Source organism: Streptomyces sp. NPDC003032 (assembly GCF_053591415.1).
In genome coordinates, this window is sequence record NZ_JBSFTT010000028.1 from 1 (window position 1) to 57,671 (window position 57,671).

Annotated in this window: 44 protein-coding genes; 25 read left to right on the forward strand and 19 right to left on the reverse strand. The window is 72.4% G+C overall.

Annotation, left to right across the window (positions count from 1 at the left end):
• From ACWDZ7_RS31355 to ACWDZ7_RS31365, 3 genes are all read right to left on the reverse strand, one after another.
• On the reverse strand, window positions 1-8,968 hold an 8,968-nt coding region (locus ACWDZ7_RS31355; RefSeq protein ID WP_451801674.1), incomplete at its 3' end, for an amino acid adenylation domain-containing protein.
• On the reverse strand, window positions 8,961-9,260 hold the full coding sequence (locus tag ACWDZ7_RS31360) for an acyl carrier protein (protein WP_451801675.1): 300 nt from the start codon (window positions 9,258-9,260) through the stop codon (window positions 8,961-8,963). The genes ACWDZ7_RS31360 and ACWDZ7_RS31355, both read right to left, overlap by 8 nt.
• A 95-nt stretch (window positions 9,261-9,355) precedes the next feature.
• A complete protein-coding gene (locus ACWDZ7_RS31365) occupies window positions 9,356-11,086 on the reverse strand; it encodes a fatty acyl-AMP ligase (protein ID WP_451801676.1) in 1,731 nt (576 codons plus the stop codon).
• A gap of 400 nt (window positions 11,087-11,486) precedes the next feature.
• On the opposite strand from ACWDZ7_RS31365, the gene ACWDZ7_RS31370 reads away from it, so the two are divergent.
• The 7 genes from ACWDZ7_RS31370 (at window position 11,487) to ACWDZ7_RS31400 (ending at window position 20,023) form a co-directional block, all read left to right on the forward strand.
• Complete coding sequence (locus ACWDZ7_RS31370) at window positions 11,487-13,076, forward strand: tryptophan halogenase family protein (protein ID WP_451801678.1); 1,590 nt, start codon at window positions 11,487-11,489, stop codon at window positions 13,074-13,076.
• Window positions 13,073-14,386, forward strand: a complete 1,314-nt coding sequence (locus tag ACWDZ7_RS31375) for a cation:proton antiporter (protein ID WP_451801679.1) — start codon at window positions 13,073-13,075, stop codon at window positions 14,384-14,386. Before ACWDZ7_RS31370 ends, ACWDZ7_RS31375 begins: the two co-directional genes overlap by 4 nt.
• A complete protein-coding gene (locus ACWDZ7_RS31380) occupies window positions 14,383-14,943 on the forward strand; it encodes a flavin reductase family protein (protein WP_451801681.1) in 561 nt (186 codons plus the stop codon). The genes ACWDZ7_RS31375 and ACWDZ7_RS31380 overlap by 4 nt, the downstream gene beginning before the upstream one ends.
• Window positions 14,940-15,923, forward strand: a complete 984-nt coding sequence (locus ACWDZ7_RS31385; RefSeq protein ID WP_451801683.1) for an ABC transporter ATP-binding protein — start codon at window positions 14,940-14,942, stop codon at window positions 15,921-15,923. Before ACWDZ7_RS31380 ends, ACWDZ7_RS31385 begins: the two co-directional genes overlap by 4 nt.
• An 86-nt stretch (window positions 15,924-16,009) precedes the next feature.
• A complete protein-coding gene (locus ACWDZ7_RS31390) occupies window positions 16,010-16,765 on the forward strand; it encodes an ABC transporter permease (RefSeq protein WP_451801685.1) in 756 nt (251 codons plus the stop codon).
• 82 nt (window positions 16,766-16,847) lie between these two features.
• Complete coding sequence (locus tag ACWDZ7_RS31395; protein WP_451801687.1) at window positions 16,848-17,594, forward strand: ABC transporter ATP-binding protein; 747 nt, start codon at window positions 16,848-16,850, stop codon at window positions 17,592-17,594.
• Window positions 17,588-20,023 carry an FtsX-like permease family protein gene (locus tag ACWDZ7_RS31400; RefSeq protein WP_451801688.1) on the forward strand — a complete coding sequence of 812 codons (2,436 nt, stop codon included), beginning with the start codon at window positions 17,588-17,590 and terminating at the stop codon, window positions 20,021-20,023. Before ACWDZ7_RS31395 ends, ACWDZ7_RS31400 begins: the two co-directional genes overlap by 7 nt.
• A gap of 87 nt (window positions 20,024-20,110) precedes the next feature.
• On the opposite strand, the gene ACWDZ7_RS31405 is transcribed toward ACWDZ7_RS31400, so the two are convergent.
• From ACWDZ7_RS31405 to ACWDZ7_RS31415, 3 genes are read right to left on the reverse strand one after another with little or no spacing between them, the layout of a single operon-like run.
• A complete protein-coding gene (locus tag ACWDZ7_RS31405; protein WP_451801689.1) occupies window positions 20,111-20,956 on the reverse strand; it encodes a sugar phosphate isomerase/epimerase family protein in 846 nt (281 codons plus the stop codon).
• A gap of 51 nt (window positions 20,957-21,007) precedes the next feature.
• A complete protein-coding gene (locus tag ACWDZ7_RS31410; protein ID WP_451801691.1) occupies window positions 21,008-21,964 on the reverse strand; it encodes an ArsR/SmtB family transcription factor in 957 nt (318 codons plus the stop codon).
• A gap of 25 nt (window positions 21,965-21,989) precedes the next feature.
• Entirely contained in the window at window positions 21,990-23,930 is a 1,941-nt protein-coding gene (locus ACWDZ7_RS31415) for a BTAD domain-containing putative transcriptional regulator (protein ID WP_451801692.1), read from the reverse strand.
• Window positions 23,931-24,149: 219 nt separating this feature from the next.
• Here ACWDZ7_RS31415 and ACWDZ7_RS31420 point away from each other — a divergent pair, with 219 nt between their 5' ends.
• Window positions 24,150-25,151, forward strand: a complete 1,002-nt coding sequence (locus ACWDZ7_RS31420) for an AIR synthase-related protein (RefSeq protein ID WP_451801694.1) — start codon at window positions 24,150-24,152, stop codon at window positions 25,149-25,151.
• 217 nt (window positions 25,152-25,368) lie between these two features.
• Here the strand turns inward: ACWDZ7_RS31420 and ACWDZ7_RS31425 are convergent, their stop codons facing one another.
• A complete protein-coding gene (locus ACWDZ7_RS31425) occupies window positions 25,369-25,578 on the reverse strand; it encodes a hypothetical protein (RefSeq protein ID WP_451801695.1) in 210 nt (69 codons plus the stop codon).
• Window positions 25,579-25,723: 145 nt separating this feature from the next.
• Here ACWDZ7_RS31425 and ACWDZ7_RS31430 point away from each other — a divergent pair, with 145 nt between their 5' ends.
• From ACWDZ7_RS31430 to ACWDZ7_RS31440, 3 genes are all read left to right on the forward strand, one after another.
• On the forward strand, window positions 25,724-26,755 hold the full coding sequence (locus tag ACWDZ7_RS31430; protein WP_451801697.1) for a helix-turn-helix transcriptional regulator: 1,032 nt from the start codon (window positions 25,724-25,726) through the stop codon (window positions 26,753-26,755).
• A gap of 88 nt (window positions 26,756-26,843) precedes the next feature.
• A complete protein-coding gene (locus ACWDZ7_RS31435; protein WP_451801698.1) occupies window positions 26,844-27,824 on the forward strand; it encodes a hypothetical protein in 981 nt (326 codons plus the stop codon).
• A gap of 98 nt (window positions 27,825-27,922) precedes the next feature.
• The gene (locus ACWDZ7_RS31440) at window positions 27,923-30,583 is read left to right on the forward strand and encodes a BTAD domain-containing putative transcriptional regulator (protein ID WP_451801699.1); all 2,661 of its coding nucleotides are present in this window, start codon (window positions 27,923-27,925) and stop codon (window positions 30,581-30,583) included.
• Here the strand turns inward: ACWDZ7_RS31440 and rfbC are convergent.
• Window positions 30,570-31,154, reverse strand: a complete 585-nt coding sequence (rfbC, locus tag ACWDZ7_RS31445; RefSeq protein WP_451801805.1) for a dTDP-4-dehydrorhamnose 3,5-epimerase — start codon at window positions 31,152-31,154, stop codon at window positions 30,570-30,572. The genes ACWDZ7_RS31440 and rfbC overlap by 14 nt on opposite strands.
• Window positions 31,155-31,156: 2 nt before the next feature.
• Window positions 31,157-32,038 carry a glucose-1-phosphate thymidylyltransferase RfbA gene (gene rfbA, locus ACWDZ7_RS31450; protein ID WP_451801701.1) on the reverse strand — a complete coding sequence of 294 codons (882 nt, stop codon included), beginning with the start codon at window positions 32,036-32,038 and terminating at the stop codon, window positions 31,157-31,159.
• Between the two features lie 94 nt (window positions 32,039-32,132).
• Between rfbA and rfbB the strand changes: the two genes are divergently transcribed.
• From rfbB to trpC, 9 genes are all read left to right on the forward strand, one after another.
• A complete protein-coding gene (rfbB, locus tag ACWDZ7_RS31455) occupies window positions 32,133-33,122 on the forward strand; it encodes a dTDP-glucose 4,6-dehydratase (RefSeq protein ID WP_451801702.1) in 990 nt (329 codons plus the stop codon).
• Window positions 33,119-34,018 (forward strand): dTDP-4-dehydrorhamnose reductase, encoded by a 900-nt coding sequence (rfbD, locus tag ACWDZ7_RS31460; RefSeq protein WP_451801704.1) that lies wholly within the window; start codon window positions 33,119-33,121, stop codon window positions 34,016-34,018. Before rfbB ends, rfbD begins: the two co-directional genes overlap by 4 nt.
• 92 nt (window positions 34,019-34,110) lie before the next feature.
• Window positions 34,111-35,298 (forward strand): inositol-3-phosphate synthase, encoded by a 1,188-nt coding sequence (locus ACWDZ7_RS31465; protein ID WP_451801705.1) that lies wholly within the window; start codon window positions 34,111-34,113, stop codon window positions 35,296-35,298.
• Entirely contained in the window at window positions 35,298-36,170 is an 873-nt protein-coding gene (locus tag ACWDZ7_RS31470) for an SCO3242 family prenyltransferase (RefSeq protein ID WP_451801706.1), read from the forward strand. The genes ACWDZ7_RS31465 and ACWDZ7_RS31470 overlap by 1 nt, the downstream gene beginning before the upstream one ends.
• Window positions 36,167-36,841: an EboA domain-containing protein gene (locus tag ACWDZ7_RS31475; protein WP_451801708.1), complete on the forward strand. Its 675-nt coding sequence runs from the start codon at window positions 36,167-36,169 to the stop codon at window positions 36,839-36,841. Before ACWDZ7_RS31470 ends, ACWDZ7_RS31475 begins: the two co-directional genes overlap by 4 nt.
• Entirely contained in the window at window positions 36,811-37,671 is an 861-nt protein-coding gene (locus ACWDZ7_RS31480) for a TatD family hydrolase (protein ID WP_451801709.1), read from the forward strand. The genes ACWDZ7_RS31475 and ACWDZ7_RS31480 overlap by 31 nt, the downstream gene beginning before the upstream one ends.
• Before the next feature lie 7 nt (window positions 37,672-37,678).
• Window positions 37,679-38,851, forward strand: coding sequence for a metabolite traffic protein EboE (gene eboE / locus ACWDZ7_RS31485; RefSeq protein WP_451801710.1), 1,173 nt, complete (start codon window positions 37,679-37,681; stop codon window positions 38,849-38,851).
• A complete protein-coding gene (locus ACWDZ7_RS31490) occupies window positions 38,848-40,260 on the forward strand; it encodes an alkaline phosphatase family protein (protein WP_451801711.1) in 1,413 nt (470 codons plus the stop codon). Before eboE ends, ACWDZ7_RS31490 begins: the two co-directional genes overlap by 4 nt.
• Window positions 40,257-41,045: an indole-3-glycerol phosphate synthase TrpC gene (trpC, locus tag ACWDZ7_RS31495; protein WP_451801713.1), complete on the forward strand. Its 789-nt coding sequence runs from the start codon at window positions 40,257-40,259 to the stop codon at window positions 41,043-41,045. The genes ACWDZ7_RS31490 and trpC overlap by 4 nt, the downstream gene beginning before the upstream one ends.
• An 18-nt stretch (window positions 41,046-41,063) precedes the next feature.
• Here the strand turns inward: trpC and trpD are convergent, their stop codons facing one another.
• Complete coding sequence (trpD, locus tag ACWDZ7_RS31500) at window positions 41,064-42,086, reverse strand: anthranilate phosphoribosyltransferase (protein ID WP_451801807.1); 1,023 nt, start codon at window positions 42,084-42,086, stop codon at window positions 41,064-41,066.
• Between the two features lie 177 nt (window positions 42,087-42,263).
• Here trpD and pdxR point away from each other — a divergent pair, with 177 nt between their 5' ends.
• On the forward strand, window positions 42,264-43,688 hold the full coding sequence (gene pdxR / locus ACWDZ7_RS31505; protein WP_451801715.1) for a MocR-like pyridoxine biosynthesis transcription factor PdxR: 1,425 nt from the start codon (window positions 42,264-42,266) through the stop codon (window positions 43,686-43,688).
• Between the two features lie 9 nt (window positions 43,689-43,697).
• On the opposite strand, the gene ACWDZ7_RS31510 is transcribed toward pdxR, so the two are convergent.
• Together ACWDZ7_RS31510 and ACWDZ7_RS31515 are read right to left on the reverse strand one after the other, a co-directional pair.
• Complete coding sequence (locus tag ACWDZ7_RS31510) at window positions 43,698-44,270, reverse strand: anthranilate synthase component II (RefSeq protein ID WP_451801716.1); 573 nt, start codon at window positions 44,268-44,270, stop codon at window positions 43,698-43,700.
• Window positions 44,267-45,871: an anthranilate synthase component I family protein gene (locus ACWDZ7_RS31515; RefSeq protein ID WP_451801717.1), complete on the reverse strand. Its 1,605-nt coding sequence runs from the start codon at window positions 45,869-45,871 to the stop codon at window positions 44,267-44,269. The genes ACWDZ7_RS31510 and ACWDZ7_RS31515 overlap by 4 nt, the downstream gene beginning before the upstream one ends.
• Before the next feature lie 268 nt (window positions 45,872-46,139).
• Here ACWDZ7_RS31515 and ACWDZ7_RS31520 point away from each other — a divergent pair, with 268 nt between their 5' ends.
• Entirely contained in the window at window positions 46,140-47,582 is a 1,443-nt protein-coding gene (locus ACWDZ7_RS31520) for a class II 3-deoxy-7-phosphoheptulonate synthase (protein ID WP_451801719.1), read from the forward strand.
• Here ACWDZ7_RS31520 and ACWDZ7_RS31525 read toward each other — a convergent pair.
• Window positions 47,522-48,007 (reverse strand): phospholipase, encoded by a 486-nt coding sequence (locus ACWDZ7_RS31525; RefSeq protein WP_451801720.1) that lies wholly within the window; start codon window positions 48,005-48,007, stop codon window positions 47,522-47,524. The two genes, ACWDZ7_RS31520 and ACWDZ7_RS31525, sit on opposite strands and share 61 nt — an antisense overlap.
• Window positions 48,008-48,215: 208 nt before the next feature.
• Between ACWDZ7_RS31525 and ACWDZ7_RS31530 the strand changes: the two genes are divergently transcribed.
• The 3 genes from ACWDZ7_RS31530 to ACWDZ7_RS31540 are packed head-to-tail and all read left to right on the forward strand — an operon-like array spanning window position 48,216 to window position 50,696.
• A complete protein-coding gene (locus ACWDZ7_RS31530) occupies window positions 48,216-48,896 on the forward strand; it encodes a DedA family protein (protein ID WP_451801722.1) in 681 nt (226 codons plus the stop codon).
• 10 nt (window positions 48,897-48,906) lie between these two features.
• Entirely contained in the window at window positions 48,907-50,061 is a 1,155-nt protein-coding gene (locus ACWDZ7_RS31535) for a sensor histidine kinase (protein WP_451801723.1), read from the forward strand.
• On the forward strand, window positions 50,052-50,696 hold the full coding sequence (locus ACWDZ7_RS31540; RefSeq protein ID WP_451801725.1) for a response regulator transcription factor: 645 nt from the start codon (window positions 50,052-50,054) through the stop codon (window positions 50,694-50,696). The genes ACWDZ7_RS31535 and ACWDZ7_RS31540 overlap by 10 nt, the downstream gene beginning before the upstream one ends.
• 40 nt (window positions 50,697-50,736) lie before the next feature.
• Here ACWDZ7_RS31540 and ACWDZ7_RS31545 read toward each other — a convergent pair whose 3' ends face one another.
• The 6 genes from ACWDZ7_RS31545 to ACWDZ7_RS31570 all read right to left on the reverse strand — a co-directional run bounded on the left by ACWDZ7_RS31545 (window position 50,737) and on the right by ACWDZ7_RS31570 (window position 57,448).
• Window positions 50,737-51,051: a hypothetical protein gene (locus tag ACWDZ7_RS31545; RefSeq protein WP_451801726.1), complete on the reverse strand. Its 315-nt coding sequence runs from the start codon at window positions 51,049-51,051 to the stop codon at window positions 50,737-50,739.
• Between the two features lie 65 nt (window positions 51,052-51,116).
• Window positions 51,117-51,809, reverse strand: coding sequence for a LuxR C-terminal-related transcriptional regulator (locus tag ACWDZ7_RS31550; protein ID WP_451801727.1), 693 nt, complete (start codon window positions 51,807-51,809; stop codon window positions 51,117-51,119).
• On the reverse strand, window positions 51,755-53,080 hold the full coding sequence (locus tag ACWDZ7_RS31555) for a sensor histidine kinase (RefSeq protein WP_451801729.1): 1,326 nt from the start codon (window positions 53,078-53,080) through the stop codon (window positions 51,755-51,757). The genes ACWDZ7_RS31550 and ACWDZ7_RS31555 overlap by 55 nt, the downstream gene beginning before the upstream one ends.
• 400 nt (window positions 53,081-53,480) lie before the next feature.
• A complete protein-coding gene (locus ACWDZ7_RS31560) occupies window positions 53,481-55,148 on the reverse strand; it encodes an AMP-binding protein (protein WP_451801731.1) in 1,668 nt (555 codons plus the stop codon).
• A gap of 134 nt (window positions 55,149-55,282) precedes the next feature.
• On the reverse strand, window positions 55,283-55,885 hold the full coding sequence (locus tag ACWDZ7_RS31565) for a lytic polysaccharide monooxygenase auxiliary activity family 9 protein (RefSeq protein ID WP_451801732.1): 603 nt from the start codon (window positions 55,883-55,885) through the stop codon (window positions 55,283-55,285).
• A gap of 171 nt (window positions 55,886-56,056) precedes the next feature.
• The gene (locus ACWDZ7_RS31570) at window positions 56,057-57,448 is read right to left on the reverse strand and encodes an SPFH domain-containing protein (protein ID WP_451801734.1); all 1,392 of its coding nucleotides are present in this window, start codon (window positions 57,446-57,448) and stop codon (window positions 56,057-56,059) included.
• Window positions 57,449-57,671 lie beyond the last annotated feature (223 nt).

Here is a 57,671-nt window from a genome sequence, read left to right on the forward strand (position 1 = left end):
ACCCATGCGCCACAACAGCCGACTCGACCTCACCCAGCTCGATACGGAAACCCCGCACCTTCACCTGATCATCGACCCGACCGAGGAAGTCCAGCCGCCCGTCGGCCGTCCACCGGGCCACATCGCCCGTGCGGTACATCCGCTCCCCCGCCCCACCGAACGGATCAGCGACAAACCTCTCCGCCGACAGACCAGGACGCCCCAGATAACCGCGCGCCAACTGCACACCGGCCACATACAACTCACCCGGCACACCCGCGGGCACCGGCCTCAACGCACCGTCGAGCACATAGGCCGTGGTGTTCCACACCGGGCGGCCGATGGGTGTGCCGGGCCGGTCGGTCGCCACGGAGCAGGGCCAGGCGGTGACGTCGACCGAGGCCTCGGTCGGACCGTAGAGATTGTGCAGTTCGGCGCCGAGCAGTTGGGAGAAGCGGCGGGCCAGGCTCGTCGGCAGCTCCTCGCCGCTGCATATCACCCGGCGCAGCGGGTCGCACCCGGCCGTGGTGGGCTCGGCCAGGAACGCCGCCAGCATGGACGGCACGAAGTGCGCCGTGGTGATCTTCTCCCGCCGGATCAGTCCGGCCAGGTACGCGGGGTCCTTGTGGCCCTCGGGGCGGGCCACCACAAGCCTCGCTCCGGTGATCAGCGGCCAGAAGAACTCCCAGACCGACACGTCGAAGGAGGCGGGCGTCTTCTGCAGCACCCGGTCGTCGGCGCCGAGCCGGTAGGTGTCCTGCATCCACAGCAGCCGGTTGACGATGCCCCGGTGCGGGACGACGACGCCCTTGGGGCGGCCGGTGGAACCCGAGGTGTAGATGACGTACGCGGGATGGTGCGGACGCAGCGCCGAGGGTTCCCGCGCGACGTCGAGGCCGTCGGTGTCGGGGAGGCGGTCGAGGGTCAGCAGGGGTGCGGCCTCGTCGAGCATGAAAGCGACGCGCTCCGGCGGGTAGCCGGGGTCGACGGGCAGATAGGCGGCGCCGGACTTCAGCACCCCGAGGAGGGCGATGACCAGGTCGAGCGAACGGGGCAGGGTGACGGCGACCACGGTCTCGGGTCCCGCGCCCCGGCCGCGCAGCCACTGCGCCAGCCGGCCCGCCCGCTCGTGGAGTTCGGCGTACGACAGCGCCTGGTCGTCGAGGACGACGGCCACGGCGTCCGGCGTGCGGGCGGCCTGCTCGGCGAGGAGCGAGACGAGGGTGGTGTCCGGCACCGGGTGCGCGGTGTCGTTCCACTCCGCCAGCAGACGGCGCTCGGCGGGCTCCAGGAGTCCCGCGGCCGAGACGGGCTCCCGCGGGGCGGCGGTCAGCGCTCCGAGCAGGTGGACGAGGCGGGTGGCCATCGCCTCGGCGGTGGCGCGGTCGAAGAGGTCGGTGCTGTACAGGAGCGCGCCGCGCAGCCCGGCGGCCGCGCCCTGGGCGGACCGGCGCTCGCCGAACCCGAAAAGCAGGTCGAACTTGGCGACGGGGGCGTTCACCGCCTGGAACCCGGTGTCGGCGCCCAGCAGTTCAGCGACCCTGCCGCCGGCCACCCGGTCCTCGGTGGTGTCGAAGGTCAGCATGGTCTGGAACAGCGGGTGCCGGCTCTGCGAGCGCCGGGGGTTGAGCACCTCCACCAGCCGCTCGAAGGGCAGGTCGGCGTGGGAGTAGGCCGCGAGGTCGGTCTCGCGCACCCGTGCCACCAGCTCTTCGAAGGCGGGGTCGCCGGACACGTCCGTGCGCAGCACGACCGAGTTGACGAAGAAGCCGACCAGGTCCTCCACCGCTTCGTCGGTACGCCCCGCGACCGGGGTGCCGAGCGGGATGTCGTCGCCCGCTCCGAGCCTGGACAGGAGCACCGCGAGTGCCGCCTGCACCACCATGAAGGTGCTGGCGCCACACTCTCTGGCGATCTTCACCACGCGCTCGTGGACATCGGCGGGGACGTCGAACGTGATCCGGTCGCCCCGGTAGGCGGCCGTGGCGGGACGCGGCCGGTCGTAGGGCAGATCGAGCTCCTCCGGCAGGCCGTCCAGTGTCTGCCGCCAGTGGTCGAGCTGGAGCGCGGCCGCGCTCCGCGGATCGTCCTCCGAGCCGAGTTCGCGTCGCTGCCAGAGCGCGTAGTCGGCGTACTGCACCGGCAGCGGCGGCCACGCGGGGGCGGCCTGCGCCTTGCGGGCGTCGTACGCCGTGGCGACGTCCCGGACCAGTACGGGCAGGGACCAGCCGTCGCCCGCGATGTGGTGGAGCACGAAGAGCAGCACGCTGTGTCCGCCGGGAAGGGTGAACAGGGTGGCGCGCCAGGGGACTTCGGCCGACAGGTCGAAGGGGCGGCGGGCGGCCTCCCGCAGTCGTTCGTCGAGCAGGTCCTCCCCGACGGCCAGGACGCTCAGCTCCGGGTGTGCGGCCGGTCCGTCCACGAGGATCTGCCGTGCGCCGTGGTCGTCCTCGGCGAACCGGGTGCGCAGGGCCTCGTGCCGGTCGGCGGTGTCGGCGAGGGCCGCGCGCAGGGCCCCGGGGTCCAGCTCGCCCGCGACGCGCAGCGCGAGCGGGATGTTGTACGTGCTGCTCGGGCCTTCGAGGCGGTGCAGGAACCACAGGCGCTGCTGCCCGAACGACAGCGGGATCCGCTCGGGGCGCTCCGCGGCGGTGACCGCGGTCCGCGCCGGGCCCGCCTCGCCGAGGACCGCGGAGAGCCCGGCCACGGTGGGGGTCTTGAAGAGCTGGCGGATGGTGATCTCGGCGCCGAAGGCGGAGCGGATCCGGGACGCGAGCGCGGTGCCGAGCAGGGAGTGGCCGCCCAGGTCGAAGAAACTCTCGTCGATGCCGACCCTCGCCAGGCCGAGGACCTCCGCGAACAGCTCGCAGAGGATCTCCTCGCGCGGACCGCGCGCTCCCCTGCCCTGTGCCTCGCCCTCGTGCTCGGGCTCGGGAAGGGCGGCCCGGTCCAGCTTCCCGCTGATGTTGACCGGCAGCGCCTCCAGCGTCACGAAGGCGGCGGGCACCATGTACTCGGGCAGCGCGGCGGTGAGGTGGGCGCGCAGCGCGGCGGCCCCCGCCGGGGCGCCGGCCGGGACGACATAGGCGACCAGGCGGCGGTCACCGGGCCGGTCCTCGCGTACGACGACGGCGCACTGGGCCACCGCCGCGTGTCCGGCGAGCACGGACTCGACCTCGCCCAGCTCGATGCGGAAGCCGCGGATCTTGACCTGGCCGTCGGTCCTGCCCACGAACTCCAGGACGCCCTCGGCTGTCCAGCGCACCACGTCGCCGGTGCGGTACATCCGCTCCCCCGGCCCCCCGAAGGGACCCGCGACGAAGCGCTCGGCCGTGAGGTCCGGACGGTTCAGATAGCCGCGGGCCAGGCCCGCCCCACTCACGTACAGCTCGCCCGTGACGCCTGCCGGGACCGGCCTGAGCGCCTCGTCGAGCACGAACACCCGGGTGTTGGCGGAGGGACGGCCGATCGGAACGGTGCCGACCGTATCGGGGCCGCAGGGATGGAACGCGGCGTCGACGGTGGTCTCGCTGGGGCCGTACGCGTTGAAGACCTTGTGGCGCTTCGCCCAGCGGGCGACCAGGTCCGGCGCCGAGGCTTCGCCGGCGAGGACGACGGTGAGCCCGGCCGGGACCGCGTCGGGCGACATGAGGCCCAGCGCGGCGGGCGGGATCGTCGCGTGCGTGATGCGCCGCTCGGTGAGCAGCCGCTCCAGCGGCTCGCCCGCGGCCCGCTCCTCGGGGGCGGCGATCACCAGGGTGGCCCCGGAGAGCCACGCCATGCAGAACTCGGACACCGACGCGTCGAAGCTCGCCGAGGCGAACTGGAGCACCCGGCTGGCCGCGTCGACGCCGAACCCCGGTATCTGGGTCGCCGCGAGGGAGGCGATTCCGGCGTGCGAGACAACGACGCCCTTGGGCCGGCCGGTCGACCCGGAGGTGTGGATGACGTAGGCCGGATGGGCCGGGAGCAGGGGCCTGGTGCGCTCGGCGTCGGTGACCTCGGCGTCCTCGTGTACGGAGTGCTGTCCGTCGGCGGCGTCCAGGAGGACCACGGCGGCCGTGGCCTCGGCGGGCAGCCGGTCGCGCACGGCGGACACGGTCACCACGGCGGCCGGGGTGGCCTCCGCCATGATCTGCCGGAAGCGCTCACGGGGGTACTCCGGGTCGATGGGCACGTAGGCGGCGCCCGATTTGAGGATGCCGAGCACGGCCACGGCCAGGTCGAGCGAGCGGGGCACGGCCAGGGCCACGAAGTCCTCGGGGCCGACGCCGAGCGCGGTCAGCCTGCGGGCGAGCCGGTTGGAGCGGGCGTCGAGCCCGGCGTAGTCGAGGCTCTCGCCCGCGTACTCGACGGCGGTGTGCGAGGGGGTCCGCCGCGCCTGGGCGGTGAAAAGCGTGGGCCAGGTGGCGTCCGGCACGGGGCGGTCGGTGGCGTTCCACTCGACGAGCGCGCGCCGCCGCTCCGCCGGGTCCAGGATCTCCAGCTCGCGGATGGAACGGGCCGGGTCGGCGACGGCCGCTTCGAGGATCCGCAGCAGCCGTTCGACCAGGAGCATGGCCGTGTCCGGGTCGTAGAGGTCGCTGCTGTAGCGGATGCCGCCGTCCATGCCCGCCGCGGTGCCGTCCGGTGCGAACCGCTCGCCGAGGTCGATCGAGAGGTCGAACTCGGCGCCCCCGGTGTCGGAGTCGAGGAGTTCGGCCTCGATGCCGGGGATGCGGCCCAGCGCGTCCATGCCGTCCTGGCGGAACGTGTTCTGGTAGCTGAGCATCACCTGGAAGAGCGGGTGGCGGGAGAGCGACCGGTCCGGCTTGAGGGCGTCCACCAGGGACTCGAACGGCACGTCCTGGTGGGCGTATGCCGCGACGTCGGTGGCCCGTACGCGTTCGAGCAGTTCCCTGAAGGAAGGGGCTCCCGAGGTGTCCGTGCGCAGCACGATGGTGTTGACGAAGACACCGACGAGGTCTTCCAGCGAGGCGTCGACGCGACCCGCTATGGGGCTGCCGACGGGGATGTCGGTGCCCGCGCCGAGGCGGGTGAGCAGCGCCCCGAGGGCGGCCTGCACGACCATGAAAACGCTGGTCCTCGTCCCCTCGGCGAGCGCCCGCACCCGGGCGTGCAGCGCGGCGGGAACGCTGAACTCCAGCCGCTGCCCCCGGTGGGTGGCGACGGCGGGCCGCGGCCGGTCCGTGGGGAGCTCCAGGACGTCCGGGATGCCGGCCAGGGCGTCCTTCCAGTACGCCAGCTGTCTCGACACGGTGCTGGCGCGGTCGGACTCGGAGCCCATCACGTGGTGCTGCCACAGGGTGAAGTCCGCGTACTGCACCGGAAGTTCGGCCCAGTTGGGGGCGGAGCCGGCGGCCCGCGCGGTGTAGGCGGTCGCGAGGTCCCGCACGAGCCGGTCCATGGACCATCCGTCGCCCGCCACGTGGTGCAGGAGCAGCAGCAGGACGTGCTGGCGGGGGTCTTCGGCGAAGGTGAACAGGCGGGTGCGCAGCGGGGTGTCGGCCGTCAGGTCGTAGCGGTAGCGGACGGCCGCGGCCAGCTCCTCGTCGAGGTGCTCGGTGTCGGTGGCGACGACGTCGAGGACCACCGGTGCCGCTTCGGGGGCGCGCACGATCTGGCGCAGCCCGTCCGCGTCCTCCGCGAAGAGGGTGCGCAGCGGTTCGTGCCGGGCCACGACGTCGGCCACGGCGGCTTGCAGCGCGGCCACGTCGAGCGGGCCGGTCAGGCGCAGGGCGGCGGGGATGTTGTACGTGGCGCTGGCTCCGTCGAGGCGGTCGAGGAACCACCAGCGGTGCTGCGCGAAGGAGGCCGGGAGCCGCTCGGGCCGGGGGTCGACCCGCTGCGGGGTGCGCGGGTCCGCGGTGTCGCGGTCCGCCTGGCCGAGGGTGCCGGCCAGCTGGGCGACGGTGGGGGCGTCGAACAGTTCACGGATGGTCAGCTCGGCGGCCAGCGCCGTGCGGATGCGGCTGACCAGGCGGGTGGCGAGCAGGGAGTGGCCGCCCAGTTCGAAGAAGTCGTCGTCGATGCCGACCCGTTCCACGCCGAGGACCTGCGCGAACAGTTCGGCGAGCGTCTCCTCCCGCGGATCGCGGGGCGCGCGGGACTCGGCCGCGGACTCGTAGCGGGGTGTGGGCAGGGCCTTGCGGTCCAGCTTGCCGTTCGGTGTCAGCGGCAGCGCCTCAAGGATGACGAACGCCGAGGGGACCATGTACTCCGGCAGCGCCGCGGCCGCGTGCGCCTTCAGCGCGGGGGGCACCGACGGGTCCTGGCCGCCCACGACATAGGCGACCAGGCGGCGGTCCCCTGGCTGGTCCTCGCGGACCACGACGGCACACCGCTCGACCGCTTCGTGCGCCGCCAGCACGGACTCGATCTCTCCCAGCTCGATGCGGAACCCCCGCACCTTCACCTGGTCGTCGGCCCGGCCCACGAACTCCAGGACGCCTTCGGGCGTCCACCGCACCACGTCACCCGTGCGGTACATCCGCTCCCCGGCGGACCCGAACGGATTCGCCACGAAGCGCTCGGCCGTGAGTCCCGGCCGGTTCAGGTAGCCGCGGGCCAGGCCCGCGCCCGCGACGTAGAGCTCGCCCGGGACCCCTACGGGGACGGGCCGCAGCGTGCCGTCGAGGACGAACACCCGGGTGTTCCTGAAGGGGCGGCCGATGGGCACGGCGCCGTCCGGCGTGGGGGCGCCCGGTGCGATGCGGTGGTCGAGGCAGTTGACGGTCGCCTCGGTGGGGCCGTAGGCGTTGTAGACCACGGCGTCCGGGTGACGGGCCCGCCAGCGGTCGAGTGCGGGGCCGAAGAGCGCCTCGCCGCCGAGGATGAGGCAGCTGTCGGGCGAGGCCTCGTCCGGCAGCGCGAGCAGCATCTCCAAGTGGCTCGGCGTCACCTTCATGAAGGAGGGCTGGGCCGTGCCTAGCAGGGCGTCCTCGGTCAGCTCCGCGATGCGTACGCAGCCGCCGCTGATCAGCGGCGTGTAGAGCGCGGTCACCGTGAGGTCGAAGGTGACGGGGGAGTGCAGGAGCGAGGTGCCGGCGGCGGCGGGGTACTCCTCGCGAGCCCGCAGGACGTAGTCCGTGAGCGCCCGGTGTTCGACCACCACGCCCTTGGGCCTGCCCGTCGAGCCGGAGGTGTAGATCACGTACGCCGGGTGGTGCGGCAGGGGCTCCGCGCGGCCGGGCGCGTCGGGTGTCCCCTCGCGCGGGTCCCGCGAGGGGGCGTCGGCCGTGAGTTCGTCGAGCAGGATGTGTTCGGTGGGAGGCCCGGTCCGCGGCAGCCGGGGGGCGGTGCCGGGGTCGGTGAGCAGCAGGACGGGCCGGGCCTCTTCGAGTACGGCGGCGATACGGTCCCTTGGATGCTCGGGGTCCAGCGGCACGTAGGCGGCACCGGACTTCAGCACCGCGAGCAGCGCCACCACGAGGTCGGCGCTCCGGGTCAGGGCGAGGGCGACGAGGGCTTCGGGGCGGGCGCCGCGGGCGACGAGGGAGCGGGCCAGCCGGTCCGACCGCGCGTCGAGTTCGGCGTACGACAGGACGGTGTCGCCGCATTCGACCGCGGGCTCGTCGGGGGTGAGCCGCGCCTGCTCGGCGAAGAGGCGGGGCAGCGGGTCGGTGGCGACCTCGGCCGTCGCACCGTTCCAGTCGCTCACCACACGCCGGTGTTCCTCGGGCTGGAGGAGTTCCACGCGCTCCAGCGGCCGGTCGGCGTCCGCGAGCAGCCGGTCGAGGAAGCCGAGGAACCGGTCGCGGTGCGCGCGCAGCTCCGCGTCCGTGTACAGCTCGGGGTTCGCGTCGAAGTCGACGCGGATGCCACTGGCGGTGTCGGACGTCGCGTACACATGCACCGACAGGTCCTTGACACGGCCGGTGGACAGCTGGCGGGCGACCGCTCGACGGCTGCCGAAGCGCACCGACTGGTCGAAGGTGACGGTGTTGACGACGGGGCCGCCGAGCCCGGCCGAACCGGAGCGGCCCAGCTCGCCGTGGAGCTCCTCGCCCCGGTACTTCTGGTGTGCGGCGGCCGCGAGGACCCGGGGCGCGACCTCGTCGAGCAGCCGGGCGAAGGAGGTCTTCGGCCGGACGGGGACGCGCAGCGTCACCTCGTTGGAGAGCATCGCCGGGGTGGTGAGGGCGGCGCGGCCCGTGCGGGCGGCGACGGGCAGCCCGAGGAGGATGTCGTCCTGCGAGGTCAGCCGGTGCAGGTAGGCGGCCATGGCGGCGATGACGACGACCGGCCACCGGGTGCGGGCGCCGCGCGCGGCGTCCCGTACGGCCCGGACGCGCCCCTCGTCGAGCCAGACGGTGCTGTGCAGGGCACTGGGCGCCGCCGGTGCCGAGCGGCCGGCCGGGCTGGTCGGCTCCAGCTGGCCGGCCAGCTCCGCCAGGTGGTGGGCCCGGTCGCGCTCGTACGCGGCGGAGGACCGGTACGCGACTTCGGCCTCCAGCAGGTCGTCCAGGGCGCCGAACGGCCCCGGCGCGGGTTCCCGGTCCTCGGTGAGCGCCGTGTAGATCTCCGCGATACGCCGGCAGTACAGGGTCTGCGCCCAGCCGTCCATCACGATGTGGTGATAGCGGAGGTAGAAGGTGTACCGCCCGTCGGCCGTACGGAGCAGGGCGTGGGCGGCCAGGGGGTCGCGGGACGGGTCGGCGGGCGTGGCCAGGTCGGCGCGCATCCAGCGCTCGGCCGCCTCCCGGGGACCGTCCTCACCTCGTAGATCGACGCTGTGGAAGGGCAGTTCGTCGCCGGTGGGGGTCTGCCACAGCCCGTCGGCGTCCTCGGTGAAGCGCATACGTACCGTCTCGGCCTCCAGGGCCGTACGGCGCACCGCGTCGCGCAGGGCGCTCTCGTCGACGGCGCCCTCGATGTCGAAGCACACGCCGCAGTTGTAGAGCGGTCGGCCGGGCTGTAGTTGCTGGGCCACCCAGACGCCGAGCTGGGCTGCGGTCGCGGGTCGGCCCGCCTGACGCACCTCAAACACCTTCGGCCCGCTCCTTCTCAAGTTCGTCCAGCACGAAGTCGACGAGCTCGCCGATCGTCTGGCGCTCCAGTGCCACGGTCGGTTCGAGCACCACGCCGAGTTCGTCCTCCAGATCGGCGGCGAGGGTCATCGCGTACAGCGAGTCCAGCCCGTACTCGGCCAGTGGCACGTCCGGCAGGACGTCCGCCCGCGGCAGCCGGGCCTGCTCGGCCACGCGCGCCGCGACCCACTCCCGCAGGGTGTCCGCGGACCGCGGAAGGCGAGTGTCCTGGGTGTCTTCGGGCACGGTCATCTCGGGCCAGCTCCTCTCCGCAGCCCGGTCCAACGGGCTGGGAAACACAGGGACGTTCGGATGTGTGGGGCGTGGGGGGGCGGTCGCCGCCCGCGTCAGCCGGTGTACTCCGGCCGCAGTTCTCCGGCGAGGCAGAGCCTTCGCATCTCGGCGCGCTGGATCTTTCCGCTCGTGGTGCGCCGCACCTGGCCGCGGCGGAGCAGCAGCACCTTGCCGACGCCTACACCGAACTCCTCCACGACGGTCCTGCGGATACCGGCGGCCAGGGCGCTCAGCGTCACGGTGTCCGGGCTGCCGCTCACTTCGTGGGTGACCACGAGGGCCTCCTCGGTCTCCTCGTCGCCGTCCGTCCCGGCCGGCAGCGGAGCGGTGAACACCGCGCCGACGGCGCCCAGCCCCTCGTGCCGGGCGCGCAGTTCGTGCTCGATGTCCTGCGGGTAGAGGTTGCGGCCGCGCAGGATCAGGGTCTCCTTGAGGCGGCCCGTCACGAAGACCTCGCCGTCCTGGACGACGCCGAGGTCCCCGGTGCGCAGGTAGCCGCTCCCGCCCTCACCGGTGACCGCCCCGAAGGTCTGCCGGGTGGCGGCCTCGTTGCGCCAGTAGCCGCGGGCCACGCTGGCGCCGCGCAGCCAGACCTCGCCCACCCGCCCGGCCGGCAGCACCTCGTGGGTCCGGGGGTCGACGACCCGGATGTCGAAGTCGGGGGCGCGGCCGTTGCCGAGCAACTCCCGGCCGGGTGCGGGGAAGGGCACCTCGCGAAAGACGTGGCGGGCGAGCAGTTCGGTGTCGACACGGGCGACGACGGGCGCCCGGTGGGCCGCTCCCGAGACGAAGACGGTGGCCTCGGCGAGTCCGTAGCAGGGCGACGGCGCCTCGGGGCTGAGGCCTGCCGAGGAGAAGCGCTTCACGAACCGGGCCACGGTGGCCGCGTGCACCGGCTCGGACCCGTTGACCGCGTAGGTCCACCGGGACAGGTCGAGGCGGGCGATCTGCTCGTCGGTCACCCGGCGGCAGCACAGTTCGTACGCGAAGTTGGGCGCTGCCGACCAGCCGATGTCATAGCGGTCGATCATGCGCAGCCACTGGTAGGGACGCTTGATGAAGGTGACGGGGTTCAGGAGCGCGCACGTGCTGCCCAGGAAGAGCGCGGGCAGGGTCTGCGCCATCAGGCCCATGTCGTGGTAGTGCGGGGCCCAGCCGCCGAAGCGGGTGTCCTCGCCGATGTCCAGCGCGCGGTACAGGGCGGAGGCGTTGGCGAGCAGGTTGCCGTGGCTGACCATGACGCCCTTGGGGTCGCCGGTCGAACCCGATGTGTACTGGAGCAGGGCGAGCGTGTCGTGCCCGAGGTCCGGCTCGCGCCAACTGTCGGGGTCGGCCCACTCCCCCGCGTCGGTGGCCAGCAGGTCCAGCGGGGGCAGTTGCTCACCGCTCAGCCAGTCGGCGACGGCCGGCCGGTTCGCGGAGTCCGTGAGGACGGCCGTCACCTCGGCGTCCAGCGCGATGCCGCGCAGGCGTCGGCGTTCGTGGCCGAAGGCCCCCGGCAGCGGAGCGGGGACGGCCACCATGCCCGCGTACAGGCACCCGACGAACGCGGTTATGAACTCGACCGGCGGGTACAGAAGCAGAATGCGGGACCCGGTCGGATACCGGTGCTGGAGTTCCGCGGCGATGCGGCGGGCACCGGTGTCGAACTCGGCGTAGGAGTGGTGGCGGGCATCGCCGTTCTCGGCGTCGCGCACCTGGATGACGGCGTCCTGCTCGGGCCGTTCCCGCACATGGCGGCGTATCGCTTCCACTGCGTTCGGTATATCAATCAGGCTGGTCACGATACGCCGTTTCCTCCGTTGCGATAATTCCCGTAACAGGACCACGACCGTCGGCCGCCACTTCCCGGAAAGAGGCTCGGGGAGGCTTCTCACATTCGTCAAGGACCGCCGACTGGGTGAAGTTATACCGCATCATCAGGGACGTCAAGCAACCGTTTGGAGCGGCCTCCTTATTACTCTGTGAAGACTCAATCGATCTGCGTCTTTAGGCGCCCGCTTAACCATGGTGACCCCGCATACCAGCCACTGGTAGCCTGCTCAAAGTTCTCCCAAAGCCGGACGTTTCCGCAGTTCAGCGACGCCTGGCAGGAACAAATCGTCGCCTGGATACACCGCCACAGAATTCAAAAAGGCACCACATTCTCGATTCGCAGCGGCAGGCCGAGACAGAGGATGGAAGATGACTAAGAGCGTAGTTGTGGTAGGCGGCGGAACAGCCGGCTGGATGACTGCTTCGTATCTGCGGGCCGCTTTCGGTGACCGTATCGACGTCACTCTTGTGGAATCCAAGAATGTATCGTCGATCGGAGTCGGTGAGGCCACGTTCAGCACGGTCCGGCACTTCTTCGACTACCTCGGTCTCGATGAGCGCGAGTGGATGCCGGAGTGCCAGGCCACGTACAAGCTGGCGATCCGCTTCGAGAACTGGCGCGCCAAGGGGGAGCACTTCTACCACCCCTTCGAGCGGCTGCGCGTGGTGGACGGATTCCCCATCACCGACTGGTGGCTGCACACCAAGCCCGGCGAGCGCTTCGACAACGACTGCTTCCTCATCGCCTCGCTCTGCGACGCCAAGAGCTCGCCCCGCTACCTCGACGGCACCCTGTTCGAGCAGGACTTCGCGGAGGAGGGCGGCGACCGCACGTTCCGCACGACGCTCACCGAGCAGAACACGCAGTTCCCGTACGCGTACCACTTCGACGCGACGCTGCTCGCCAAGTACCTCACCAAGTACGGCACCGACCGCGGTGTGCGGCACGTCCTCGACGACGTCCTCGACGTCGCTCTCGACGAGCGCGGCTGGATCAGCCACGTGGTGACCAAGGAGCACGGTGAGCTGCACGGCGACCTGTTCATCGACTGCACCGGCTTCCGCGGGATGCTGCTCAACCAGGCCCTGGACGAGCCGTTCCAGTCGTACCAGGACTCGCTGCCCAACGACAGCGCGGTGGCGCTGCGGGTGCCCGTGGACATGGCCGAGCGCGGCATCCGCCCGTGCACCACGGCCACCGCCCAGGACGCCGGCTGGATCTGGACGATCCCGCTGTTCGGACGCATCGGCACCGGCTACGTCTACGCCAGTGACTACATCGGCCCGGACGAGGCCGAGCGCACCCTGCGCGAGTTCGTCGGCCCCGAGGCGGCGGACCTGGAAGCCAACCACATCAAGATGCGCATCGGGCGCAGCGAGCGCTCGTGGGTGAACAACTGCGTGGCGGTGGGCCTTTCCAGCGGTTTCGTCGAGCCGCTGGAGTCCACCGGCATCTTCTTCATCCAGAACGCCATCGAGCAGCTGGTCAAGCACTTCCCGGGCAAGGGCGAAGCCGACTGGACGCGGATGCGCGACTCCTACAACCGCCAGGTCGGCCACGTCATGGACGGGGTGCGGGAGTTCCTGGTGCTGCACTACTACGCGGCCGCCCGCCAGGACAACCAGTACTGGAAGGACACGAAGACCCGGCCGCTGCCCGACGCGCTCGCCGAGCGCATCGAGCAGTGGCAGACGAAGCTCCCCGACACCGAGTCGGTCTTTCCGTACTACCACGGCTTCGAGCCGTACTCGTACACCGCGATGCTGCTCGGACTCGGCGGGGTTCCGGTACAGGCGCCGCCCACACTGGCCTTCTTCGACGACAGCGCCGCCGTGCGGGAGCTGCAACTCGTGCGCGACCAGGCGACGCAGCTCGTCGGCCGGCTCCCCTCGCAGTACGACTACTTCGCCCACCTGCACGGGCTGGCCCCGGAGCGACGCGCCGCCCGGGCCCGATGAGCGTTCCGCACTGGCTGCCGCTCACCGGCCACGTCGCACTCGCGGTGGCCGTGATCCTGGCCGGTGCGAGGCTCGCGCACCTGCTCGCGCGGCGGACCGGGCAGCCCGCCGTGGTCGCCGAGATCGCCCTCGGCCTGATCGCCGGGCCGCTGGTGCTGCGGCTCGGCGGCGCGGACGCGCTGGATCTGGTGGTGCCGTCCGGCGTCCACACCGCCCTGGACCACATCGGGCACGCCGGACTCGCGCTGTTCCTGGTCGGGGTCGGGTACGAACTCAAGAGCCCGTCCGTCTCGGTCAGGGGCCGCTCGGTCGTCACCACCACCGTGGGGGCACTCGTCGTGCCCCTGCTCTGCGGCGCTCTGCTCGCCCTGTGGGTGCTGGCCGGCGACGAGCCGGCGCTGCGCGGCGACGCTCCCGCACCGGCGCTGTACCTGCTGCTCGCGGTGGGGCTCTCGGTCACCGCCGTCCCCGTCCTCGCGCGCATCCTGGTGGCACGCGGGGCGATGGAGAGCGTCGTGGGGCGGCTGGCCATGACCTCGGCGGTGGTGATCGACGCGGTCGCGTGGGTGCTGCTCGCCGTCGCCGTCGGCCTGGCCTCGAAGGGGTCGAAGGACGTCACCCAGCTGGTCCTGGTGGCCACCGTCTCGGCCGCCGTGTACGTGGCGCTGCGCGCGGCACTGCGCGGCGCTCCCGCCACCCGGTTCGCGGTGGCCCGGCCGCGCGCAGCACTCGTCACCATCGCCGTACTGGCGGCCGGGTCGGCCGCCGCCCTGCGCCACTGGGGCCTGCCCGACATCCTCGGTGCGCTGCTGGTCGGCGCCGCCGTTCCGGTCCAGGGGCCCGACGGACCGTGGTCGCGTGCCGTGCGCACCGTCTCGGACACCGGCCGCGTGCTGGTGCCGGTCTTCTTCGTGACGACGGGGCTGACGGTCTTCACGCGGGAGTTCGACGGGATGCCCTGGGCCGCGATCGCCATGGCCGTCTCGCTGGCGATCGCCGGCAAGGTCGTCGGCACGTACGCGGGGGCCCGGCTCGGCGGGGAGTCGCACTGGGACGGCCTGCGCCTGGGCGTACTGCTCAACACCCGCGGGCTGACCGAACTCGTCGTCCTCCAGGCGGGTTTCAGCGCGGGAATCCTCACCGCCGACCTCTTCCTGGCCCTGGTGGTGATGACGCTCGTGACCACCGCGATGACCGCGCCCGTCTACATCCTCGTGGAGGCCGGGGCCGCGCGGGCCGCCCGGTCCGCACCCGGCGGCGGTCCGACGGCCCCGGGCGGTAAGAGGAACAAGGAGCTTTCCCGGCCATGACAGAACCTCTGCTCGACTCCCCTCAGACCTCCGGGGCGGTGCGCCCCGCGGCCACCGACTTCCGTGCTCTGATGTCCACTTTCCCGACGGGCGTCGCCGTGGTGACCACTGTCGGTCCCGACGGCCGCCCCTGGGGCATGACCTGCTCCTCGGTCACCAGCGTCACCACCGACCCGCCCACCCTGCTCGTCAGCCTGCGCCGCGGCAGCCCGACGCTGGCCGCGGCGCTGAAGGGCTCCGCCTTCGCGGTGAACCTGCTGCACCATCAGGGCCGGCCGGCCGCGGAACTGTTCTCCTCGGGCGCGCCGGACCGGTTCGACCAGGTCGCCTGGCGGGGCGGCGCCGGTCTCGGCGGCCCGCATCTGCTCGACCACGCCCATGCCGTCGCGGACTGCCGGGTCGTCCAGACCCTCTCCGTCGGCGACCACACGGTGGTCTTCGGCGAGGTGTTCCACATCAAGACGCACAAGGGCGCCACCACCCGCCCGCTGCTCTACGGACTGCGACAGTACCGGTCGTGGTCCACCGCCGACCGATACGAAGGGGACGTCCGGTGAACACAGCCGTCGAGGTCCATGAGCTGGTCAAACGCTACGCCCGCCGGGACGTCAAGGCCGTGGACGGACTGTCGTTCACCGTCCCCGCCGGCGAGGTGTTCGGGCTCCTGGGGCCGAACGGAGCGGGCAAGACCACCACCGTGGGGGTGCTCACCACCCGGGTCCGGGCCACCAGCGGCACGGTGCGGGTGGCCGGCGTGGATGTGCGCCGCGACCCGGTGACGGCCCGGGCGCAGCTGGCCGTGGTGCCCCAGGGCAGCAATCTGGACCGCGATCTGACGCCCCGTCAGAACCTGCACTTCCACGCCGCCTATCACGGCTTCTCGCGGGCGAGACGACGGGCACGCGCCGCCGAGCTGCTCGACGAGTTCGGGCTGACGGAGCAGGCCGACATCAAGGTCGACTGGTACTCGGGCGGCATGGCCCAACGCCTCATGATCGCGCGGGCGTTGATGCACGAGCCGCGGGTCCTGTTCCTCGACGAGCCGACCACCGGCCTCGACCCGCAGGCGCGTCTGTTCGTCTGGGAACGGGTCCGCGCGCTGCGCGAACAGGGCGTGACGGTGGTGCTGACCACACACGACATGAAAGAGGCGGCCGACCTGTCCGACCGGGTGGGCATCGTCGACCACGGGCGGCTGCTCGCGCTCGACACCCCGGAAGTGCTCACCCGCGGCGTCCCCGGGCACTCCGTACTGGAGATCGCGACGACGCCGGGCCCCGCGGACACCGCCGACGCACTGCTCACGGCGCTGGCCGCCCTGGACGACGTCGAGCGCGGGGAGCGGATGGCGGACGGCACCCGGGACCGGCCCGACAGCGTGCTCATACGGCTGTACCTGGCCAAGGAGCCCGCTGCCCTGCTGGCCCCGGTCGTCGCCGTCCTTGAGGCCCGCTCCGCCGTGCTGGCCGACGTCCGGCTGGGCGAACCCAGCCTGGAAGACGTTTTCATCGAGCTCACGGGAAGAGGACTGCGATGACCACCGCGCAACGTACGGCACCACCCGAGAACGCCGGCCGGCGGGGCCTGGAGGTGTCCAGGCCCCGTCGGCCGTCCGTTGCCCGCGTGTTCTTCGCCATTGTCTGGCGCGACACCTTCGTCACGGGCAAGGAGTTCGGTCTCCTGCTGGTCCAGATCGCGCTCACGCCGCTGTTCATGCTGTTCATCTTCGCCAAGGTCCTCGGCGAGCTGAACTACGTGCGGCCGGAGTTCGGGGACCTGCTGCTGCCCGGCATCGCGGCGCTTGCCGCCTTCCTGACCGCGCTTCAGAGCGTCGCGTATCCCCTGGTGATGGAGTTCGGCGTCACCAAGGAGATGGAGGACCGGCTCCTGGCTCCCCTGCCGGTGTACATGGTGGCGGTCGAGAAACTGCTCATGTCCATGGTGCGGGGGATGATCGCCTCGGCCTGCGTCTTCCCGATGGGGGCGCTGGTCCTGGGCGGCGCGCCCTGGCGTGCGTCCGGAGTTCCCCTGCTCCTCGTCGTGCTCGCGCTGGGCTCCTGGGCCGGTGCCGCCATCGGCATCACCGTGGGCACGCTGGTCCCGCCGCACCGGATCAGCATCATGTTCGCGGTGATCATGGCACCTCTCATGTTCACGGGCGCCACGCAGTATCCGCTGGTCTCCCTGGACAAGATCGGCTGGTTCCAGGTGATCAGTGCGCTCAACCCCCTGACGTACGTCTCCGAGGGCATGCGCGCCGCCCTGGTGCCGTCCATCCCCCACGTGGACCCGTGGCTGTGTGTCCTGGCCCTGACCGGCTACTCCCTGCTGTTCACGGCCGTGGGGATCATCGCCTTCCGGCACCGGGCCCAGAAGTGAGCCCGGAATTACAGCCAGGTCTACCCCAGGTCTCCAGTCAACGCCCCTGCGGCGGACCCTCGGCGAGAGGTTGGCTATGACCATGACGAATTCGACTGACACCGTCCAACTGTGGTCCGTGACCAAGCAGTACGGCTCGGGGACGCAGACCGTCACCGCGCTGGACAACGTCACCACCACCTTCGCCCGGGGCACCTTCACCGCGGTGATGGGCCCCTCCGGCTCGGGCAAGTCCACTCTGCTGCACTGTGCGGCCGGCCTCGACCGCGTCACCGACGGCAAAGTGATCATCGACGACACTGATCTCAGTGACCTCGACGAGACCGCGCTCACCCTGCTGCGGCGTGACCGTGTCGGGTTCGTCTTCCAGGCCTTCAACCTCGTGTCGGCGCTCACCGCCGAGCAGAACGTGGCGCTGCCGCTGCGTCTCGCGGGGCGCAAGCCGGAGCGGGGGGATCTGGTCGCGGCCCTCTCCGAAGTGGGCCTCGGCCACCGCGGTCCGCACCGTCCCAGTGAGCTCTCCGGAGGTGAGCAGCAGCGGGTGGCCATCGCCCGCGCCCTGATCACCCGGCCCGCCGTGCTCTTCGCGGACGAGCCGACCGGCGCACTGGACACCAAGACCTCCCGCGACGTCCTCGCGCTGCTGCGCAACGTCGTCGACCGTCACCAGCAGACCGTGGTCATGGTCACCCACGACCCCGCGGCCGCCGCCTACGCGGACCGGGTCCTGCTGCTCGCCGACGGACGGATCGTGGACGAGCTGCGCGGCCGCAGCACCGTCGACACGATCGCCGCCCGCATGGCCGCTCTGGAGGCCGTCGCATGCTGAGCCTCGCCACCGTCCGCCAGCGCTGGGTGTCCTTCATCGGGACGTTCACCGCCCTGTGCCTCGGCGTGACCATCCTGTGCATGACCGCTCTGGTGCTCGTCTCCGCACAGCCCGAGGCGCCCAAGCGGTACGCGGGCACCGAGGTACTGGTGCAGAGCCCCGGGGCCGACCAGTCGGACGGCAACTTCACCGAGAACCTGCCGTGGTCGCCCGAGCGCACCGACGAACTGGTCACCGACCTGGAGTCGGTGCCCGGCGTCGCCGCCGCGGTGCCCGACCGGTCCTTCTACGCCCAGGCCGTGATCGGCGGGAAGCCGGTGGACGACCCGGGCCCGGAACTGCGCGGCCACCCCTGGTCCAGCGCGGCCCTGGCGCCGGACAAGCTCACCGCGGGACATGCGCCCCGCACGCACGACGAGGTCGTCGTGGACGAGTCGCTGGGCCTGGCCCCCGGCGCCTCGGTGACGATGCTCACCGCCAAGGGGCCTGCCCCGTACAAGGTGTCGGGCACCGTCGAGTCCTCCGCGTTCTACCTCACGGACGCCGCGGCCAAGCCCCTCTCCGGCGGCGTGCGGGTCATCGGCCTGGTGACCGAGAAGGGCGCGGACGCCGCGGCGGTGGCGAGCGCGGCCGAGAAGGCCGTGGGCAAGGAGGCCGACGTGGTCTCCGGCGGTGCCCTGAAGGACCTGGAGGCCAAGAGCGCGGCGAAGACCCGCTGGATCGGCACACAGATCCTGATCGCCATGGCCGGCCTGACCGCGTTCGTCTCCATCTTCGTGGTCGCCTCGACCTTCGCCTTCAGCATCGTGCAGCGCCGCCGGGAGTTCGGTCTGCTGCGCACCATCGGGGCCACTCCGCGCCAGATCCGCCGGATGATGTACGGCGAGGCCATCGCGGTCGGCGTGGTGGCGGCGGCCACCGGACTGGTCCTGGGCTCCCTGCTCGCCCCGGTCCTCGGCGGCCTGCTGGTCGACGGCGGCCTGGAGCCCGCCGGGTTCACCGTACGCATGTCGGCGCTCCCCCTGCTCGGCTCCTTCGCCCTCGGGCTGCTGGTCGCCCTGCTCGGAGTCTGGTCGGCGTCCCGGCGCGCGGCCCGCATCGCCCCGCTGGAGGCGCTGCGCGAAGCCGCCCTGGAGACGCGGCCGATGACTCGCGGGCGGTGGATCGGCGCGATCGCCTTCACCGCTCTGGGCCTGCTCCTGGTCTTCGTCGCGGCCGGCAGCTCCTCGGACGAGATGATCAACAACGCCCTGTACGCGGCGATGGCCCTGATCGTGGGCCTGACACTGTTCGCCCCCGCGGTCATCCCGCTGGTGGTCAAGGCCGTCTGGTGGCCGCTGGGCCGGCTGCGCGGAGCCACCAGCATGGTCGCCAGGGAGAGCTCCCTCACGGCGGTGCGGCGGACCGCGTCGACGGCGGCACCGGTGCTCGTCACCGTCGGCTTCGCCGTCCTGATCGCCGGCATGTTCCAGATCAAGGCCAGCGGTTATGCCCTGGAGGAGACCGTCCGGCAGAACGCGACATCCGTGGTCACCCCGAAGGGCACCCCCGGCCTCTCGGACGCCGCGCTCGCCAAGGTGCCGGGTGGTGCGTCGCTGCTCCCCACCGAGCTCTACGTGGGAGGCACCGACCACATCGGCGCGATGGGTGTGAGCGAAGGCGCCTTCGAGCAGGCGCGGAAGAAGATGACCGTCAAGTCCGGCTCGCTCGACGGACTCAAGGGCGAGAACACGATGATCGTACGGTCCTCGACCGCGGCCTGGCTCGGCTGGACCTCGGGGCGCACCGTACCCGTCACGTTCGAGGACGGCAGGACCGAGAAGGTCGAGGTGGTCGCGGAGATCACGGACGACTCCTCGACAGCGAGCGTGCTGCTCACCCGTGCCACCGTGCGCGCGCACTCCCCCTCCGCGCTCACCCAGGTCGTGTACGCGACCGGCTCCGAACGGCCCGCGGTGACCGCGTCGCTCGGCGCGGAGACCATGAGCACCTCCGAGTACGCGACACGGACGGACGCCGAGGACGACCGGCTCGTCCAGATCTTCCTGGTCATCCTGATCGGCATGTCACTCGGCTACACGTGCCTGGCGATCGCCAACACGCTGATGATGGCCACCGCCGACCGCGCCGGGGACTTCGCGGTGCTGCGGCTGTCGGGGGCGACCCGACGACAGGTGCTGCGCATCGTCGCGGCGGAGTCGGCGCTCTCCGTCGGCATCGGCACCGCGCTCGGCCTCGGCATCGCGCTGGTCGCCCTGCTCGGCATCCGGTCGGGACTCTCCTCGCAGCTCGGCACCCAGGTCGACCTCAACCTGCCCTGGTCGACGATGCTGCTGACGATCGGACTGTGCCTGCTCCTCGCGCTGCTCTCCAGCGTGCTGCCGGCCCGGATGGCTCTGCGCAGGACCGGCGCCCGGTCCGCCGCCTGAGCCCCCCCCCCGACTGGTGCCCCGGGTCACGCCTCCCCCGCCGTGTCCCGGGGCACCGCCCTTTCACCGGCCCGCTCCGGGCCCGGATCACGGGGCCAGCGCGGCTCGCAGCGCACCGATGGCCCGCGCGGCGACCTCCGGCGCGGCATGGCTGTGCCGGGGCAGCTCCACGGCGGCGACTCCGTCGTATCCGCTCTCCCGCAGCGCGGCGAGCGTGGCCCGCAGATCCAGTTCGCCCGCCCCGAACTCGAGGTGCTCATGGACGCCCGGCAGCATGTCGTCCAATTGCACGTTGACGAGCAGACCCGCGGCGCGGCGCACACAGGCCGCCGCGTCGACCGGCTCGACCGCCACGCAGTGGCCGACGTCCAGGGTGATGCCGAGGAGAGGCGGATCGCCGAGTTCAGCGCGCAGGTCCAGCGCCTGCTCCAGGTGCTGGACGAACATGCCGGGTTCGGGTTCGAGGCCGAGCGGCACCCCGTACCGCTCGCACTCGGCGAGCACCTCACCGACGCCCGACTTCATGCGCTGCCACGCCACATCCGAAGCGACGGTGGAGGGCCTGATGCCCGACCAGAACGAGACGCAGTCGGCATCGAGATCGGCGGCGACGCGTACCGCGCGACGCAGGAAGTCGACACGGCCGGCGGGTTCGTCGCACACCAGGGTGGGGTGGTGCTTGCGGCGCGGGTCCAGGAGGTACCGGGCACCGGTCTCCACCACGCAGCGCAGGCCGAGCGTGGTCAGCAACCGGGCCACGCGCGCCGCTTCGCCCGCCGCGCCGGGCGCGAACGGGTCGAGGTGGGCGTGGTCCAGCGTGAGGGCCACCGCCGTGTATCCGAGGTCGGCGATGGTGCGCAGGGCGTCGTCCAGACTGTGGTTGGCGAAGCCATTGGTTCCGTATCCGAGCCGCAGAGGGGCCGCTTCGTTCATGTGGGGTGCTCTTCCTGGGGACGGTCGGGCGGAGGGAGCGCCGTGGTCCGGTCAGCCCGTGCGGATCTCCGAGCGCGTCTCGTGCGCCGCGGGCCCCGCGGAACGCTCCGGGTGCGGTACACCGAGCAGGGCCATGCCGAGCGGAGTGACCGTGTGCAGCACGGTGTTGCGGTTGCGCATGGTGGTGATGAGCCCGGACTCCCGCAGGATGGCCGTGTGCTGGCTGGCGCCGGCGGAGGAGATGCCGAGGACTTCGGCGAGCTGGCTGGTGGTGCACGACGAGGTGAGGGCGCGCAGCGCGGCGGCCCGGGTCTTTCCCACGAGAGCGCTCAGGGCTTGCGAGGAGTTGTCGGGGCTGTCCCAGAGTCCGGCGCCCGTCGGGGTGTCCAGGGGCGCCGCGTACACCAGGGCCCGCTGTCCGGTTTCGGGCTCGGCGCCGATCAGTACGGCCGGCTGGTGCTGCGAGAGGAACAGCGAGGGTACGAGGACGAGACCCTGGCCGTCGAGGAAGACGTCCCGCGCCGGCCCGGGGATCCCCATCACCGGCGAGCTCCAGCTGATCCGGGAGTGGAGTGTCGCGAAGAGCCGGTCGACTCCCCCGGTCATGGTGATCCGCCCGCGGGCGTCGCACTCCGCGGTGAGCCGTGCCTGCATCCGGCTCGCGTACGGCTCCAGGGCGGACCGCCACACCTGCGTGATCTCGGCCGTGGCGTCGCGGCGGCTGATCCCCGCCGAGCGCAGCACCGAGTCGTCCGCGGTGGGCGACCGGTCGACCAGGCACAGCAGATCGTTCGGTGCCTGCACCCTGCGCTGCGCGGCGGTCAGCAGCTGGGTCAGCGGTGTCGACCGCCGCAGGTGCCGGCTGAGCTGGTTGCGCCACTGCACCTGTGAGGCGCTGCTGGTCCGGCCGAGCATGCCGAGCGCGAAGACCGTCTCGGCGACCGGACCGAGGGTGGGCCTGAGTCTTATTCGGGTCAGGTCCTGCGCGGTGAAATGGATTCTGAACACCTTCGCTCCTCACCGTGACGTTCCGTCACGAGCCCGTTCTCTCTCGGCCTGCCCCGTGTCGGGAGGCCCTCGTGTCACCGGCCGGGGGTGCCAGCAGGGCGAGTTCTCCGCGCCATGCGACGGCGCGGGGCCGGGCCGCGTACCGTTCCGCGGCGTGCAACCCGAGCAGGGCCGGGAAGCGGTAGCGCAACGCTCCGCAGGTGTCCCGGCCCGCCACTTCCAGGAGCTGAAGATCCACCAGCCGTTCCAGTACGTCCTCCGCGTCGCGCACCCCGAGGCGCAGGGCCTCCGCCCCGGTCCACACGTCGAAGGCGGCGGCGGTGATGCCGCCCAGCTCGCTGTAGCGTTCCGCCAGCTCCCGGGGTACCGAGTGCAGGGCACGGTCGAAGCAGGCGCGGACCGAGGGCTCGCCGCGGCTCAGCGCGTCCAGGAGGCGGCCCCTGTCGGCCAGCCGCTCGACCAGGTCGGCCACGGTCCAGTGCGGTTTGGCCGCCAGCCGGGAACCCGCGGCGCGCAGGGCGACCGGCAGCCGCGCGCAGAGCCCGACGAGGGTGGCCGTCCCCACCGGGTCGGCGGTGACGCGGCCGGGGCCCGCGCTCCGTGCGAGCAGCCGCACGGCGTCCTCCTGCGTGAGGCCGCCCAGCCGGAGTGCCTCGGCGGCGCCGCCGTCCATGAGCAGTTCGGAGCCGGTGACGATGACGCGGCAGCGGCTGCCGCCGGGCAGCAGCGGGGCGATCTGCTCGTAGGAGGCGGCGTGGTCGAGGACGATCAGCACCCGCCGGTCCGCGAGCAGGCTGCGGTAGAGCGCCCCGCACTCCTCGGTTCCGGCGGGGAGGTGTTCGGCGGGGACGCCGAGCGCCCGCACGAAGCGCCGCAGCACCCGTTCCGCGGCGCGTTCCGGCACCTCGTCGGCCAAGCCCCGCAGATCGGCGTGGAGCCGGCCGTCGGGGAAGTCGGCCGCGGCACGGTGGCCCCAGTTCAGCGCGAGCGCGCTCTTGCCGGTGCCCGGCGGTCCGACGACGTAGCAGACGGGCGCGGTGTGGCCGTCGGGGGCGGCGGCAAGCACCTCGTCCATGCGCCGCAGTTCGGCCCGGCGGCCGGTGAACAGCGACCCGCCCGGAGGAAGTTGGGCGGGCGTGCACTTTTGCCGGGGCATCGCGGGGAGCGTGGCCTCAAGGGGCGGGCGCGGCGCGGGGTCGTCGTGCAGGATCTGTTCGTGCACGGCGCGGAGGTCGGCGCCCGGCTCCAGACCGAGCTCGTCGATGGTGAGGCTGCGCCCCTCACGGAAGGTCCGCAGCGCTTCGGCACGCTGGCCCGACCGGTGCTGGGCGAGCATGAGACAGGCACGCAGCTGCTCGCGCAGCGGGTTCTCCCTCACCAAGGTGGTCAGCTCACCGACGAGGGAGCGGTGCTCGCCGAGCTCCAGGCGCAGCACCATCAGCTGTTCGGCTGCGAGCATCCGCTGCTGGGCGAGGTGGGCGCCCTCCAGCTCAGCGAAGTCACAGGTCAGATCGGCGAAGGCGGGCCCCCGCCACAGGGCGAGCGCGCTGTGCAGCCGTTCGGCCGCCCGCTCGGTGTGTCCCTGGCGGACGAGTTCGTAGCCCTCTTCCGTCCGGTCGGTGAACTCGGTGATGTCCGTCCAGTGGGAGACGGAAGCCAGCTGGTACCCGGGTGCCACCGTGGTGATGACGTCCTCATTGGCACCCGCGTCGCGAAAGAGCTTGCGCAGCGCGGCGACACAGATGGAGACCTGGGTGCGCGCGCTGCTCGGCGGGTTGCCGCTCCAGACGTCACGGGCCAGGTCGTATACCGGGACCACCCGCCCCCGCGCCAGCAACAGGCGGGCGAGGACCGCTCGTTGGCGGGAGCCCCGCAGGTCGAGGGCCTGGCCGCCGACGGACACCTCGATCGGGCCCAGCAGACGGAAAGAGCACTCCCCCGTGTGCTGCGCCATGGATGTATTCACGACATGGCCTCCCCCGTTCGACGAGCGGAACGACCGCCCGCGTCTCAACCATCTACATGAGTAACACCCGGGCACTAAAGGGATCTTTGTGCAGGCCGGAACCGTCCCGCAGCACCGCGGATCCGGCTGCCACCACATCCGAATGCGGGCAGACTTGCCACGCGGCCGGCTCATCGGCAAACCGTCGCCGACCCGCCGGCCACTGAGGGGGGAACACGAATGAGACACAAGGGTGGGATCGAGAGCAGACAGGTGACGCTCGATGACGACGCCTACGGGACGTTGAGCGGACCGGTGAGCGAGTTGCTCGGGGAGGCACCGGCGGCAGAGCCGGTGTGGAGCACCGCACCCGCCGTCGTCAGTGGCTCGTACGCGGTCGATCCGCCGTTCTTCGGCGACGGTGACATCGGCCGCCTGGCCGTGTGCGCGGCCGTCAACGACCTCGCCGCCCGCGGCATAGAGCCGTGGTGGGTCACGCTGAGCCTCACCGTCGAGGCGGGACTGCCCGCCACGCTGCTGCGGCGGGTCCTCGCATCCGCCCAGGACGCCGCGTACGAGGCGGACGTAGTGGTCCGCGGCCTGGAGACACGCGTGGTGCGCGCGGGCGACGCGAACCGGCTCTTCGCGCACAGCACTTGCGCGGGCAGACACGGGGCCGCGCCCCTGTGGGCGGGCGGCGCCGTGCCGGGTGATCTGCTCCTGCTGACCGCGCCGCTGGGGGGCTGGGCAGTGCACCTGCTGTCGGTCCGGGAGGGGCTGGGGCTCGAGAACCTGGTGCCGAGCGGCTGCCATCCGCTGAACATGATGCTCCGCGACATCCTGCGGTCGGTGGAACCGGGCGCCGTGCGTCAGGTGCACCGCATCGCGCGAGGCGGCCTGGCGCGGGTACTGGGGGCCCAGGCGACGGCCGCCGGCCGGACGGTCAGGGTGTACGAGGAGGCGCTGCCCATCCAGCACGAGGTGAGTGCCGCGGCCGAACTGCTCGGCATCGACCTGCTGTACACCACGGACGAGGGCTGCTTGTTCCTGTGCGTGTCGGCCAGGGCCGCGGACTCCGTACTGGATACCCTGCGGGCGAATCCGTACGGCCGCGAAGCCGCGGTGATCGGAGAAGTGACGGAGTCCGTGTCGCCGATGGCGGTACTCGCCGAGCGCGAGGGCCGGGCGCGGCGCCTCGACGCCCGGGCGGCCCTGTGGCCGGAGCCGTCGCGGCTGCGATGAGGAGTTCCCGGCCGCCCGGGAACCCTGTACCGCCCGTAAAGAGGAGAATGCCGGAAAAGCTTCCGCTCTTCCGGCATTCCGCTATCTTACTGATCAGTACCTGTGAACTGCGTCACAGTGGATTCAGGAATATGCGGAATTCTCCACTCCACTGCACGGGAAAGCAGCTACAGAGGCACTGTCCGGTCCCGTCCACCTGACATACCGCAAGAACGGGTCAGCCCCATATGGGGTCCTTCTCGGGCACTTCCTGAGTTATCTGGGCGCCGGTCGCGGCCGTGACGGCCCCCGCGCCCTCGTGCGACATCACGGCACTTTGCACACCGGTCGCCCCGGCGACGAGCAGGGCTGCCATGGCCGCTCCCACCAGCGTCTCACTGGTTGCGTGCCCGGCACGGAAGAGGTTCATGGCCTTGGGAAACAGCACGGTTTCTCTCCAATTCGACGAGCCACCCGATTTACAGCACGTCAGTATCGACGTTCCGCCGTCAATCATCGTTCACCCGGGCCTCTTCACCCCTGGCATATAGTTGCAGTGCAGCAAGTGCACTTGCTCAGGGGGAGGTTGAGTCGTGGAACAGAGCTCCGCGGATTCCGAGTTCGACCGACTGGACGACACGAGCGCCGAGGCCTACCGGTTAGCGGTACTCGAAGGGCAGTTCAGAGCGGAAGCGATAGCAGCCGAACTGAACCTTTCACCGGAGGACGTCCAGCGCACCGAACGGGTACTGCGGGTATTGCGCCTGCTCCATCCGACCCCCGGGGACCCCCGGCGCCTCGCGCCCGTCAGCCCCGACGCCGCGTCCTCGGAACTCCTCGGCCCCATGGAGCAGCACATGGGCCAGCTGGAGCAGCACGTCTCCCGGCTCCGGAGCCAGCTCTCCGCGCTGCAACCCATCTACTTCGAGGGACGAAGGCTCCGTAACCACCTGGAGGCGTTCGACACCATCTCCGACCCCGACATCGTCCAGTCGATGATCGACTCGCTGATCAAGCGCAGCAAGTACGAAGTGCTGACCGTGCAGCCCGGAGGCGCCCGCCCGCCGCATCTGCTGGAGTCCGCCAAGCAGAGCTGCCTGGCCATAGTGGAGCGGGGAGTCAGGCTGCGCTCGATCTACCAGCACACCGCGCGCACCGATCCCGGGACCCAGGCGCTGGTCCGCGAAGTCTCCGCCGAGGGCGGGGAGTTCCGGACGTCCGAGGAGGTCATCGACCGGCTCATCGTCATCGACCGGGAGGTCGCCTTCCTGCCCCAGCGCAAGGCTGCCAACGGAGTCTCGGGCGGCGCCGTGGTGGCACGCGAGCCCACGCTCGTCAACTACCTCTGCTCGGTCCACGACCTGCTGTGGCGTTCCGCCGTGTCCTTCCTGCCGGACGATCCCTCTTCGAAGCCCGTCATGGACGACGTGAAGCGGGCGATCATCCGGCTCCTCGCCGAGGGCTACAAGGACGAGTTGGTGGCCCGAAGACTCGGCATGTCGGTGCGCACGTGCCGACGTCACATCTCCGAGATCACCGCCGAGCTCAAGGCGGCGAGCCGCTTCCAGGCGGGGGTGAAAGCGGCGACCTACGGCCTGTTCGGGCCTGTGGCGCCCACCACGTGAACCCCGCGCGCCCCACCGCAACTTACGGACATGCAGCTTCATGTCAGGGCGGTTCCCTGGCCCTGACATGGGCCAGGGAGTCACCGTGATGACGGCCGAGGTCGATCTGCGGGGGCGGGGGCACGGAGTCGTGAACAAGGGCGTCATATCCTCCGGAGCCGTGTCCAGCCGCGGTCCGTCCTTCCATCTCGTCCACAGCTCGCCCTACGGAGAGCACTACGCGATCGACGCGCCGTCGCGGAGGGAGGAGCGGTTCGCCGTGTCCGGTGAACTGCTCCCCGGCCAGGGACCGGCCGGGGAGCACCCCGGGCACTTCCACGACTGGCAGCTGCTGACCCGGCTGGTGCTCGACACGGGCCGCTTCGTCGGGCCTCGGCACTTCGGTGTGCCCCCGTACCTTCCCGCCCAGCTGGCCCTGTTCGAGCTGGACCTGCACGACCCGGCCGCCTGGCGTGCGGACGCCGTCCGCACACCCCTCACCGGGGAACTGCGCGTCCGGCCCTCCCGCGCCCTGGACGGTGCCCCGCACCGGATCGAGATCGAGGGCTCGGTCCGTCTCGGCCCCACGCCCTGCGCCCGGATCAGGGCGGCCCTCGGTTTCCTCGTGCCCGTACCCGTGGGCGCGCCGGGGCCCGCGGGCCCCGCTGTCGCGGTGCATCCCTTCGAAGTGGGGCGCGTCTCCCCGGAGTCCGTACTCCTCGGCACCCCCGCGCTCTCCTCGTACGGCCGCCTCACCTCGCCCGTACTCATCCCCCGCGACCTGCCCGGGCTCGGCGCGGAGCCCGGAGGGACCATTCCCGACCTGGCCCTCGTGGAAGTGGTCAGGCAGGCGTCGCTGCTGTGCGCGGGGCTCACCTGCGGCCTGCGCCCCCAGCGCAGTACGACAGTCGCTCTCACCGTCCGCCGCCGGGGCTTCGCCGTCGCGGGCGCCCCGCTGCACTGCACCGCCGTCCCGGGAACACTCTCGGTCGACGAGCACGGCTACCCCCGGGTCCCCGTCGTCCTGACCATCCACCAGAACGGCCGGGCGGTCGTCGAGGCGACCTCCGAGGTGCACCAGGACTACTGACGCCCCGCGCCCCACCGGTCCACACGACGCCGATCGGGCGACCTGACGCAGAGAAACGCGGAAACACCGCAAGAGAGGACAAGGGGGAAGTCCGCACCATGAGATTTCACCTGCTCGGCCCGCTGGAGGTCCTGTCCCCCACGGCCACGGATCCCGACACCACGCCCCGTGCCGCCAAGCACCGCGCCATTCTCGCCACGCTGCTGGTCCGTGCCGGCGAGCCCGTCCCGACCGAGACGCTGATCAGCGAGCTGTGGGGGGACACACCGCCGCGCACGGCGACCACCACCATCCAGGTCTACATCTCCCAGTTGCGCAAGTTCCTGAACCTCGCCGACTCGAACGGCGCCGGCCAGGCCATCGTGACCCGCCGCCCCGGTTATCTCTTCCGCCTCGACCCCGGGCAACTGGACCTCACCCTCTTCGAGGCGCTGTACGAGCAGGGCCTCGCCGCGGCCGAGCGGCAGGAGCACGCCAGGGCCTCGGACCTGCTGGGCGAGGCGCTCGCCCTGTGGCGGGGGCGCTTCCTCGCCGACACCCCGGCCGGGCCACTGCTGTCGGCCGAGGGCTCGCGGCTCTCCGAGATGCGCGTGAGCGCCCTGGAGCAGCGCATCCGCGCGGACCTCCAGCTCGGGCGCCATCAGGAACTCCTCGGTGTGCTCAGGACCGCCACCGCCGAGCATCCGCTGCGCGAGGAGCTGCACGCCCACCTCATGGTCGCGCTCTACCGCTCGGGCCGTCAGGCCGAGGCCCTCCAGGTGTTCGCGGCGCTGCGCCGCACCCTTGTCGACGAACTCGCCATCGAGCCTGGCCCCTCGCTCCAGCGCCTGCACCAGCGGCTGCTCTCGGGCGACCCCAAACTCCTGCACGCCGCCAGGGACCGGGCACGGACCGGCCCCACCGGCGCCCCTCCCCCGCCGCCCGCGCGCTTTCCCCCGCCGGACCCGCGGTTCGCGGGGCGGTCGGCGGAGCTGGCAGAGGTCTGCGGCCTCCTGCGCGAAGGGGTGGCCAGAGTCCTGGTGACCGGTGCCCCGGGGACAGGCAAGTCCGCCCTCGCCCGGCACGCGGCCCATCTGCTCAAGGACGCCTTCCCTGAAGGACGCGTCCTCGCCGACCTGCGGACGGCACCCTCCACGACGCCCGCCGAGATCACCGAACGGCTGCTGCACGCCGCCGGGGCCCCTGCCCCTCTGCCGGACACACCCGCGGCGCGCCTGCGGCTGCTGCGCCGGCTCACCGAGGGACGCGGGCTCCTGCTCGTCCTGGACAACGCCGACCTGGCCGGGGACCTGAGCACCGCCCTGCCGGACCAACCGGGCATCACCACGCTGATCACCGCGCGGCACCGCCCCGGTGGGCTCGGGCCGGCCGCCACAGTGCGCATCGGCCTGCCCGACCAGGCGACGGCGGAGGCCATCTTCACCACGGCCTGCGAGAGCGCGGCCGCGCAGACGGCACCCGAAACGGTCGAGGAGATCACCGCTTTGTGCGGCCGCCTGCCGCTCGCGCTGCGTGCCGCGGGCGCTCGCCTGGCCGCCCACCCGCACTGGACGGCAGCCACTTTCGTGGGCCGGTTGCGCCCCGAGGAGACCCGGCTCGACGAACTGCGGCACGACGGACTCGACGTACGGGCCTGGCTGCTGCACGGGTACGAGAGGTGTGCCGGGCCGGAGCGCGACGCCTTCCGGATGCTGAGTGTGCTGCCGCCGGGCCCCTTCGACGCCGCGTCGGCCACGGCGGTCCTGGACGTGACACCGGAGGCCGCCACAGCGCTCCTGGAACAGCTCGTCGGCAGCGGCCTGCTGGACGTGGCGGGGTCGGGTGGCAGCGCCCTCGCGAGCTACCGGCTGCCCCGCCTGTACCGGCTGCTCGCTCTCGAACTCGGCGCGGCGGACCCCGCCGGCGCCCGGCACGCCGCCATCGGGCGGCTGTGTGAGGCGTACGCGCGCACAGCCGAGTGGTCCAGACCCGGGGCAGGCCTCAGTGCTCTCGTCGCCGGTACCTCCGGCGCGGCGCCGGGTTCCTCGGGCCCTCGCGCTCTGCATTGGTACACCGAACAGCGGTCCGCTCTCGTCCGGACGGTGCGCGAGGCGGCCGATGCCGGTCAGTGGCGGCCCGCACTGCGCCTCGCCCGTGCCATCGGCGACTTCCTGGAGGCCATCGCGGCGTGGGACGACTGGGCCACGGTCCAAGAGGCCGCGCTCCGGGCCGCCGAGGCGGTCCAGGACGAGGACGGGCGCGCCTGGGCGCTGCGCTTCGGAGGTGACCTCGCCTGGCAGCGGCGGGAGTTCGACGGGGCGTGCCGGTGTTACCGGGACGCGCTCCGGGTGGCGCGGCGGGCCAGGAACCCGGCCGAGGAGGCGCGGTCACTGGCCGGACTCGCGGATCTCCATCTGGAGCACGGCTCGTCGCAGGACGCGGCGGCTCTGGCCGCCGAGGCGCGGGCGGCGGCGGACGCGTCGCAGGACCAGCGGGCCCTGTTCGAGGCACAGCGCTGTCAGGCCCTCGTCGCGCTCGACGCGGGCCGCTCCGCGGAGGCCGAGAAGTTCTTCGCCTGCTGCGTGGAGACGGCCACGGAGCTGGCCGACCGACGGCTCGAGGCCTACGCCCGCCGCTCGGAGCGCGCGGCGGCCGTGCCCGACGGCTTGCCGGGCACGTTCGTCGGCGTGGAGGTGCGGCCGGGAGTGAGCCGGTTGGGCCCCGCACCCTCGGGGGTCTTCGGCAGGGTCCCCGAGCCCTGCGGAATCAATCCTTCCTGAGGGCGAGGCACTCCTCGTAATCCGGCAGCAGCCCCTCGGCCCGCACCTCGGCCAGGGACGGTGCCTCCCGGTCCCGGTCGGAGAGCAGCTGCGACCGGCCGGGCCAGGCGATGCCGAGCTGCGGGTCGTGGACGTTGACGGAGTGCTCCCGGCCGGGCTCGTACGCACGGGACACCAGGTAGCTGACAGTGGCGCTCTCGCTCAGCGCGCAGAAGCCGTGCCCGAACCCCTCGGGCAGATAGACGGCGGCCCGCTCGCTGTCGTCGAGCCGAACGGCCTCCCACCGGCCGAAGTCGGGCGATCCCACCCTGAGGTCGACGACGACATCGAGGACCGCACCGCTCACGCACGTCACGTACTTGGCCTGCCCGTGGGGGACCTGCGCGAAGTGGATGCCACGGACCACGCCCCGCGCCGACACGGACAGATTGCCCTGGACCATGTCCGGGGGACGGTGGGCGAGCACGTCGGCGAGCAGGTCCGGGCGGTACCACTCCATGAAGAGTCCGCGGGGGTCGGCGTGCTGGTGCGGAGTGATCCGCAGCGCGCCCGGGACGGACAGCTCACTGATCTTCACAGCTGCCCCCGGCTCTTCGCGTCGAGCAGCCCGAGCAGATATGCGCCGTAGCCGCTCTTGGCCAACGGCTCGGCCAGCAGGGCGAGTTGGGCGTCTCCGATCAGGCCGGAGCGCCAGGCCGCCTCCTCCACGCAGCCGATCTTCAGTCCCTGCCGCTCCTCGACGACCCGGACGAACTCCGAGGCGTGGACGAGCGAGGTGAAGGTCCCGGTGTCCAGCCAGGCCGTGCCGCGGTCGAGGACGGTGACCTGGAGTTCACCTCGTTCGAGATAGGCGGTGTTGACGTCGGTGATCTCCAGCTCGCCCCGGGGGCTGGGCCTGAGCGCGCGGGCGATGTCGACCACCTCGTTGTCGTAGAAGTAGAGGCCGGGCACGGCATACCTCGACTTGGGGTGTTCGGGCTTCTCCTCCACGGACACCGCGCGTCCCTGCTCGTCGAACTCGACGACACCGTAGGCGCGAGGGTCCGAGACCGGGCAGGCGAAGATGCGGCCGCCCCGCTCCGGCGCGCCGACGGCGAGGTTTCGCCCAAGGCCCGTCCCGTAGAAGATGTTGTCCCCGAGGGCCAGGGCCACCGGCTCGTCACCGATGAACTTCTCGCCGATCAGGAAGGCCTGTGCGAGGCCCTCCGGCCGTTCCTGGACCGCGTACTCGATGCTGATCCCCCACTGGGAGCCGTCATCGAGGAGGTGCTGGAAGTGGACCTGGTCGGACGGGGTGGTGATGATCAGCAACTCGCTCACCCCGGCCATCACCAGGGTGGAGAGCGGGTAGTAGACCATCGGTTTGTCGAAGACAGGCATCAGCTGTTTCGACACCGCTTTCGTCACCGGCCACAACCGGGATCCGGTGCCTCCTGCAAGGATGATTCCGCGCATGCGAGTCATGGTGCAGTGGCGCGCTAAGGCGTCGCTTAGGCGGCGGCGACGGGCCCGGCCCGTACGGCCGCCGCTGGGCTAAGCTCCGGCAGCCATGAGACTCCTCGTCACCGGTGGTGCCGGCTTCATCGGCTCGCAATTCGTCCGCGCCACCCTCTCCGGCGCACTGCTCTCTCCCTCCGACGCGCACGTCACCGTCATCGACAAACTCACCTACTCCGGCAACCTCGCCAACCTCGCCCCCGTCGCCGACCACCCGGCGCTGACCTTCGAGGTCGGCGACATCACCGACGCCTATTTCGTCGACTCGGTGATGCCCGGCCACGACGCCGTGGTGCACTTCGCCGCCGAGTCGCACGTGGACCGGTCACTCGTCGGGGCCCGTGACTTCGTGACGTCCAACGTGCTCGGCACCCAGGCACTCCTCGATGCGGCGCGCAAGCACCGGGTCGGCCGTTTCGTCCATGTCTCCACCGACGAGGTGTACGGCTCGATCGAGCGGGGCTCGTGGACCGAGGACACGCCCCTCGCCCCCAACTCCCCCTACGCGGCGAGCAAGGCGGGCTCCGATCTGCTCGCCCTCGCCCAGCACCGCAGCCACTCCATGGACGTCGTCATCACCCGGTGCTCGAACAACTACGGGCGTTATCACTTCCCGGAGAAGATGATCCCGCTCTTCATCACCCGGCTCATGCGGGGCCGCAAGGTCCCGCTCTACGGCGACGGCGGCAATGTCCGGGACTGGCTGCACGTCTCGGACCACTGCGCGGGAATCGACCTGGCGCTGCATCGCGGCCGGGCGGGCGAGATATACCACATCGGCGGCGGCACCGAGCTGACCAACAAGGAGCTCACGGGGCTGCTCCTCGAAGCCTGCGGGGCGGGCTGGGAGCAGGTGGAGTACGTCGCCGACCGCAAGGGCCACGACCGCCGGTACTCCCTGGACATCACCAAGATCCGCGATGAACTGGGCTACGCCCCGTCGGTCTCCTTCGAAGAGGGGCTCGCCGACACCATCCGTTGGTACCACGACAACCGCGACTGGTGGGAGCCCCTCCAGGACCGAGCGGCGATCCACCGGTGACGCGCTGGCTGGTCACCGGCGCGACGGGCATGCTCGGCCGGGACGTGGCCGACGCCCTGCGCGCGGCGGGCGAGGGGCCGGGCACGACCGCGCTCGGCCGTGCCGGTCTCGACATCACCGACGCCGCCGCGGTCCGCGACGCGGTGGCGGGTCACGACGTGGTGGTCAACACGGCGGCGTGGACGGACGTGGACGGGGCCGAGGCCGACGAGGCCGCGGCGTCGGCCGCCAACGCGACGGGCGTACGGAACCTGGCCGCCGCCTGCGCGCCGCACCGCGCCCGGCTGCTGCACATCTCCACGGACTACGTGTTCTCCGGCAGCGGCACCGTGCCCTGGGCCGAGGACGCCGAGCCCGCACCGGTCAACGCGTACGGCCGCACCAAGCTCGCGGGCGAGCGTGCCGTGCGCGAGCTGCTGCCGGCGCACGGCTACACAGTCCGCACCGCCTGGCTGTACGGAGCACACGGGCCGAACTTCGTCTCCACCATGCTCCGGCTCGCGGCCGAGCGCGACGTCCTGGACGTCGTCGCCGACCAGCGGGGCCAGCCCACGTGGTCCGGCGCGCTCGCGGCGCGCCTGGTGGCGCTGGGGCGGGCCACGCTCGTCGGCGACGCGCCACCCGGCGTGTACCACGGGACGGCGACCGGCCGGGCCACCTGGTTCTCGCTCGCCAGGGAGGCCTTCGCGCTGGCCGGGCTCGACCCGCGGCGGATCAGGCCCGTGGGCTCCGAGCGGTATCCGAGGCCCGCCCCGCGGCCGGCCTGGAGCGTCCTTGGGCACGAGGGCTGGGCGCACGCCGGGATGTCCCCGCTCGCCCCCTGGCGGGACATGCTCGCCCAGGCCTTCGGCGAAGGCGTCTTCGGCGGGGGCCGGGTGGGCAGCGGCGCCGGTTAGGCCGGCGATAGCCGCGAGTTGCCGGGCCCATAGCGGCGCTGACCATGCTGATCCCAAGAGCCGACAGACGAAGGACAACCGGAGGCACAACCATGGGGCAGCGGACCGGAGTATGGCTGGTGGGCGCCCGGGGATCGGTGGCCACCACCGTGGTGGCGGGCGCCGCGGCGCTCGCCGCCCACCTCGCGGAACCGGTCGGCTGTGTCACGGAGACGGAACCGCTGCGCCGGCTGCCGCTTCCCGGCTTCGGCGACCTGGTCTTCGGCGGGCACGACATCACGTCGGTGTCCCTGCGCAAGCGCGCCGAACAGCTCGTCGAGGCAGGCGTGCTGCCCTTGGCACCGACGGCTCAGCTCGGCGCGGCCCTCGACGCGGCCGACCGGGAGATCCGCTCCGGCGCCCGCCCCGCGCACGGTGGCCCGCAGGCACGGCACGCACAGGCGCTCACCGCCGACCTCGTGTCCTTCAGGGAGCGGCACGGCCTGGACACGGTGGTGGTGGTCAACCTTTCCTCGACCGAACCGGCCGTCGCCCCCGACGGCCCGCCCACCACCCCCGACAGTCTGCGGCGCTCGCTGGAGGAGCGGGCCGACGTGCTGCCGCCGAGTTCGCTGTACGCGTACGCGGCGCTCATGGCCGACTGCGCCTACGTGGACTTCACACCGTCGACCGGCATCCGGCTGACCGCACTGGAGTCGCTCGCCGCCGACCGCGGCCTGCCGTACACGGGCCGCGACGGGAAGACCGGCGAGACCCTCGTCAAGAGCGTGCTGGCCCCGATGTTCGCGCAGCGGGCGCTGCGCGTGCGGTCCTGGTCCGGCACGAACCTGCTGGGCGGCGGCGACGGCGCGACGCTGCGGGACCCTCTTGCCGCCCGGAGCAAGACCACCTCCAAGAGCCGGGTGCTGGAGGAGATCCTCGGCCATGAGGTGGAGGGCGAGACGCACATCGACGACGTCCCCGGCCTCGGCGAGTGGAAGACCGCATGGGACCACGTCGGCTTCGAGGGATTCCTCGGAGTGCGGATGACGATGCAGTTCACCTGGCAGGGATGCGACTCCGCTCTCGCCGCGCCGCTGGTGCTCGACCTGATCCGGATGATGGCGCTGGCGCGCCGGCGCGGGCACAGCGGCCCGCAGCCGCAGTTCGGCTTCTTCTTCAAGGACCCCGTCGAGGCCGTGGGGCACGCCTCCCTCGGCGGCGTGCGCGCGGGAGGCGGCCACGGGCTCGACGAGCAGTACCGGGCGCTGCTCGGCTGGGCGGAATCGGTGGCGTCCTGATGCCCGGTCCGCTCTTCGAACTGGTCCGCGCACCGGCCGCGTTGACGGTGCCGGGCGACACACTGGCCGGGGCGGTGGCCACGGGACGCCCCCTTCGTCCCGCGGCCGCCGGCCTGGCCGCCGCCTCCGTCTGTCTCTACTGGGCGGGCATGGCGCTCAACGACTACGCCGACCGGACCGTGGACGCCTACGAGCGGTCCCACCGTCCGGTGCCCTCGGGCCGGGTCGGTGCGCGCACCGCGCTGGCCGTCGCGGTCTGCGGCACCTCGGCGGGCCTCGGCCTCGCGGCGCTGAGCGGCGGGCGCCGCTCGCTCGCCGTCGCCGTGCCGCTGGCGGCCACCGTCTGGGCGTACGACATGAAGCTCAAGGCGGGACCCTACGGTCCCGCCGCCATGGCGGCCGCGCGCGGGCTGGACGTCCTGCTCGGCGCCACGGCGGATGGCGGCGAAGGCATGGTCCGCGCCCTGTTCCCCGCCGCGACGATGGCGGCCCACACGGCCGCCGTGACCCGGCTCAGCAGCGGCGAGGTCCATGGGGCGCCGTCGGCTCTGCCCCGGGCGACGCTCGCGGCCACCGCCGTGGTCTTCGCGACGGCCGCGCTCCCCGCGCCCGGCCCGCGCGGTCGCTCCGCCCGGGTGGCCCAGACCGCCCTGGCGGGCTGGTACGCCTACCGCTTCGGCCGCCCCCAGGTCTCCGCCGCCAGGCAGCCCTCGGGGGACCGGATCCGGTCCGCCGTCGGCGCGGGCATTCACTCCATGGTGCCCCTCCAGGCCGCTCTCGTCGCCCGCTCGGGCGCCCCGCTGCCCGCGGCCCTGCTCTCCGTCGCGCTCCCCGTGGCCCGGCGCCTGGCCCGGCGGGTGTCTCCGACATGAGTGCCCCGTCCCGTGTCTTCGTGCGGTCCGCCCTCGACCACGCGCTCACCCCGTCCGGCGCCGCCTGGCTGAGCGCCGCCGAAGAACGCGTCGCCACCTCGGCCGACGCCCTCGCCGTCCTGTTCCCCGCCGCCGGCCGCTCCTGCGGGCACGGGCCGTTGCCCGGTCCCGCCGGATGGAGCGTGGCGGACGCGGCTCGCGCGTTCCTGCTGCTCGCCGTCCCGCCGGACGACGGCCGCAGACTCACCGAGACCCTGGCCTGCTACCGGTACGGCGACGCCTGCGAACGCCGTTCCGTACTCGTTGCGCTGCCCCTCCTCGGACTCGGTCCGCAGGCCGTCGAGCTGACCGAGGACGCCCTGCGCACCCAGGACGGCCGCCTCGTGGAGGCCGCCGTCGGGCCGTACGCGGCGCGCCACCTGAGTCAGCCGCTGTGGCGCCAGGCGGTGCTCAAGTGCCTGTTCACTGGTGTCCCGCTGAGTGCCGTCGCGGGGCTCGGCAGCCGCTGCGACGAGCCGCTCCTGAAGATGCTGGGCGCTCTCGTCGAAGAACGCGAGGCGGCCGGCCGCCCGGCGCCGCCCGACGCCGTCGCCCTTCTCACCGCCGCCCCGTCCGTCCCGCCCACCAGGAGTGGTACCTCATGCGGATTCTCGACCCGCACATCCATATGACGTCCAGAACCACCGACGACTACCGCGCCATGTACGCCGCCGGAGTGCGCTGTGTGGTGGAGCCCTCCTTCTGGCTGGGCCAGCCCCGTACGGGCGTGGGGAGCTTCACCGACTACTTCGACGCGCTCCTCGGCTGGGAGCCCTACCGGGCGGCCCAGTTCGGCATCGCCCATCACTGCGCCCTCGCGCTCAACCCCAAGGAGGCCAACGACCCGCGCTGCGCCGGCGTACTGGATCTGCTGCCCCGCTACCTGGCGAAGGACTCGGTGGTGGCCGTCGGCGAGATCGGCTTCGACTCCGGGACACCCGAGGAGGAGAAGGCGTTCGCCGCCCAGCTCGAACTCGCCAGGGACCACGGACTGCCGGCCCTGGTGCACACCCCGCACCGCGACAAGGCGGCGGGCACCGCACGCTCCCTGGAGCTGGTGGCCGCGTCGGGCATCGATCCCGGCCGGGTGGTCATGGACCACCTCAACGAGGTCACGGTCGCGCCCGTCGCGGACAGCGGCTGCTGGATGGGGTTCTCGATCTACCCCGACACCAAGATGGACCCGTCCAGGATGGTGCGCATCCTGGAGCAGTACGGCACCGAGCGCGTGCTGGTGAACTCCGCGGCCGACTGGGGGCACAGCGATCCCCTGCTCACCCGGGTGACCGGTGAGGCGATGCTCGCCGCCGGCTTCGACGAGGACGCCGTCGACCAGGTGCTGTGGCGCAACCCGGTCGCCTTCTACGGGCAGAGCGGGCGACTGCGGCCGGTCCTCGCCCCGGACCACCCGGCCGCCTCTGCCTCTCACGAGGGTAATTCCGTCGCACGCGGGTCGAGTTGAGGCCGGTATGCGCTTTCAGCACTCCGACGGTACGACCGTCCACCTCGCCTACTGCACCAACGTGCACCCCAGCGAGTCACTCGACGGAATCATCGGGAATCTGGACCGCCACGCCGTGCCGGTGCGGGAGCGTTTGGCCGCCGACCGGCTCGGCGTGGGTCTGTGGCTCCCCCGGCAGGCCGCGGACGAACTGGCCGCCGAACCGGCGGCCGTCGACCGGCTGCGCCGGGAACTGACCGCCCGCGGCCTTGACGCGGTCTCGCTCAACGCCTTTCCCTACCAGGGTTTTCACGCTCCCCGCGTCAAACGGGACGTCTACCTCCCCGACTGGGCCGACCCCGAGCGGCTGCGTTACACCCTCGTACTGGCGCGCATCCTGTCCCGGCTGCTGCCGGACGACGCGGCCCGGGGCAGCATCTCCACGCTGCCGCTGGGCTGGCGCTCCTGGTGGTGCCAGGAGCGCCAGGACAAGGCCGACGCCGCTCTCGACCGGCTGGCCACGGGCCTCGCGCAGATCGCCGCCGAGGAGGGCAGGCCGGTCCGGGTCGGCTTCGAACCCGAGCCGGGGTGCGTGATCGAACGCACCGAGGACGCGGTGGAGCTGCTCGCGGGCCGCTCCCCCGGGCTCCTCGGCGTCTGCCTGGACACCTGCCACCTCGCGGTGGCGTTCGAGGAACCCGCCGAGGCGCTGGAGCGGCTCGCGTCCGCCGGCGTGCCCGTGGTGAAGCTCCAGGCGTCCTGCGCGCTGCACGTGCCGCGGCCGCGGGACCCCGCCGCCGCGGCCGCGCTCGCCGCGTTCGACGAGCCCCGGTTCCTGCACCAGACCAGGGAGTCGGCGCACCCGCTGCCGCTGCCCATGGACGACCTGCGCGAGGCTCTCGGCCCGGACGGGCTGCCGCGGCACGCCCCGTGGCGCGTCCACTTCCACGTCCCGCTGCACGCGGCTCCCCGTCCGCCGCTCGCCTCCACCCGGCCGGTGCTGGAGGCCACCCTGGCCGGGCTGCTCGGCACGCCGGTCGCCGGCACGGACCACGTCGAGGTCGAGACCTACACCTGGAACGTACTGCCGCCCGGCCAGCGCCCCTCGGGACCCGAGGCGCTGACGGCGGGCATCGCCGCGGAACTCGACTGGGTCCGCGGTGTGTTCAGCGGGCTCGGGCTGAAGGAGGAGGGCCGATGAGCGCACGCCGGGCCGTGGTGGTGCTGTGCACCGTCGGGGTCACCCCGCGGCTGCTCCCCCACATGCCGAACCTCCGCGCGATCGGCGAGGAGGGCTTCACCGCCCCGCTGACGACGGTCTTCCCCGCGGTGACCTCCACCGTGCAGGCGAGCATCATCACCGGGTCGCCGCCCAAGGAGCACGGCGCCGTCGCCAACGGCTGGTACGCCCGCGACCGGGGCGAGGTGCAGTTCTGGGGGCAGCACAACGCCCTGGTGGCGGGGGAGAAGGTATGGCACGCGGCACGCGCCGTCGACCCCGCGCACCGCAGTGCCTATCTCTGCTGGTGGTACGCGATGGGCGCGGACGTCGACACCGTGCTGACCCCGCGTCCGGTCTACCGCTACGACGGCCGCAAGGAGCCCGACTGCTACACCCGCCCGGCCGGGCTGCGGGACGCGCTCACCGACGCGCTCGGCCCCTTCCCGCTGTTCCGGTACTGGGGTCCCGCCGCGGACATCTCCGGTACCGAGTGGATCGTCGCCGCCGCGCGCCTGGTGGTGCGCACCATCTCGCCCGACCTCTCCTTCGTCTACATCCCGCACCTGGACTACGACTTGCAGCGGTACGGGCCGGACGGCCCCGAGGCGATACGGGCGGCGCGCATGGCGGACGCCGCCCTCGCCCCACTGCTGCGCGAGCTGAGGGCCCGGGGCACCACGGTCCTCGCCCTGAGCGAGTACGGCATCACGGCCGCGCGCAGGCCGGTCGACATCAACCGGGCGCTGCGCGGCGCGGGGCTGCTCTCGGTCTACGCGCAGCGGGGGATGGAGTACTTGGACCCGTACACGTCCCGTGCGTTCGCCGTGGCCGACCACCAGGTGGCCCAGGTGTACGTCGACGACCCGGCGGACATACCGCGGGTGCGTGACGTACTGCGTGAACTGCCGGGCCTCGACGAGGTGTACGACCGGTCCGCGCAGCTGAAGCTCGGCGCCGGCCACCAGCGGTCGGGCGAGCTGGTGGCGGTCGCCGAGCCGGACGCCTGGTTCACGTACTACTACTGGCTGGACGACGCGCGCGCGCCTGACTTCGCGCGCGGTGTGGAGATCCACCGCAAGCCGGGCTACGACCCGGCGGAGCTCTTCTTCGACCCGCACGACCGCTGGGTGAAGGGCAGGGCCGCGCTCACCCTGCTGCGCAAGCGGGCCGGGATGCGGGCCCCGATGACCGTGGTGCCGCTGGACGCCTCGGTGGTGCGCGGCACCCACGGCCGGCTGCCCGACGATCCGCGCGACTCCCCCGTACTGCTGTGCTCCGACCCGAGCGCGGAGCTCAAGCGGTGCCACGCCACTGAGGTGAAGGACCTGATCCTGCGGCTTTCGGGGCTGGGCCCGACGCCGTCGGCCCCGAGGAGAGGTACGCCGTGAACGTACTCGATTCGATCGTGGACGGGGTGCTCGCCGATCTGGCGGTGCGCCGCGCCCGGGTGCCCCTGGACGCACTGCGGCAGCGGGTGGCGGAGGCACCGCCCGCCCTGGACGGGGCGGCGGCGCTCCGCGCGGACCCGGGGGTCCGGGTGATCGCCGAAGTGAAGCGGGTGAGCCCGTCCGCCGGGCGGCTCGCGGACATCCCGGACGCCGGGGCGCTGGCCGAGGCCTACCAGGAGGGCGGCGCGGCGGCCATCAGCGTGCTGACCGAGGAACGCCGCTTCGGCGGCGCTCTCGCGGACCTCGACGCCGTGCGGGAGCGCGTACGGATCCCCGTGCTGCGCAAGGACTTCGTGGTGGACCGCTACCAGGTGTGGGAAGCGCGGGCGCACGGCGCGGACCTGGTGCTGCTCATCGTGGCCGCGCTGGACCAGAGCCGTCTGCGGTCCCTGGTGGCGGAGGCGCGCGCCGCGGGGCTGACCCCGCTGGTGGAGGCGCACGACGCGCGGGAGATCGCGCGGGCCCTCGACGCGGGAGCGGACGTGGTCGGGATCAACACCCGGGATCTGCGCACACTCGAAGTGGACCGCGGGGCGTTCGCCAGGCTGGCGGAACAGGTGCCGCGCGAGGTGGTGCGGGTGGCCGAGTCCGGCATCCGCGGTCCCAAGGACGTGGCCGCCTGCGCGGCGGCGGGCGCGGACGCCGTGCTGGTCGGCACCGCGCTGGTGACCGGAGGCCGGCCGGCCCGCGCGGTCCGCGCCCTGCGCGAGGCCGGCCGCCGCTGAGCCGCCGGCCGCCCGGTCTCAGCCGGCGGCGGCCCGCTTCGTCGTGAGCTCCGCCCATCGCTCGAGCACGGCCGCGGCGGCGCCCGAGTCGATCGCCTCGGCGCAGGGTTCCAGCTGGGCGGCGATGCGCTCGGCGATGGGCAGCGGTGACGGCCGCAGCGCGGCGAGGCCCGCGGCGGCGGACAGCAGCACCGCGTCGCGTACCGCACCGCGCTCACCCGCGAACAGGGCGTGCGCGACACCCGCGTTGTGCTCGGCGTCACCGCCGCGCAGCTCCTCCAGGCGGGCGCGGGCGATGCCGACGTCCAGCGGATCGAACTTCTCGGGGCGGACCTCCCCGTCCCGCACCGACCAGACCTTGGAGGTAGTGGTGACCGTCAGTTCGTCGAGCCCGTCGTCGCCGCGGAAGACCAGCGCCGAGGTACCCCGGATCGCCAGGACTCCCGCGATCAGTGGCGCGGTCCGGGCGTCGGCCGTGCCGACCGCCTGGGCCGTGGGCGAGGCCGGATTGGACAGCGGGCCCAGCAGATTGAAGACCGTGGGGATGCCGAGGTCCCGCCGGGTCGGGGCGGCGTGCCGCATGGCGGGGTGGAAGCGCGGCGCGAAGCAGAAGGTGATCCCCGCCTCCTCCGCCACTTCCGCGATGTCGCGCGGCGACAGTTCCAGCGCCACCCCGAGCCGCTCCAGGACGTCGGCCGAACCGCACGCGGAGGACGCCGAGCGGTTCCCGTGCTTGACCACCTTGGCCCCGGCTCCGGCGGCCACGATCGCGGCCATCGTCGAGATGTTCACCGTGTTCGCGCCGTCGCCGCCGGTCCCGACGATGTCCAGGGTCGGGCCGGGCACGTCGAGCGGCACGGCGTGCGCGCGCAGACCCTCGACCAGACCGGCGACCTCGTCCACCGTCTCGCCCTTGACGCGCAGGGCCACCAGCAGGCCCGCGAGGCGGGCCGGGCTCGCCTCCCCGCGCATGATGTGCCGCATCGCCCACGCCGTGTCACCGGCTGTCAGGTCCACCCGGTCGAGTACTGCCGTGAGCATGCCGGGCCAGTCGCGCTCCGCTTCTGTCACCGGATCCCCTTCTCCCGTCGTCGCGTCCCTGCCCTGCGGCCGGGCGCCGTCCCGCGGATCAGTCTGGTGCCCGCCGGGCGGCAGGCACCAGACCAGTCGCGGGTGGCGCCGCCGGTCCACTTGCCGCGCCGAACAGGGGAGTCGCTGATGGTGTGGCTGGCCTCGATCGAAGTCTCACGGCAGTCGCCGGAGCCGCTGACCGGGCAGATCCAGATGGCCGTGAAGCGGGAGATCACCGAGGGTGTGCTGCGTCCGGGAACCCGCCTCCCGTCGAGCCGTGCGCTCGCCGACGATCTGCGGGTCTCCCGCAGCGTGGTGGTGGAGGCGTACGGGCAGTTGATCGCCGAGGGGTACCTGGAGGCGGTGCAGGGTTCGGGCACCCGGGTGGCCGGGCACCTGTCGCCCGCCCCGGTCGTGCCGACGCTCCTCGACGAGGGCCGGGTGCCCGCCGTCCGTTGGGACCTGCGGACAGGTGGCGCGGTGCCGGCGCACTTCCCCTACCGGGAGTGGTCAGGGGCGTACCAGCGTGCGATGCGGGGCCTTGGCCGGGCGGAACTGGACTATCCCCCGCTGTCCGGCGCCCGGGCGCTGCGCGAGGAGCTGACCCGCTATCTGGGCCGGGTGCGCGGGGTGCGCACCACGCCCGACCAGATCATGGTGGTGCAGGGCTTCGCCCACGGCCTCGCGCTGCTGTGCTCGGCACTGCCGCGCCTCGGCATCGAGACGGTGGCGGTGGAGGACCCCGGTCTGGTCCGTCAGCACCGGTTCGTCCAGGAGGCCGGGCTGTCCACCGTGCCCATTCCCGTCGACGCCGAGGGCATCGACGTGGCCGCGCTGGCGCGCTCCGGGGTGCGCGCGGTCCTCGTGACGCCCTTCCACCAGTTCCCCACGGGGGTCACCCTGTCCGCACAGCGGCGCGCGATGCTGGTCGACTGGGCCAGGGACACGGGCGCGTATCTCATCGAGGACGACTACGACGGTGACTTCTGGCTGGAGCGCACTCCCCCTCCGCTGGCCCTGCACCGACTGGCGCCCGACCGCGTCGTCTACGCGGGCACGGCGAGCAAGGCGCTGGCCCCCGCCCTGCGGCTCGGCTGGCTCGCGGCGCCCCCGGTCGTGCTCACCGCCCTTCAGCAGGTCCGCAGCGAGCGCGATCTGGGCTCGGAGGGCCTGACCCAGCTGGCCTTCGCCGAACTGCTGCGCGGCGGCACTCTCGACCGGCATCTGCGCAGGCTCAGAGCGCGCTACCGCAGCCGCAGAGAGGCGCTCACCCAGGCGGTGCACCGCCATCTGCCGGGCACGGCGGTGGTCGGCTCGGCAGCCGGACTGCACGCCTATCTGCGGCTGCCCCCGCACACCGACGAGGCGCTCCTCGTGACAGGTGCGCTGCGCGGCTCCGTACTGGTGCGCGGGGGCCGGGAGTTCACCGCCCTGGCCAGGCGGTCCGACCCCGCGCTGGTGATCGGCTATGCGGCGCTCCCCGCGACGGCGCTGCTGGATGCCCTGCGCGAGCTCGGGCGGGTGTGGGCCATGCTGCCCCGGGCGGAGCGCGGTGCGGCCCGGTCCGCGTGAGGTGGCCGGTCAGCGGCTCGCCACGGAGAGGAACTCCTCCAGCATGTCCAGGCCGCCGGTGGTGGTGATGCTCTCCGGATGGAACTGCACGCCCTCCACGGGCAGTTCGCGGTGGCGCAGCCCCATCACGTATCCGTCGTCCTGCGACCACGCCGTGGCCTGGAGGCAGGCGGGCAGCGGCTCGGCCACCACGAGTGAGTGGTAGCGCGTGACCTCCACCGCCTGCGGAACCCTCCCGAACACCCCCGAGCCGTCGTGCCGGACCGTGCTGGTCCTGCCGTGCATGAGGTGGTCCGCGACCTGGACGCGGCCGCCGTACGCCAGCGCGATGGCCTGGTGCCCGAGGCAGACGCCCAACAGGGGGACCTCTCCCGCGAAACGGTGGACCAGTTCGACGTGCCCCGAGTCGGCGGCGTGCCCGGGGCCCGGTCCCAGGACGATGGCGTCGGGCCGCCCCGCCGCGAGTTCGTCCGGGGTCCTGGTGCCCGAACGCACGACCTGCGTCCGCACCCCCAGGGAGCGGATGTACCGGTCGATGATGTGGGTGAAGCTGTCGTACGCGTCCACGATGAGTACGTTCACGCCGCCCACTCCTCGTCCGCCGCCGGCTCGTCGCCTGTGTGCGGCGGGCCTTCCCCCACGAGTTCGTCACCGGTCAGCGCCCAGTAGGCGGCGCCCATCTTCGCCAGCGTCTCGTCCCATTCGGCCTCGGCCCGCGACTCGGCGACGATCCCGGCCGAGCTCTGGGTCGAGTAGACCCCTTCGTCGTAGGCGATGGTCCTGATGCACAGGGCGAGTTCGGTCCATCCCCGGACGTCGACGAGACCCACCGCTCCGGCGTAGCTGCCCCGCGCGTGGTGCTCCAGGTCGTTGATGATCTCCATGGCGCGCAGCTTCGGCGCGCCGCTCATGGTGCCCGCGGGGAAGGTGGCGCGCAGCGCGTCCCAGGTGGTCACGCCGGGTTCGAGCCTGCCGTGCACCGTGGAGACCATGTGGAACACGTGGGAGAAGCCCTCGACCGTCATCAGCCTGTCCACGGGCAGCGTGCCGGGCCGGGTCACCCGGCCGATGTCGTTGCGGCACAGGTCGACCAGCATGATGTGCTCCGCCTGCTCCTTGGAGCTGGCCCGCATCTCCTTGATCCGCCGCTCGTCCTCCGCGGGATCGCCGCTGCGCCGCGTGGTCCCCGCGATCGGGCGCATGGTGATCTCGTCGCCCACGGTTCTGTAGAACAGCTCCGGGCTCGCGCCGATGAGTTCGCCTCCGCCACGCGGCAGCAGATACATGTACGGGGACGGGTTGCGCTCTCGCAGCCGTCGGTAGACATCCAGCGGCGCCAACTCGGTGCGCACGTCGATACGGTGACCGATCTGGATCTGGTAGATGTCTCCCACGCCGATGTGTTCCAGGCAGGTCTCGGCCCGTTCCAGGAAGGTCTCGCGCGACACCGAGTCCCGCACGGACCGCGGCCGGGGCGCTTGGGGAGCGGCGCGGGCGACAGGGGCGGCGGCGGCCTGCGCGGCCAGCACCTCAAGGTCGACGGCGGGGCGTGCGGGGAAGAGCCGGCCGTCCGTGCCGTCGGCGTCATCGGCCCGCAGTAGCGTGACGGCCCCCGAGTCCCGGTCGTACTGGACCGTGTCCCGGAACAGCGTGAGGCTGAGGTCGGGCGGGCCGCAGTCGCGGTCGGTGGCCGGCAGCTCCTCCATGTGCCACGCCGCCTCGTACGCGACGCTGGTCAAGAAGCCGAAGGTGTACGAGGACGGCGGCAGCGCGGTGTCCACCCGGAAAACGTTCTGGGCGGACGCGAGGAGCCGCCACATCTGCTCCGGGGCGGTCAACGCGAAGCGCGGTGCGGCGGCGTCACCCGGCTTCACGGCGGTGAGCCCGGCTCCGGCCGCGCACCGGGCGAGGGCCCGGACCAGAGGTCGCGTGCCGTCGATCTCCACATGCCGGGCATACACCCTGATCTCCGCGAGCCGGCCGAGCCCCACAGCGGTCGGCCCGCGGTGCTCATCGGGTCCGCCCAGGCTCTCCAGCAGGAACACCTCGCGGGCGCCGAGTGCGCGGCGCAGCCGGGTGTAGAGGTCGAGCGGGGCGTGCCGCGGTAGCTCGGATCCGGTGACTCGCACGACGAGGGGATCGACTGCGGATCCATGGTCCGTCGTGCGCGCGGACAGCTGCATGGCGCTCCTTCACGGATTCGGTGTGGGTGCCCGTCTTTGGATGTCCGCCTCCGGGTGTCCGTGGATTCGGATTCGGGCCCGCTGGAATGGCAACAGACAACCACCGCGCCCACGGAGGGACCAGACCATTTCCGGATCCGGAATACGGACCACTGCTCTGACGCTTGCCCCGTGCGGGGAAACACGGATTCACTGTGTGGCGCCCGGACTTACCAGAGCCATCACGGAATGCTTTCCCGCCACCCTTTGGAAGGACCGATCGCAGCTCATGAACACGCACCCGGAACAGCAGCCGGAACCGATAGCCGAGCAACAGCCCCAGTGGCCGGACATCTCGGCCCTGCGTGCCGTGGTCGAGGAATTGTCGGCGGCTCCGCCCCTGGTGTTCGGGCCGGAGTGCGACCAGCTGCGCGCCCAGCTCGGTGCCGTGGCGCGCGGTGAGGCGTTCCTGCTTCAGGGCGGGGACTGCGCGGAGACCTTCGCGGGCGTGACCGCGGACGGGATACGCGACAAGCTGCGGACGCTGCTCCAGATGGCGGTGGTCCTCACCTACGGCGCGTCGCTGCCCGTCGTCAAGGTCGGCCGGCTCGCGGGACAGTTCGCCAAACCGCGCTCCAGCCCGGTGGAGGCGCGGGACGGCACGACGTACCCCTCGTACCGGGGGGACGCGGTGAACGGGGCGGGCTTCACGGCCCGGGACCGCACGCCCGACCCCCGACGGCTGCGCACCATGTACGAGAAGTCCGCGGTGGTCCTCAACCTGGTGCGTGCCTTCGCGCGCGGCGACGCCGACCTGCACCGGGCGCACACCTGGAACCAGGGGTTCGTCGCGGACTCACCGGGGGGTTCGCGCTATGCCGCCCTCGCGGACGAGATCGACCGGGCGCTGGCGTTCATGGCCGCCTGTGGCATCGACCCGGCCGGGGTGCGCACCACGGACGTGTTCGCCAGCCACGAGGGCCTGCTGCTCGACTACGAACGGGCGCTGACGCGGCGCGATCCGCTGACCGGAAGGACGTACGCGACGAGCGGCCACATGCTCTGGGTCGGTGAGCGCACCAGGCGCCTGGACGGCGCGCACATCGACTTCCTCTCCCGCGTCGCCAATCCCGTGGCGGTGAAGCTGGGGCCGAACACGACACCCGACGAGGTACTCGGGTACGCCGAGCGCCTCGACCCGGACCGGACCCCGGGCCGGCTCACTTTCGTGGTGCGGATGGGTGCGGCAAAGGTCCGGGAGCTGCTGCCCCCGCTCATAGAGAAGTCGCTCGCGGAAGGTATCCAGGTGGGGTGGGTATCGGACCCCATGCACGGCAATACCGTCACCGCCCCCGGCGGCCGAAAGACACGCCATGTGGCGGAAATTCTGGACGAGATACGCGGATTCTTCGAAGTCCACCGGGAATTGGGGACGCATCCCGGAGGAGTCCATGTAGAACTCACCGGTACTGATGTCACCGAATGTGTGGGCGGCAGCGATGAAGTCCGGGTCGGCCAGCTGCATCGGCGTTATGAGACGGCCTGCGACCCACGGCTCAACAGAAGCCAGTCACTCGATCTGGCATTCCTCGTCGCGGAGATGCTGCGCGAACGCACCGTGGGAACCGGGCACATGACGCCCGGTTCCCACGGTCCATGGGGGGTGGCGGGTCAGGCGGCGGGCGCCACGTCCGCGGGTGCCGACTTCCCGAACACGGAGACCGCCTGGTAGTACGTCCACGCCGTGCCGTCACAGGCCGTGCGGGACGCGCCGGAGTAGGAGGCACAGACACGCTTCAGGTCCGCGTAGAAGGCGCTGTCGAGGCGGGCCTTGTTGGCGTCGAAGGTGCCGGCCTCCTTGTAGTTGCGGTACCCGAAGTCGTGGCGGGCGCAGGCGTCCTTGAAGGGGAAGCCCAAGGGGTTGTCCGGCGAGGAGCTGCAGTAGTCCGTGGACCAGTCGAAGCCGTAGGCGCTCCACTGGGCCTGGTTCTGGCGGGCGGAGTTCCAGGCGGCGTAGCTGCTCGCGTCGGTCTGCGTCCACGAGCTGAGCACCCTGCCCTTGTCGGCGGGAACGGCCGAGGCCTCCGTCGCCGAGACGAGCGCGGCGGGCAGGGCGAGGGCGAGAGCGGCGAGCGGGGTGAGGTAGCGGCGCTGCATGGGGGGCCTCCGGGTAGTGGACTGTCCTGAACGGCACGGCTCGTGTGGTGCCGAGCCGCTCAGAGCATCCCGGGGCGCGTTAACTCGCCGTTATGGCGACGCCACTGCCCTGGACGAGCCGTCGCCGGGTCGGGGTGCGGAAAACCGCACCCCGACTCGACGGCAACCCCCATACCGCCACCGACCTGCGCTTTCTAGCGTTTCTCCCATGGACCTCGTGACTCTCGCCCTGCCCCAGGAACCCGCCGGCGGCATCGCCGGATGGGCCGCCGACCTCGTGGACACCCTGGGTGGCCCCGGCGCCGGGCTCGCCATCGCGCTGGAGAACCTCTTCCCGCCGCTGCCCAGCGAGGTGATCCTGCCGCTCACCGGCTTCGCCGCGGGGCAGGGGGTCATCAGCCTGTTCTCCGCGCTGTTCTGGACCACGCTCGGCTCGGTGGTCGGCGCGGCCGCCCTCTACGGGATCGGCGTCTGGTTCGGACGCGAGCGGATGCACGCCCTGTGGGGGAAGCTGCCGCTGGTCAAGGCGTCCGACCTGGAACGCACCGAGGCGTGGTTCGCCAAGCACGGCACCAAGGCCGTCTTCCTGGGCCGGATGGTGCCGGTCTTCCGGAGCCTGATCTCGGTGCCGGCCGGTGTGGAGCGCATGCGGCTGCCGGTCTTCCTCGCCCTGACCACCCTGGGCAGCCTGATCTGGAACTCCGTGCTCGTCATGGCGGGCTACTGGCTCGGCGACCAGTGGGACGCGGTCGAGACGTACGTGGGGCTCCTCTCCAAGGCCGTCCTGGTCCTGGTCGTCGTGGCCGTCGCGGTCTACGTGGTGGTGCGGGTGAGGTCCCGCACCCGGCACCGGTCCGACGCCGAGGCCCGCCACCGCCGCGCCGGATAGGGGTCGGCTAGTGTCGGACGACGTGAAGGAGCCCGTCGCCGCACCGTTCTTGCTCAGGGTCACCGGCGTGCTCATCGGCTGCCTCACCGCCCTGCTCGGCCTGTTCTACTTCGTCGTCGCCGGGGCCGCCCTCGGCGCCTTCCTGCTCTCGCCGCCCACCCGCGGCCGCGCCCACGCGCTGCTCGCCTCGGGCGCGCGCAGGCTCACCGGCCTGGAGCGGCGGCGCCGGTCCGTCTTCTTCCGCGACACGTTCCCCGAGCACCGCGCCTGTGACCAGCAGATCCTGCGCTACCTCGCGGCCCGTACATACTCCGGACTGCTGTGCGCGGTCGTGGTCGGCCTGGTCGACTTCGGCGCGGTCCTCGCCGGGGTCTTCGCCGTGTCGCTCACCCACACCTCGATGACCTGGGTGGACCTGGTCAGCCAGGTCGTCCTCGGCGGCACCCTGCTCTTCCTCGCCGTGCAGGGGCTGCGCGCGCTCACCGACCAGGACGCCCGGCTCGCCCGCGAGTGCTTCGGCCCCTCCGAGCGGGAGCTGCTCCAGCGGCGCATCGACGAACTGGCCACCAGCCGCGCCGCCGTGGTCCAGGCGGTCGACGTCGAGCGGCGCCGGGTCGAGCGCGACCTGCACGACGGCGTCCAGCAGCGGCTCGTCGCCCTCGCCATGCTGCTCGGCAGGGCCCGCCGCGGCCGCACCCCCGAGCGGGCCGACGCGCTCCTGGAGCAGGCCCACAAGGAAGCGCGGGAAGTCCTCACCGAACTGCGTGAGGTGGCCTGGCGGGTCTACCCCACCGCCCTCGACAGCCTGGGCCTGCACGAGGCGCTCGGCGGGGTGTCGGAGCGGTGCGCGCTTCCCGTACGCATGGAGTACGACGTCCCCGAACCGCTGCCGTCCGCCGTCGAGACCGCCGCGTACTTCGTCGTGTCGGAGGCCGTGACCAACGCCGCGAAGCACTCGTCGGCAGACGAGATCTCCGTACGCGTACGACAGCGGGGCACGCTGCTCTCCGTCCTCGTCCGGGACAGTGGAGTCGGCGGCGCCGACCCCTCGGGCAGCGGGCTGACCGGGCTGCGCAGCCGGGTCGCCGCGCTGGACGGCACCCTGCACGTCGAAAGCCCCCTCGGGGGACCCACCACCATCACCGCGGAGCTGCCGTGCGCGTAATCCTCGCCGAGGACTCGACCCTGCTGCGGGAGGGCCTCGTCCGGCTGCTCGCCGAGGAGGGCCACGAGGTCCTCGCCGCCGTGGGCGACGCCGAAGCGCTCCTCGCGGAGGTCGACGCCGGCACGCCGGACGTCGTCGTCACCGACATCCGCATGCCGCCGGACCACACCGATGAGGGGCTGCGCGCCGCGGTGAGGATCCGCGAGCGGCGCCCCGAGATCGGCGTGCTCGTCCTCTCCCAGTACGTGGAGCGCAACTACGCGACGCAGCTGCTCACTTCGAGCGCCGAACGGGTCGGCTACCTCCTCAAGGACCGGGTCGCGCAGGTGGAGGAGTTCCTCGACGCGCTGGAGCGGGTGCACGCCGGGGGCGCCGCCATCGACCCCGAAGTCGTCCGGCAGTTGCTCATCCGCACCACGCACGTCGACCCGCTGACCCGCCTCACCCCGCGCGAGCGCACCGTCCTTGAGGCGCTGGCCGAGGGGCACACCAACGCGGCCATCGGGCAGAAGCTGCACATCTCGCTGAGCGCGGTCGAGAAGAACCTCAACGCCATCTTCGACAAGCTGGGCCTGTCCCGTACGGACGGCTACAGCCGCCGGGTGCTCGCGGTGCTGCGGTACCTGGAGTCCTGAGCGGCGGCCCCACGTGGGGGATTCGCGCCTGCGCCGGCGGCTACGACAGGACGACGCCGTCCATGACCAGCGCCGCCGCGAGCCCCGCGGCCAGGAGCCAGCTGCCGAGCCTGGTCCGGCCGCGGCGGCTCAGCTCGATCACGCCGCCGCAGAGGATGAGCAGCAGCCCGTAGACCCCGACGACCAGCACGGACGACCGGCTCGCCAGCCGCAGGGCGAGCACCACCGCGGCCGCGGCCATCAGCAGCGAGGCCGCGGCGATGCGTGCGCGGCGGGCGCGGGCGGCAGGGGTGGGGGCGGGCTGTGCCGTGGCTTCGAGAGGGGCAGTGGCTTCGGGCTGGTCGGGCGTGCTCATGGTTGTGGATCGTAATCGCTCACGCGGGCGGTGCCGGGGGCTTGTGTTCGTTCACCACGGATCCCTCACCCCCGCAGATACGCGAGGACCGCCAGCACCCTGCGGTGCGTTCCGTCCGCCGGCGGCAGGTCCAGTTTCCCGAGGATGTTGCCGATGTGCTTGCCCACCGCCGCCTCGGAGACGACCAGTCCGGCAGCGATCGCCGCGTTCGACTTCCCCTCGGCGACCAGCGCGAGCACCTCGCGCTCGCGCGGCGTCAGCTGCTCCAGCGGATCACGCCGCCGCCGCAGCAACTGCCGTACGACTTCGGGGTCGACGACCGTCCCGCCCTCCGCGACCCGCGTGAGCCCCTCGATGAACTGCTCGACCTGGCCCACGCGGTCCTTGAGCAGATAGCCGACGCCGGTGCCGTCCCCGGCGTCCAGGAGGTCGGCCGCGTACGACCGTTGCACGTACTGGCTCAGCACGAGCACCGGCAGCGTCGGCCGGTCCGCCCTGAGCGCGACCGCCGCCCGCAGCCCCTCGTCCTGGAAGCCGGGCGGCATCCGCACATCGGTGACCACGATGTCCGGTTCGTACGCCGACACGGCGTCCCGCAGCGCGTCCGCGTCGCCGACCGCGGCGACCGTCTCGTGCCCGAAGCGGCCGAGGACGCCGATCAGGCCCTCGCGCAGCAGGACGCTGTCCTCGGCGAGAACGATTCTCAGGCTACGGCCGTGACTTGGGCTGTGACTTGGGCTTGGGCTCTGGCTTCGCACGGGATCTCCACGGACAGGGTGGTCGGGCCGCCCGGGGGGCTGGTGACCGTCAGTGTGCCATCGAGGACGGCGAGCCGGTCGGCGAGGCCGGTGAGGCCCGTCCCGCGGGCCGGATCGGCGCCGCCGCGGCCGTCGTCGCGCACGTCGAGGCGGAGGGCCCCGTCGGCGTGGGCGGCGGTGACGCGGACCCTGGTCGCACCGCTGTGCTTGCCGACGTTGGCGAGTGCCTCGCGGACCGCGAAGTACCCTGCCGACTCGACCGGTTCGGGCAGGCGGGGCAGCTCGGCGCCCGCCGTCTCCACCGGGACGGCGCAGCGGTCCGCCACGTCCTCGATGGCCGCGGCCAGGCCGTAGTCGGCGAGGACCTGCGGGTGGATGCCGTGGATCAGCTCGCGCAGCTCGGTGAGGACGCGGCCCGCCTCGTCGTGGGCGGTGGCCAGCCGACCGGCGAGTGCGCTGCCGGGGACGGCGTCGAGCCGGGCGAGACCGAGGCTCATGGTGAGCGCGACCAGCCGCTGCTGCGCCCCGTCGTGCAGGTCCCGCTCTATACGACGCCGTTCGGCCTCGAAGGCGTCGACGAGGCGGGCCCTGGAACGGGTGACCTCGGCGAGGCTGGCGGCCAGTTCGGATTCGCGCGGGGCGAGCAGCAGGCGGGCGAACGCGGCGCGGGCGGTGGCGTACGCGCCGAGCGGGTGCGCCAGTACGAGGAGCAGCACCAGGCCGAGGAGCGCGGTGCCGCCGGCCGCCGGGTAGCCGCTGACGAGCCAGAGCTTGGCGGGGCGGATGTCGTTGCCGGGGCCGCCGGAGAGGGCGAGGTGCGCGGGGGCGGCGATGAGGAGTGCGGGGAAGGCGACGGTGCAGGCCAGGACGAGGAGGTCCAGGGGCCACAGGACGACGGCGAGCAGGGCGGTGTAGGCGAGCTCGCGCCAGGTGGCCTGCTCTTTCAGACGGAGCCTCAACCAGGCGTGGATGCCGGGGGTTTCCGGGGTGCGGTGGGGGGTCGGGGCCGGGTCGGCGTCGACGAGCAGCAGGCGGCGTCGCTCCAGGGCGGCGAGGGGGACGCCGGTGAAGGCGAGGGCGCCGAGCAGGGGGATGCCGATGAGTATGAGTACGAGGGCGGCTCCTACGGTGGTCAGCGCGAGGCCCACTATGAGCGCGGCGGCGCCGAGGGCTGCGCCGCTGACCAGGTAGACGCCGCTTCGCCAGGGGGCGCTGCCGGCGAGGTAGCGGCGGGGGCTTCGCAGGCTGGTCCATACGCTTTGCGGCGGCATGCCTCTACGGTAGGTGGGGTTTGCGCCCACCGTCGCCCCGCAGGCGCCGAGCCCGCCACCCACCCCCGTCCGTTTGCCCCGCCCCACCATCGCCCCGTAGGGACAAAGCCCGCCATCCCCTGTCCGTTTGCCCCGCACCACCATCGCTCCGTAGGGACAAAGCCCGCCGCTCCGCGGCGGATGTCTCCCACCCACCCGTCCGTTTGCCCCGCCCCACCATCGCCCCGTAGGCGCCAAGCCCGCCGCTCCGCGGCGGGAGTCTCCCACCCACCCACCCGTTTGCCCCGGGTTCCGCAGCGAGGTTGTTCCTACCTGGGGGCCAAGACGCCGGGTAAACGGGTGGGTGGGTGGGAGACATCCGCCGCGAAGCGGCGGGACAGGGGCCGCCCCCACCGGCGAGTCACAGGTCCAGGACCGGTTCCCGGCCATGGACGCGATACTCGGCGAGCAGCGCCGACACATCCGCAGCCGTCAGCCGGCGATACGCCGAGCCACCAGAAGGACGCCACCAGACAGGATCCCCGCACCGGAAACCGGCCCGCCGAAGGGCACCCCGCGCGATCTTGTTCGTGGCCGTCACCGGCATCCCAGGCACAACCCGCACGAAGCGCGGAGCCATCTTCGTCCCCAGATCAGCCTGCGCCAGCAGAAACCCGGCGAAGTCGAGGGGATCGAAGGCGGCCCCCGGGGCCGGGGCCAAGGCCGCCATGACCTGATCCCCCGCCACCGGATCCGGCACGGCGTAGACGGCCACGGCCACCGCCCCGGAATACCGCGCGAGGATGCCCTCGATCACCGCCGCCGCGAGGTTCTCGCTGTCGACCCGCAGCCGGTCGTCCGTACGCCCCGCGAAGTAGAGGTATCCCGAGCCGTCCCGGTAGAAGAGGTCACCCGTCCAGTACCAGCCGGCCCGCACCCGCTCGGCCTGCGCCTCCTCATTGCGCCAGTAGCCCTCGAAGGGGTTGGACCCCCGGTTCACCAGCTCCCCTATCGCGGCGCGCCCGTTCACCAGCACCCCGTCCGCCGAGAACCGCGCCGCCTCGCACTCCCGCAGCGTCTCCGCGTCGACCACCGCGAGGTCGTCGCCGGGCGCCGCCCGTCCGATCGCCCCGGCGGGCGTGCCGGGCGTGCGCTGGATGGCCGCCCCGCCCTCCGAGGATCCGTAGCCCTCCACGAGCCGTACTCCGAACCGTTCCTCGAAGCGTGCCGCGTCCACCGCCCCCGCCTCGGTCCCGAACCCGGTCCGCAGCGGGTTCTCCCGGTCGTCGGGCCGCTCGGGCGTCGCCAGGATGTACTGGACGGCCCGACCCACGTACGTGAAGTACGTCGCGCCGAACCCCCGCACCTCAGCGAGGAAGCGGGACGCCGAGAAGCGGCGGCTCAGTGCCACTCCCGCGCCCGCCGCCAGCGCCGGCGCCCAGTCCGCGATCACCGCGTTGCCGTGGAACATCGGCATGCAGATGTAGTGGGTGTCCTCCGCGCTGATCCCGAAGTGCGTGACGAGGGACCGGCCCGCCGCCGCGAGACGGCCCTGGCTGCAGATCGCCGCCTTGGGGGCGCCCGTGGACCCGGAGGTGAAGTAGAGCAGCATGCGGCTCGCCGGGGTGACGGTCCGCGCGATCTCCGGTTTCGCGTCGGCGTAGGGGGTGAGCAGCTCGTCGTACGACTCGGTGTCGGTCACCAGCACACGTACGCCCTGGAGTTCGAGTCCGTCGAGCAGCGGCAGATGACTCCGCTCCGTCACGAGGATCCGGCAGTCGGTGTGCAGGATGTCGCGGGCCAGTTCGGCGCCGCGCCGAGTGGGGTTGATGCCCGCCACCGCCGCGCCCGCGAGAGCCGCCGCGCTCAACCAGAGGGGGAATTCAGGTGTGTTGTCGAGCAGTACGCCGATGTGCGGCGGCTCGCCCGTGCGTGGCAGCAGGTCGGTGAGGAGCGCGGCCCTGGCCGCCGCGCCCGCCGTCACTTGGTGGTGGCTCAGCTCGCCGCCCGAGAAGCTCAGACCGGTGCGGTGGTCGCCCCACCGCGCCTGTACGAGTTCCGCGACCGTGTTACCGGTGGTGGCCTCCATGGCAGCGCACCATAACTGACGGCGCGTCAAATGGGGAGGGCGGGTGAGCGGTTCCGCGTACACCGTGAGGTCGTGCACGGCGTACACGGAACCCGCCCGTGGGGTGAGGGGAAGTCCTCAGGCAGTGCCGGGAATCAGAACTTGACGTCCGAACAGGCATAGAACGCGTTGGCCGTGTCCGCGATCGTCCAGACCGCGACGATCACGTGATGCCCGCTGCGTCCGCCGGGGATGGTGCCGCTGTGCGAGAGCGTCGCGGGCGGCTGCTGACTGTTGTACGGGACGCTGAGGAACGGCGTGGTGTCCAGAGCGGCCCTGGTCACCGGCTTGCTGTCGTCCCAGCCCTGCTTGGTGATGTAGTACTTGAAGTCCGTGGTGCGGTGGCGCGCGGTGAACTGCCAGCGGAACGTGTAGTTCTGCCCGCCGCTCACCGCCGTCGTGGGCCAGGCTCCGCCCCCTGGTGTTTTTGGCGAGTTGAGCTGGTTGAAGCCCGCTATGCCCGCCGAACAGATCTTGCCGTCGGCGGGGCCGCCGGCGGGGAAGCCCTTGGGGCCCTCGACGCTCTGCGGTTCGTACTGGATGGAACCGCAGTTGGTCACCACGCCCTTGGCGCAGTTGATCTGCCGGCTGGCCGGCAGGTCCGTGTAGCCGTGGCTGCTGGCGCCACCGGCGGAGAGCGCGAACGCGCCGACCGTGGTGAGGCCGACCATGGCCGCGTACATTTTCTTGTTTCGCATGTGCCGCTCCTGACCGAACGTGGGGAGTTCCGTGGGACGTGCGCGCACTGCGGTCTAGACCAAGTCTCAGATTATTGCCGTTAGTTGAACATGTCCATACCAATCATGGAGAGGATCCGTCCGCATCGACCGGCGGCCGTCTCCGCGTGTTCACCGTGGGACGTGGCCGGCCTAGCGGTGCTCCCCGTGGCCCGTGCAGAACGCCACCGTCAGGTCCTTCACCAATGCCTTGCGCTCGTAGTCGTCCAGCTCCACCAGGCCTCGCGTGGTCAGCCGTGTCACGGTGTCCTCCACCGAGTCGACCACCGAGGTCAGTACGGTGTCGCGGTGCCGTGCGTCGAGCGCGGCGACCCGGCGGCGCTGCATCGCGGCGGCGACCTCGGGGGCGTACTCGATCCGGGTCGGCTGGGCCGAGAAGACCTCGACGCCGACCGCCTCGGCGTCGGCGGCGAGCGCCTGGGTCAGCGCCGCGCCGACGGCGTCGGCGTCACGGAGGGTGGGGGCGTCGCGCAGGGCCGGGGCGTCGTCGTGGAAGGCGTCGGCGGGCAGCCGCGAGAGCACCCGGGCCGTCGTCGCCTCCACGCACTGCCGCAGGTACTCCTGGTGGTCCTCGACCGCGAGCGTCGCCCGCGCGGGGTCCTTGACCCGCCATACGACGAGGACGACGACCCGCAGCGCCACCCCGCCCCGGTCCACGGCGGCCATCGGTTCGCTCCTCCAGTGCCGCAGGCGTACGTCGACGCGGCGGCGCAGCAGCAGGGGGTTCACCCACAGCAGGCCGGTGCGGCGGACGGTGCCCCGGTAGCGGCCGAAGAGGCTGAGCACCCACGCCCTGCCGACCCGGCCCCGCGCCAGCCCGCCGAACCCGAAGAGACCGAGCGTCCCCGATCCGGCGAGCGAGATCCACTGGGCGGCTCCGAGCCCGGCGCCCTTGTATCCAGGCAGTTCCGTGACACCCGGCACACCTGCCACGCCGGTCACGCCGGTCACACCCGCCACGTCCGTCATACCCATCACCCGAAGGGCGGGCTCGGGCAGCACCCCCGCCCACCACAGCGACAGCGCGCAGCCGGCGGCGCCCACGCAGCCGCCGAGCACGCCGACGAGGCCGGGCAGGACGCGCGCCCTCCGTTCGGCGAGGGCGGGGTCGACGACGTCGGGCACGGGGCGCGCCACGGAGTCGGCGGGGGCGGCGGCCACGGACCCGGCCGCGCTCCCGACTCCGGGCCCGACGCCGGCCCCGGCCCCAGTCCTGGCCCCGGCCCCAGTCCCGGTCCCAGTCCCGGTCCCAGTCCCGGTCCCGGTCCCAGTCCCGGTCCCGGTCCCGAGCGCGGGTCGCCGCGCCGCCGCCCGGGGCTGCTCCCCTGTGCCCTGCCTTCTCCGCACCACGGCGGGTGGCAGGGGGACGCCCGTCGCGTCGTCCGGATCGTCGCGGAAGAGGAGGTGGACGGGGATCTCGGTGGTGGCCTCGCTCTGGATCACCCGCGGCGGCCGTGCGCCGGCCGACTCGGGCGCCCCGCCGGACTGCGGGGACTGTGGCTGTGAAGCTGCCGTCGCACTCATCCGCGCCTCCACCTCATTTATGCCTCCGCCTCACTCGTGCCTCGTTCTCACTCACGCCTCGCCCACATTCACGCCTCGACCTCACCCACGCCTCCGCCTCACCGCGCCTCGACCTCCTCCACGCCTCCGCCTCACCGCGCCTCGACCTCCTCCACGCCCCCACTCCACCCGTGCCTCGCCCACATTCACGCCTCGACCTCACCCACGCCTCCGCCTCACCGCG

Excerpts from the sequence above, each read along its gene's own strand:
- ACWDZ7_RS31435 (WP_451801698.1), top strand. The coding sequence starts at position 26,844 with ATGACGGCCGAGGTCGATCTGCGGGGGCGGGGGCACGGAGTCGTGAAC.
- ACWDZ7_RS31400 (WP_451801688.1), top strand. The coding sequence starts at position 17,588 with ATGCTGAGCCTCGCCACCGTCCGCCAGCGCTGGGTGTCCTTCATCGGG.
- ACWDZ7_RS31490 (WP_451801711.1), top strand. The coding sequence starts at position 38,848 with ATGAGCGCACGCCGGGCCGTGGTGGTGCTGTGCACCGTCGGGGTCACC.
- rfbA (WP_451801701.1), bottom strand. The coding sequence starts at position 32,038 with ATGCGCGGAATCATCCTTGCAGGAGGCACCGGATCCCGGTTGTGGCCG.
- ACWDZ7_RS31405 (WP_451801689.1), bottom strand. The coding sequence starts at position 20,956 with ATGAACGAAGCGGCCCCTCTGCGGCTCGGATACGGAACCAATGGCTTC.
- ACWDZ7_RS31530 (WP_451801722.1), top strand. The coding sequence starts at position 48,216 with ATGGACCTCGTGACTCTCGCCCTGCCCCAGGAACCCGCCGGCGGCATC.
- ACWDZ7_RS31515 (WP_451801717.1), bottom strand. The coding sequence starts at position 45,871 with ATGCAGCTGTCCGCGCGCACGACGGACCATGGATCCGCAGTCGATCCC.
- ACWDZ7_RS31525 (WP_451801720.1), bottom strand. The coding sequence starts at position 48,007 with ATGCAGCGCCGCTACCTCACCCCGCTCGCCGCTCTCGCCCTCGCCCTG.
- ACWDZ7_RS31475 (WP_451801708.1), top strand. The coding sequence starts at position 36,167 with ATGAGTGCCCCGTCCCGTGTCTTCGTGCGGTCCGCCCTCGACCACGCG.
- ACWDZ7_RS31440 (WP_451801699.1), top strand. The coding sequence starts at position 27,923 with ATGAGATTTCACCTGCTCGGCCCGCTGGAGGTCCTGTCCCCCACGGCC.
- ACWDZ7_RS31375 (WP_451801679.1), top strand. The coding sequence starts at position 13,073 with ATGAGCGTTCCGCACTGGCTGCCGCTCACCGGCCACGTCGCACTCGCG.
- rfbB (WP_451801702.1), top strand. The coding sequence starts at position 32,133 with ATGAGACTCCTCGTCACCGGTGGTGCCGGCTTCATCGGCTCGCAATTC.
- ACWDZ7_RS31380 (WP_451801681.1), top strand. The coding sequence starts at position 14,383 with ATGACAGAACCTCTGCTCGACTCCCCTCAGACCTCCGGGGCGGTGCGC.
- ACWDZ7_RS31465 (WP_451801705.1), top strand. The coding sequence starts at position 34,111 with ATGGGGCAGCGGACCGGAGTATGGCTGGTGGGCGCCCGGGGATCGGTG.
- ACWDZ7_RS31570 (WP_451801734.1), bottom strand. The coding sequence starts at position 57,448 with ATGAGTGCGACGGCAGCTTCACAGCCACAGTCCCCGCAGTCCGGCGGG.
- ACWDZ7_RS31555 (WP_451801729.1), bottom strand. The coding sequence starts at position 53,080 with ATGCCGCCGCAAAGCGTATGGACCAGCCTGCGAAGCCCCCGCCGCTAC.
- ACWDZ7_RS31545 (WP_451801726.1), bottom strand. The coding sequence starts at position 51,051 with ATGAGCACGCCCGACCAGCCCGAAGCCACTGCCCCTCTCGAAGCCACG.
- ACWDZ7_RS31420 (WP_451801694.1), top strand. The coding sequence starts at position 24,150 with ATGAGACACAAGGGTGGGATCGAGAGCAGACAGGTGACGCTCGATGAC.
- ACWDZ7_RS31470 (WP_451801706.1), top strand. The coding sequence starts at position 35,298 with ATGCCCGGTCCGCTCTTCGAACTGGTCCGCGCACCGGCCGCGTTGACG.
- ACWDZ7_RS31520 (WP_451801719.1), top strand. The coding sequence starts at position 46,140 with ATGAACACGCACCCGGAACAGCAGCCGGAACCGATAGCCGAGCAACAG.
- ACWDZ7_RS31480 (WP_451801709.1), top strand. The coding sequence starts at position 36,811 with ATGCGGATTCTCGACCCGCACATCCATATGACGTCCAGAACCACCGAC.
- eboE (WP_451801710.1), top strand. The coding sequence starts at position 37,679 with ATGCGCTTTCAGCACTCCGACGGTACGACCGTCCACCTCGCCTACTGC.
- ACWDZ7_RS31395 (WP_451801687.1), top strand. The coding sequence starts at position 16,848 with ATGACGAATTCGACTGACACCGTCCAACTGTGGTCCGTGACCAAGCAG.
- ACWDZ7_RS31565 (WP_451801732.1), bottom strand. The coding sequence starts at position 55,885 with ATGCGAAACAAGAAAATGTACGCGGCCATGGTCGGCCTCACCACGGTC.
- ACWDZ7_RS31560 (WP_451801731.1), bottom strand. The coding sequence starts at position 55,148 with ATGGAGGCCACCACCGGTAACACGGTCGCGGAACTCGTACAGGCGCGG.
- ACWDZ7_RS31360 (WP_451801675.1), bottom strand. The coding sequence starts at position 9,260 with ATGACCGTGCCCGAAGACACCCAGGACACTCGCCTTCCGCGGTCCGCG.
- trpD (WP_451801807.1), bottom strand. The coding sequence starts at position 42,086 with ATGCTCACGGCAGTACTCGACCGGGTGGACCTGACAGCCGGTGACACG.
- ACWDZ7_RS31370 (WP_451801678.1), top strand. The coding sequence starts at position 11,487 with ATGACTAAGAGCGTAGTTGTGGTAGGCGGCGGAACAGCCGGCTGGATG.
- pdxR (WP_451801715.1), top strand. The coding sequence starts at position 42,264 with ATGGTGTGGCTGGCCTCGATCGAAGTCTCACGGCAGTCGCCGGAGCCG.